Source organism: Larkinella ripae, from assembly GCF_054780775.1.
Genome location: NZ_BAAGVR010000030.1, coordinates 57,672 through 115,342, shown reverse-complemented (window position 1 = coordinate 115,342; position 57,671 = coordinate 57,672). Strand labels below are relative to the sequence as shown.

General features: G+C 53.5%; 49 protein-coding genes (2 of these 49 cut by a window edge). 25 read left to right on the top strand and 24 right to left on the bottom strand.

Annotated elements, in window-relative coordinates; all coding sequences use genetic code 11:
* From ACYVHX_RS26920 to ACYVHX_RS26905, 4 genes are all read right to left on the bottom strand, one after another.
* Positions 1-120, bottom strand: the 5' end (the start) of a protein-coding gene (locus ACYVHX_RS26920) for a LytR/AlgR family response regulator transcription factor (protein WP_460674810.1). Its footprint begins 576 nt before the window's first position; 120 of the gene's 696 nt are visible here — the first part of the coding sequence; its start codon is at positions 118-120; its stop codon lies off the left edge, out of view.
* Between the two features lie 8 nt (positions 121-128).
* A complete protein-coding gene (locus ACYVHX_RS26915) occupies positions 129-1,664 on the bottom strand; it encodes a sensor histidine kinase (protein WP_460674809.1) in 1,536 nt (511 codons plus the stop codon).
* A 103-nt stretch (positions 1,665-1,767) separates the two neighbouring features.
* Positions 1,768-2,136 carry a hypothetical protein gene (locus ACYVHX_RS26910; RefSeq protein ID WP_460674808.1) on the bottom strand — a complete coding sequence of 123 codons (369 nt, stop codon included), beginning with the start codon at positions 2,134-2,136 and terminating at the stop codon, positions 1,768-1,770.
* A 47-nt stretch (positions 2,137-2,183) separates the two neighbouring features.
* Entirely contained in the window at positions 2,184-3,497 is a 1,314-nt protein-coding gene (locus ACYVHX_RS26905; RefSeq protein WP_460674807.1) for an aminotransferase class V-fold PLP-dependent enzyme, read from the bottom strand.
* A gap of 304 nt (positions 3,498-3,801) precedes the next feature.
* Here ACYVHX_RS26905 and ACYVHX_RS26900 point away from each other — a divergent pair, with 304 nt between their 5' ends.
* Entirely contained in the window at positions 3,802-4,149 is a 348-nt protein-coding gene (locus ACYVHX_RS26900) for a hypothetical protein (RefSeq protein ID WP_460674806.1), read from the top strand.
* 85 nt (positions 4,150-4,234) lie between these two features.
* Here the strand turns inward: ACYVHX_RS26900 and ACYVHX_RS26895 are convergent, their stop codons facing one another.
* The 3 genes from ACYVHX_RS26895 to ACYVHX_RS26885 all read right to left on the bottom strand — a co-directional run bounded on the left by ACYVHX_RS26895 (position 4,235) and on the right by ACYVHX_RS26885 (position 8,476).
* Positions 4,235-5,125: a DMT family transporter gene (locus tag ACYVHX_RS26895; protein WP_460674805.1), complete on the bottom strand. Its 891-nt coding sequence runs from the start codon at positions 5,123-5,125 to the stop codon at positions 4,235-4,237.
* A 382-nt stretch (positions 5,126-5,507) separates the two neighbouring features.
* Positions 5,508-7,586, bottom strand: coding sequence for a carboxy terminal-processing peptidase (locus tag ACYVHX_RS26890; protein WP_460674804.1), 2,079 nt, complete (start codon positions 7,584-7,586; stop codon positions 5,508-5,510).
* Between the two features lie 146 nt (positions 7,587-7,732).
* On the bottom strand, positions 7,733-8,476 hold the full coding sequence (locus ACYVHX_RS26885) for an FKBP-type peptidyl-prolyl cis-trans isomerase (protein WP_460674803.1): 744 nt from the start codon (positions 8,474-8,476) through the stop codon (positions 7,733-7,735).
* Between the two features lie 455 nt (positions 8,477-8,931).
* Here ACYVHX_RS26885 and atpA point away from each other — a divergent pair, with 455 nt between their 5' ends.
* The 5 genes from atpA (at position 8,932) to ACYVHX_RS26860 (ending at position 13,586) form a co-directional block, all read left to right on the top strand.
* On the top strand, positions 8,932-10,509 hold the full coding sequence (gene atpA / locus ACYVHX_RS26880; protein ID WP_460674802.1) for a F0F1 ATP synthase subunit alpha: 1,578 nt from the start codon (positions 8,932-8,934) through the stop codon (positions 10,507-10,509).
* 93 nt (positions 10,510-10,602) lie between these two features.
* Positions 10,603-11,487 carry an ATP synthase F1 subunit gamma gene (gene atpG / locus ACYVHX_RS26875; protein WP_460674801.1) on the top strand — a complete coding sequence of 295 codons (885 nt, stop codon included), beginning with the start codon at positions 10,603-10,605 and terminating at the stop codon, positions 11,485-11,487.
* A 309-nt stretch (positions 11,488-11,796) separates the two neighbouring features.
* Positions 11,797-12,033 carry a zinc ribbon domain-containing protein gene (locus ACYVHX_RS26870; protein WP_460674800.1) on the top strand — a complete coding sequence of 79 codons (237 nt, stop codon included), beginning with the start codon at positions 11,797-11,799 and terminating at the stop codon, positions 12,031-12,033.
* Between the two features lie 158 nt (positions 12,034-12,191).
* Positions 12,192-12,737: a YceI family protein gene (locus tag ACYVHX_RS26865; protein ID WP_460674799.1), complete on the top strand. Its 546-nt coding sequence runs from the start codon at positions 12,192-12,194 to the stop codon at positions 12,735-12,737.
* A 273-nt stretch (positions 12,738-13,010) separates the two neighbouring features.
* A complete protein-coding gene (locus tag ACYVHX_RS26860) occupies positions 13,011-13,586 on the top strand; it encodes a DUF4136 domain-containing protein (RefSeq protein ID WP_460674798.1) in 576 nt (191 codons plus the stop codon).
* A gap of 62 nt (positions 13,587-13,648) precedes the next feature.
* Here the strand turns inward: ACYVHX_RS26860 and ACYVHX_RS26855 are convergent, their stop codons facing one another.
* Genes ACYVHX_RS26855 through ACYVHX_RS26845 form a run of 3 tightly spaced genes read right to left on the bottom strand, consistent with a single transcriptional unit; the run spans position 13,649 to position 15,829 of the window.
* A complete protein-coding gene (locus tag ACYVHX_RS26855; protein WP_460674797.1) occupies positions 13,649-14,191 on the bottom strand; it encodes an SH3 domain-containing protein in 543 nt (180 codons plus the stop codon).
* A 12-nt stretch (positions 14,192-14,203) separates the two neighbouring features.
* On the bottom strand, positions 14,204-14,986 hold the full coding sequence (locus ACYVHX_RS26850) for a M23 family metallopeptidase (RefSeq protein ID WP_460674796.1): 783 nt from the start codon (positions 14,984-14,986) through the stop codon (positions 14,204-14,206).
* A gap of 60 nt (positions 14,987-15,046) precedes the next feature.
* Complete coding sequence (locus ACYVHX_RS26845; RefSeq protein ID WP_460674795.1) at positions 15,047-15,829, bottom strand: LytR/AlgR family response regulator transcription factor; 783 nt, start codon at positions 15,827-15,829, stop codon at positions 15,047-15,049.
* 312 nt (positions 15,830-16,141) lie between these two features.
* Here ACYVHX_RS26845 and ACYVHX_RS26840 point away from each other — a divergent pair, with 312 nt between their 5' ends.
* On the top strand, positions 16,142-17,113 hold the full coding sequence (locus tag ACYVHX_RS26840) for a c-type cytochrome (protein ID WP_460674794.1): 972 nt from the start codon (positions 16,142-16,144) through the stop codon (positions 17,111-17,113).
* An 8-nt stretch (positions 17,114-17,121) separates the two neighbouring features.
* Here the strand turns inward: ACYVHX_RS26840 and ACYVHX_RS26835 are convergent, their stop codons facing one another.
* Complete coding sequence (locus ACYVHX_RS26835) at positions 17,122-19,476, bottom strand: beta-N-acetylhexosaminidase (protein WP_460674793.1); 2,355 nt, start codon at positions 19,474-19,476, stop codon at positions 17,122-17,124.
* A gap of 53 nt (positions 19,477-19,529) precedes the next feature.
* Between ACYVHX_RS26835 and ACYVHX_RS26830 the strand changes: the two genes are divergently transcribed.
* From ACYVHX_RS26830 to ACYVHX_RS26805, 6 genes are all read left to right on the top strand, one after another.
* Positions 19,530-20,132: a DUF6134 family protein gene (locus tag ACYVHX_RS26830; protein WP_460674792.1), complete on the top strand. Its 603-nt coding sequence runs from the start codon at positions 19,530-19,532 to the stop codon at positions 20,130-20,132.
* 365 nt (positions 20,133-20,497) lie between these two features.
* Positions 20,498-23,530, top strand: a complete 3,033-nt coding sequence (locus tag ACYVHX_RS26825) for a SusC/RagA family TonB-linked outer membrane protein (protein WP_460674791.1) — start codon at positions 20,498-20,500, stop codon at positions 23,528-23,530.
* An 86-nt stretch (positions 23,531-23,616) separates the two neighbouring features.
* A complete protein-coding gene (locus ACYVHX_RS26820; RefSeq protein ID WP_460674790.1) occupies positions 23,617-24,999 on the top strand; it encodes a RagB/SusD family nutrient uptake outer membrane protein in 1,383 nt (460 codons plus the stop codon).
* Positions 25,000-25,018: 19 nt separating this feature from the next.
* A complete protein-coding gene (locus ACYVHX_RS26815) occupies positions 25,019-26,650 on the top strand; it encodes an alpha/beta hydrolase-fold protein (RefSeq protein ID WP_460674789.1) in 1,632 nt (543 codons plus the stop codon).
* A 17-nt stretch (positions 26,651-26,667) separates the two neighbouring features.
* A complete protein-coding gene (locus ACYVHX_RS26810; RefSeq protein WP_460674788.1) occupies positions 26,668-28,578 on the top strand; it encodes a CocE/NonD family hydrolase in 1,911 nt (636 codons plus the stop codon).
* Between the two features lie 155 nt (positions 28,579-28,733).
* Entirely contained in the window at positions 28,734-29,798 is a 1,065-nt protein-coding gene (locus tag ACYVHX_RS26805; protein WP_460674787.1) for a sialidase family protein, read from the top strand.
* A gap of 27 nt (positions 29,799-29,825) precedes the next feature.
* Here ACYVHX_RS26805 and ACYVHX_RS26800 read toward each other — a convergent pair whose 3' ends face one another.
* Entirely contained in the window at positions 29,826-30,311 is a 486-nt protein-coding gene (locus tag ACYVHX_RS26800; protein WP_460674786.1) for a hypothetical protein, read from the bottom strand.
* A gap of 12 nt (positions 30,312-30,323) precedes the next feature.
* Positions 30,324-30,779 (bottom strand): hypothetical protein, encoded by a 456-nt coding sequence (locus tag ACYVHX_RS26795; RefSeq protein WP_460674785.1) that lies wholly within the window; start codon positions 30,777-30,779, stop codon positions 30,324-30,326.
* Positions 30,780-31,085: 306 nt separating this feature from the next.
* Between ACYVHX_RS26795 and ileS the strand changes: the two genes are divergently transcribed.
* A complete protein-coding gene (ileS, locus tag ACYVHX_RS26790; protein ID WP_460674784.1) occupies positions 31,086-34,568 on the top strand; it encodes an isoleucine--tRNA ligase in 3,483 nt (1,160 codons plus the stop codon).
* Between the two features lie 83 nt (positions 34,569-34,651).
* Here the strand turns inward: ileS and ACYVHX_RS26785 are convergent, their stop codons facing one another.
* The 5 genes from ACYVHX_RS26785 to argS form a co-directional block, all read right to left on the bottom strand.
* Positions 34,652-37,654 carry a glycoside hydrolase family 9 protein gene (locus ACYVHX_RS26785; RefSeq protein ID WP_460674783.1) on the bottom strand — a complete coding sequence of 1,001 codons (3,003 nt, stop codon included), beginning with the start codon at positions 37,652-37,654 and terminating at the stop codon, positions 34,652-34,654.
* 319 nt (positions 37,655-37,973) lie between these two features.
* A complete protein-coding gene (locus ACYVHX_RS26780; RefSeq protein ID WP_460674782.1) occupies positions 37,974-38,684 on the bottom strand; it encodes an aspartate/glutamate racemase family protein in 711 nt (236 codons plus the stop codon).
* Between the two features lie 18 nt (positions 38,685-38,702).
* Positions 38,703-39,599, bottom strand: a complete 897-nt coding sequence (locus ACYVHX_RS26775) for a 1,4-dihydroxy-2-naphthoate polyprenyltransferase (protein WP_460674781.1) — start codon at positions 39,597-39,599, stop codon at positions 38,703-38,705.
* 90 nt (positions 39,600-39,689) lie between these two features.
* Complete coding sequence (locus ACYVHX_RS26770; protein WP_460674780.1) at positions 39,690-40,307, bottom strand: glutathione peroxidase; 618 nt, start codon at positions 40,305-40,307, stop codon at positions 39,690-39,692.
* Between the two features lie 16 nt (positions 40,308-40,323).
* Entirely contained in the window at positions 40,324-42,102 is a 1,779-nt protein-coding gene (gene argS / locus ACYVHX_RS26765) for an arginine--tRNA ligase (RefSeq protein ID WP_460674779.1), read from the bottom strand.
* 291 nt (positions 42,103-42,393) lie between these two features.
* Between argS and ACYVHX_RS26760 the strand changes: the two genes are divergently transcribed.
* The 4 genes from ACYVHX_RS26760 to ACYVHX_RS26745 all read left to right on the top strand — a co-directional run bounded on the left by ACYVHX_RS26760 (position 42,394) and on the right by ACYVHX_RS26745 (position 46,933).
* A complete protein-coding gene (locus ACYVHX_RS26760) occupies positions 42,394-43,455 on the top strand; it encodes a hypothetical protein (RefSeq protein ID WP_460674778.1) in 1,062 nt (353 codons plus the stop codon).
* Positions 43,397-44,053 (top strand): RNA polymerase sigma factor, encoded by a 657-nt coding sequence (locus ACYVHX_RS26755; RefSeq protein ID WP_460674777.1) that lies wholly within the window; start codon positions 43,397-43,399, stop codon positions 44,051-44,053. Before ACYVHX_RS26760 ends, ACYVHX_RS26755 begins: the two co-directional genes overlap by 59 nt.
* On the top strand, positions 44,034-45,248 hold the full coding sequence (locus ACYVHX_RS26750; protein ID WP_460674776.1) for a hypothetical protein: 1,215 nt from the start codon (positions 44,034-44,036) through the stop codon (positions 45,246-45,248). The genes ACYVHX_RS26755 and ACYVHX_RS26750 overlap by 20 nt, the downstream gene beginning before the upstream one ends.
* A 68-nt stretch (positions 45,249-45,316) precedes the next feature.
* The gene (locus ACYVHX_RS26745; protein ID WP_460674775.1) at positions 45,317-46,933 is read left to right on the top strand and encodes a hypothetical protein; all 1,617 of its coding nucleotides are present in this window, start codon (positions 45,317-45,319) and stop codon (positions 46,931-46,933) included.
* On the opposite strand, the gene ACYVHX_RS26740 is transcribed toward ACYVHX_RS26745, so the two are convergent.
* Both ACYVHX_RS26740 and ACYVHX_RS26735 read right to left on the bottom strand, forming a co-directional pair.
* On the bottom strand, positions 46,899-47,126 hold the full coding sequence (locus ACYVHX_RS26740) for a DUF2905 domain-containing protein (protein WP_460674774.1): 228 nt from the start codon (positions 47,124-47,126) through the stop codon (positions 46,899-46,901). The genes ACYVHX_RS26745 and ACYVHX_RS26740 overlap by 35 nt on opposite strands.
* 44 nt (positions 47,127-47,170) lie before the next feature.
* Positions 47,171-48,760 carry a glycoside hydrolase family 140 protein gene (locus ACYVHX_RS26735; protein ID WP_460674773.1) on the bottom strand — a complete coding sequence of 530 codons (1,590 nt, stop codon included), beginning with the start codon at positions 48,758-48,760 and terminating at the stop codon, positions 47,171-47,173.
* 122 nt (positions 48,761-48,882) lie between these two features.
* On the opposite strand from ACYVHX_RS26735, the gene ACYVHX_RS26730 reads away from it, so the two are divergent.
* From ACYVHX_RS26730 to ACYVHX_RS26715, 4 genes are all read left to right on the top strand, one after another.
* Positions 48,883-49,401, top strand: a complete 519-nt coding sequence (locus tag ACYVHX_RS26730) for an L-threonylcarbamoyladenylate synthase (RefSeq protein WP_460674772.1) — start codon at positions 48,883-48,885, stop codon at positions 49,399-49,401.
* Positions 49,402-49,457: 56 nt separating this feature from the next.
* Positions 49,458-50,969 (top strand): CCA tRNA nucleotidyltransferase, encoded by a 1,512-nt coding sequence (locus ACYVHX_RS26725; protein ID WP_460674771.1) that lies wholly within the window; start codon positions 49,458-49,460, stop codon positions 50,967-50,969.
* 39 nt (positions 50,970-51,008) lie between these two features.
* Complete coding sequence (locus ACYVHX_RS26720; RefSeq protein WP_460674770.1) at positions 51,009-51,212, top strand: hypothetical protein; 204 nt, start codon at positions 51,009-51,011, stop codon at positions 51,210-51,212.
* A 183-nt stretch (positions 51,213-51,395) separates the two neighbouring features.
* The gene (locus ACYVHX_RS26715; protein ID WP_460674769.1) at positions 51,396-52,205 is read left to right on the top strand and encodes a YciE/YciF ferroxidase family protein; all 810 of its coding nucleotides are present in this window, start codon (positions 51,396-51,398) and stop codon (positions 52,203-52,205) included.
* 64 nt (positions 52,206-52,269) lie between these two features.
* Here ACYVHX_RS26715 and ACYVHX_RS26710 read toward each other — a convergent pair whose 3' ends face one another.
* Positions 52,270-53,547 carry a DUF2851 family protein gene (locus ACYVHX_RS26710; protein ID WP_460674768.1) on the bottom strand — a complete coding sequence of 426 codons (1,278 nt, stop codon included), beginning with the start codon at positions 53,545-53,547 and terminating at the stop codon, positions 52,270-52,272.
* A 137-nt stretch (positions 53,548-53,684) separates the two neighbouring features.
* A complete protein-coding gene (gene pyrF / locus ACYVHX_RS26705; protein WP_460674767.1) occupies positions 53,685-54,515 on the bottom strand; it encodes an orotidine-5'-phosphate decarboxylase in 831 nt (276 codons plus the stop codon).
* A gap of 128 nt (positions 54,516-54,643) precedes the next feature.
* On the opposite strand from pyrF, the gene rfbC reads away from it, so the two are divergent.
* Positions 54,644-55,189 (top strand): dTDP-4-dehydrorhamnose 3,5-epimerase, encoded by a 546-nt coding sequence (gene rfbC, locus ACYVHX_RS26700; protein WP_460675069.1) that lies wholly within the window; start codon positions 54,644-54,646, stop codon positions 55,187-55,189.
* Positions 55,190-55,368: 179 nt separating this feature from the next.
* Positions 55,369-56,136 (top strand): tyrosine-protein phosphatase, encoded by a 768-nt coding sequence (locus tag ACYVHX_RS26695; protein WP_460674766.1) that lies wholly within the window; start codon positions 55,369-55,371, stop codon positions 56,134-56,136.
* A gap of 14 nt (positions 56,137-56,150) precedes the next feature.
* Here the strand turns inward: ACYVHX_RS26695 and ACYVHX_RS26690 are convergent, their stop codons facing one another.
* Complete coding sequence (locus tag ACYVHX_RS26690) at positions 56,151-56,843, bottom strand: type 1 glutamine amidotransferase domain-containing protein (RefSeq protein WP_460674765.1); 693 nt, start codon at positions 56,841-56,843, stop codon at positions 56,151-56,153.
* Between the two features lie 182 nt (positions 56,844-57,025).
* On the opposite strand from ACYVHX_RS26690, the gene ACYVHX_RS26685 reads away from it, so the two are divergent.
* A complete protein-coding gene (locus ACYVHX_RS26685) occupies positions 57,026-57,427 on the top strand; it encodes a hypothetical protein (RefSeq protein ID WP_460674764.1) in 402 nt (133 codons plus the stop codon).
* A 97-nt stretch (positions 57,428-57,524) separates the two neighbouring features.
* Here the strand turns inward: ACYVHX_RS26685 and ACYVHX_RS26680 are convergent, their stop codons facing one another.
* Positions 57,525-57,671, bottom strand: partial view of a DUF6807 domain-containing protein gene (locus tag ACYVHX_RS26680; RefSeq protein ID WP_460674763.1) — the final stretch only. 870 nt of this gene lie beyond the right edge of the window; only the last 147 of its 1,017 coding nucleotides appear in the window; its start codon lies off the right edge, out of view; its stop codon occupies positions 57,525-57,527.

Here is a 57,671-nt window from a genome sequence, read left to right as displayed (position 1 = left end):
GGCTTCGAAGGCGTCCGTAAAACCGGCTTTCAGGTCGAGAAACGGAACCTTGGCGGCATGCATCCGCACCACCTCCAAAGCCTGGGGTTCGTCGTCGATGGCAATAGCGGTTAACTGCACGGTCTAGCTCAGTATCGAATGGTTAAAGCCACAAAATAATCCTGCTCCGACGCCTGAAGGGCCAGCGTGTGCCGATCCGGATAAATCAGTTCCAGCCGTTTCCGGACGTTTTCCAGTCCGATGCCCGAGCGGTTTTTCTCCGGATCGGCCCCGGTAACCGGATGGCGCGAATTGTGAACCTTAAAATAAAGGGTTGTGCTGTCCAAAGTCAAGGTTACAAAAATCCAGGACGGATTTCGCAGGCTAATCCCGTGTTTAAAGGCGTTTTCCACGAACGGAATCAGGATCATGGGCGCAATGGACACGTCGCGTTCCGACTCCTGGATGGTCACCCGGATTTCGATTCCGTGCGATTCGTCCAGGCGCATCCGCTGAAGCTGGATGTAGTTCCGCAGGTATTCAACTTCTTTTTCCAGCGAAATCCGGTCCCGGTTGTTTTCGTGCAACATAAACCGCATCATGTCGCCCAGTTTCTGAATACCGTCGGCGGTTTTTTCGCTGTTTTCCTGCAAGGCGGTGGCGTAAAGACTGTTGAGCGCATTGAACAGGAAATGCGGATTGATCTGCGATTGCAAACCGGCCAATTCGGCGGACGTGTGCGAAACCTGCGTCTGCAACTGCACTTTCTCTTTGTTCAGCGACCGGCGCACCCAGGCAATGATAAGCGCCATCAGCAGGGGCAGCAAAAACACCAGGTCATTCGCCAGCGAATTGTAATAATGAAACCGGGTCCGCGCGCCCCAGAAAAGACCTCCCATCAGAATCCAGATCAGTAAACCCGCCAGAACGCGGCCCGGAAATCCGGCCGTGCGATAGTCCCGAAGGTGGGGTAAAACCGAGGAATAGAGGTAAGCCTGAAGCACATACACCTGAATCACCAGCGCCAGAACCGCCAGCACTTCGCGGACCGGGGGCTGCCAGAGCGTCTCGGGCAGGTAGACGCTTAAGGCAAAGGCTAGCAGAAAAACGCCCAGCGGAATCCAGATCAGCAGGCTGATGTACCGGAAATCCTGCCGAACCTTTTGATGAAGGTAATAGGCCAGTTGACTCAGTAATTCGTAGGTCAGCAGAATAAGGACAAAACCGGTGAAGTCGGCCAGCACGTTCCGTTTGCTGTACAAGGAGTAGATTTTCAGGCCAATAAACGTGCCCTGATCATCCACCCGGTAGCGAACCTGAAGTTTGCAAACGTGGTAGATCACGACGCTGCTGAGGAGCAGCAACACGCTTAAACCGGCGTATAACCGGACCTGTTCATCGTTTTCTTTGTTGTTCCAGTTCGGCAGGGTAAGGTAATGAAAACCGTACCAGGCCATTCCAAAAAGGACGACCCCGGCAATCAGCGGGAAGTTGTTGTTGAGCGTGTGATTATACCCCTCCAGATTGCTCCAGATGGAGGCCGATGACACCCGGTTGTCCTGAAGCTGTTCGACCATGTTGTCAATCCGCCGGACTTCCGCGATCAGCCGCCGGGTGACGTAAATAACCGCAATGCTGCCGGCAAACCACAATTCAAAGCGTCGGATTCCTCTTACTTCCCGCATTCTTTTTGTTTTTGAACAAAGCTAGGCGAGAACCGAAAACCGGTGGGTGAAATGGGGTAAAACCATCGAAAAATGGGATGAATACCGGCACTCAAAACCGCACTTATCCTTTGGGTTTTCTCCGAAATAAATAGATGTACTGACTGGGCAATCCATTGCCGGCGTGGGTGATCTGAAACGAAACAACTTCCCAGCCGTTTTTCGCCACAAAATTAACGGCCTGCATCACCGACCGAAACCGTTCGGTCGGGCGTCCTTTGGCGTCCAGGTTTCGGAGTTCATTGCCCGCGTTCGTCCGGAAATTGTCCTGCCCGTAATCCACGTACACGCTGGGCCGGACATCCGAATCGCAGATCACCTGGCAGTAGCTGACATCAATTTTATTGATATCAATCTGGTTGACAACCAATTGCGCGCTGGCCCTGAACGACCCGACGCAGAAAATAAAAAAAGCGATTCCCAGCTTCATCATACGGTTTTTACCGTATAACGAAGAAAACCGCTAATCGGGATGGATGATCAACTCTTCTTTTGTTTATTCGTCAGCTGCTGTTTGCCCGCGAGTTCCGTAAGCGCCTTGACCAGCCGGTCCAGGTCTTTGGGCGACGTGTAAACGTGTGGGGTAACGCGAACACCGTGGATGTCACTGAGTGAAATCGGCGTCGTGTGTATTTTGTAGGTGCCCAGCAACTGGCTTTCGAGTTCGGGGCCTTTCATGCCGTCGATGCCCACCACGGCCAGCGCCCCGGCAAATTCCGGTTTGAGGGACGTATGGAGCTTAATACCGGGTACGTCCTGCACTTTTTCGGCCCAGTAGTTTTTGAGGTAGTGCAGGCGCGTAAATTTCCGGGGGGCGCCAATCCCCAGGTGAAAATCAACCGCCGTGCCGATGGCCATTTCCGCGGCAAACGAGCGCGTTCCGAGCGACTCGAATTTCCGAATGTCGGCACCGTCGGGGTCGGTATTCGACAGCAATGCCCAGATGTTTTTGATTTTCTCTTTCCGGATGTACATCATGCCGCTGCCGAAGGGTGCGCAGAGCCACTTATGGAGGCTGGTCGCCCAGTAATCACAGCCCAGGTCGGGGACTTTGTAATCGAGGTGGGCAAAGCTGTGGGCGCCGTCGCAGATCACCTCAAGGCCTTTTTTGTGGGCCGCATCGGCAATTTTCCGAACCGGCATGATCTGGCCCGTCCAGTTGATGACGTGCGTTACGTGAACTACTTTGGTTTTGCTGGTGAAGGCACTGGTGTATTGCCGCACCAGCTCCTCTTCGTTTTCGGAGGGCAGCTTCAGGTCGAGCCAGACCAGTTTAATGCCGTCGCGTTTTTCCCGCTGTTTCCAGGCATTCATCATGTTGGGGTAATCCTGCCGGGTGAGCACCACCTCATCGCCCGCTTTCAGATCCAGTCCAAAAATAATGGTGTTCAGTCCTTCCGTGGCGTTACGGTTGATGGCCAGTTCGTCCGGCGAGGTGCCCGCCAGATCGGCCAGCTTGGCCCGCAGCGATTCGCGGCCCTGATCCAGAATCCGCCACATGTAATAGGTGGGCGCTTCGTTGCTGTATTGATAAAACCGGATGTGCGCGTCCTGCACCGATTTGGGCTGCGGACTCACTCCGCCGTTGTTCAGATTCAGGAGGTTAGGCGAAACCGTAAATTCCGCTTTGATCCAGGCCCAGAAGTCTTCATCCGTCGCCAGTTGCTGCGGACTCGCCGAACTTTCCAGCTGTTGAAACAACGCGCGGCTGGATTCAGTCGTGAAGTCAGGTAACACAAAAGGAGTAGCAGCGGCTGCGCTCAGTTGGCGAAAAAAGGTTCGGCGGGTCGTCATCGATCGGAAAGGAATGGGGCTTTTATCCTACAAGGTAGGAACAAAATGGGCACATCCGTACATCGACCAAAGAATATCAAAGCAAACTATTAAAATCTCCTATATTCTTCCGGAAAACCGCCGTTCAATAAAGGCCCATCAAATTTATTGGAGGTTTGCGTAGTTCTGGCAGGGTCTATGTGGAAACTACGCATTTTTCAAAAAGCGTACTTGTGCGCTAAAAGAGCCGCCTGCCTGCATCTACTTTTGTATCGTCATCCCTGACATATCCACACCATTCCCTATTACTAGTCACAACAAACTAATGAAAACGGTCTTGATTATCAGTACACTTTGCCTGGCGCTGGCCATCACCTTACGGGCTTCGAGTCAGAAAAAAATCACCCTTAAACAAACGCTGGAACAGCAGATTGCCTCGTACGTGCTGTATCCGGAAGTGTTGCAGCAGCTCGACAGCGAAGATTTTGTTATCATCAAATTTCGGGTCGACAGCGAACAACGGTTAGCCGACCTCCGCATTTCGGACGGTGACAACAAATCACTGAATGCCACGCTGATTAAGCAGCTCATGGGTAAAAAAGTCTTTCTGACGGAGCCCAACGCCAACGAACACCAGGAGTACCTGGCCAAAGTTCGCTTCCGTCTGATTTAAGGAACCACCTGTCCACTCCTAAAAAGCCGTCGGTCCCGGAGCAATTCGGGGCCGACGGCTTTTCCTTTGGTTTGTTTACAATCCCTTAAACGGAAGTCGAAATTCTTTTGCGGTTTTCCAGCATCACCCGGGCCATTTGCAGCAGGACGGAGAGAATGATCAACCCCAGACCGGCATAAAATACGGGCGTCAATTCCTTGTTCTCCTGGTACAGCGCCATCGCCAGAATGATCGTATAAACCGGCTCGAGGTTCAGGCTCAGGTTGACCGTAAACGCCGAAATCGTATTCAAAGCCTGCGTTTGAAGCAGGTAAAGCAAAACCGTGCAAAAAAGGGCCAGTACTACCAAGTACCCCCAATCCGACCCGGAGGGCCAAACCGACTCGACCGGAAAGAAATACAGGTATAGCGGCATCAGCAGGGTGAGGCCAATCGTTCCGCCGATCATCGAATAAACCGTAATGATTTCACTTTTGTGGGATTGGGCCAGCCGTTCGTTGCTGATGGTGTACAGGGCGGCCACCAGCGAAGAAGCGATTCCGAGCGTAATGCCGGTTCGGTAGTGCGAATCAAAACCGAAGATCAAGGCGATGCCGGCCAACGTTAACAGGCTCAGCAGCAGCTCCGATCGCTCGAATTTCTGCCGGTTGATGAGGGGTGCCAATACCGCCGTGAAAAAACCGGTTATGGAGAAGCAGACGACACCCACCGAAATATTGGAATACTTGATGCTGCCGTAAAACAGGATCCAGTGCAGTCCTAAAAGAAAGCCGGCGGACGAAATCCGGCCAAATTCTTTCCAGGAAACCGGTTTGAGTTTTTTGGTTAGCGCCAGCAGCACCAACAGCAGGAGACCGGCCAGCAAAATCCGATACCAGACCAGCAAGCCTTCGTTAAGCGTAATTAACTTGCCAAAAATGCCCGTAAAACCGGCCAACAGAATTGCTATGTGTAATTTAATGAATGCCTTTTTCATGAATAGACCACGATACGTTTTGATGAAATGAGAATGTCCCGACGAACACGTTCGTTAGACCACACCGGTTCGCGTGAATGCCCGGTGGATTTCAGCTAAACAACCTTACTGGGTGATGAAACAGGCAATAAGTATCCTCCTGGCGAGAAAATACCGCAGGAAGAGATTCCGGTTGCTTAGCTTAACGAGCGACCGGGGGTGAAAGAAGATTGGGTGAATAATCGGAGCGGTACATTCTTCCTGAAATTGTGCAGGCAAATGTACGACACGCTTATCAGAATGACAAAACATCGCCTATCTGCTCGTTCTGACTTCGGTTCCGGCGGCATAAAAAAACCGCATCGATGCAATCGATGCGGTTTTTAAGCAAGTGCTTATTTTACTATTGCGGATTTTTCGTGAAGGCAATGTAATCGGCCAGCACTTTGCCGCATTCCGTCAGGTACAGATCCTTTTTCGGACCTTTCTCTTCTTTCGGATCTTTGGCTGGCGTCGTTGAATCGTTGGTCGCTACGGGTTCGCCCGCCGACGCATTGATCGACTTCCGGCGCTTCTCGGCGTCGTCGCGTTCTTTTTTCCGCTTCGACTCCTGGAGCGAGACGACGGTTTTTTCCCGCGCTCGTTTCAGTTCCGAAAAGTCAGCAATGAGTTGTTTCAAATCCGTATCCGATTTCAGCCGCTGCTCGTAGCGGTCCCGAAGTTTGGTGATGATTTTCTCGTCCAGATTCCGGGTTACATCAAAGCGCGCGGAGGCAATCTGATCCCACGGCAAGGCGCTGGGTTGTGAGCTTTCGCCGTATTCTTCCGCGCTGAATGCCGACGGCAGTTCAATATCCGGAGTTACGCCCTTGTGCTGGGTGCTGCTTCCGTTGACCCGGTAGAATTTAGCAATCGTCAGTTTCACCTGACCTACTTTCTCCGGTTCTTTCAACCAGGTATTCAGGTCCACCATGTGCTGAACGGTCCCTTTGCCATACGTCTGGCTGCCGATGATAATACCCCGTTTGTAGTCCTGAATGGCAGCCGCAAAAATTTCCGAGGCCGAGGCACTGAAACGGTTGACCAAAACCGCCAGCGGGCCATCGTACAGAACCGACGGATCCGGATCGGTTTGAACCTCCACATCGCCCGTTGATTCCTTCACCTGAACTACCGGACCCCGCGAAATAAACAGGCCCGTCAGTGTAATGGCTTCGGTCAGCGAGCCTCCTCCGTTGTCGCGCAGGTCAACCACCACACCGTCAACTTTCTCGGTTTTCAGTTCGTTCAAATACCGCTGAACGTCACCGGTGGTGCTGGCAAATCCTTCTTCCCGTTTGCGGGCGCCTTCAAAGTCGCGGTAGAAAACCGGAATGGTAATCACGCCCAGTTTATACTTTTTCTGGTTCTGCGTAATTTCAATCACTTCTTTCTTGGCGCGCTGTTCTTCGATTTTGATTTTCTCACGCACCAGTTTGATTTCTTTCGGCGGAGCACCGGCGACGGCATCCATCGACTTGATTTGCAAGCGGACGGTGGTGCCTTTGGGACCTTTGATCAGCTTCACGGCATCATCAACCTGGTAGCCTACAATGTTGACCATCTGGCCCTCACCCTGAGCAACGCCCATAATTTTATCTCCCTTCGTCAGCAGTTTGCTTTTGAAAGCCGGACCACCGGGAACAATCTCCAGAATTTTGATGTAATCACCATCTTCCTGCAAAATGGCCCCAATGCCTTCCAGAGAGGCACTCATATCCTGATTAAACCGGTCGGCAACCTTCGGAGACATGTAATTCGTGTGCGGATCGAGCGATTCGGCAAACGAGTTCATGTAAATCTGAAAGACGTCTTCGGCCTTGATCCGGCCCATGTACCGATCCAGGTTTTTATACCGCGACTTCATGCTGTTGACCACCGACGTGTCAGCTTTGCCGGTCAACTTCAGTTCCAGCGACTGGTTTTTCAGCAACTTGCGCCACAGATCGTTCTGCTCGTCGAGGCTTTTGGGCCAGCTGGCTTTTTCGCGGTCCGTGTTAAAGTTTTCGTCAGTCGTAAAATCAAACGGTTTGGCGATCGTTTCCTGCACAAATTTATTGCGTTCCACATACCGTTTCCGGAACACATTGTAGATGTCGTAGGCCGCCGTCAGTTCACCGTTGATCAACTGATCATCGATGTTGTTGCGGTATTTCTCAAACGAGTTGACATCGGACGCCAGAAAATACGCTTTATTGCCATCCAGTTCTTTGAGATAATTGTCGAAAACAACCGACGACAGCGAATCGTTTAACCGCACTTTCCGGTAATGATGGGTCGTCAGCAAGCGTGCGACCAGTTGTTCGACATGTTCCTGCGAAACCGATGGTTTCAAATCATCGGCGCTTGGGGGCGGCAGTGGTACGGCCGACATCCCCGCTTGTGGACCCGGCTGAAGACTCAGCATCAGCACCGGAACCAACGTAATGAGGTACTTTCTCATACTTCCCTTTCTATGATTAATGTAGCACCACTATTCACTGGATGGCAGAATGGTCGAAATGAAAGGCTTAATGGTTAATCGTGTCGATTAACAAAAGCATTCAACCGTTTTCAATCATTTAAACCATTGTTAACCATCAAAACCACTTACTTTTTCACTATTTCCAACAATTCAATATCAAAAACAAGCGTTGAGTTGGGTCCGATCTGCGGACCGGTTCCCTGCGAGCCATACGCCAGCGCCGACGGGATGAACAGCTTCCATTTCGAGCCAACCGGCATCAGTTGCAACGCTTCGCTCCAGCCCTGAATCACCTGATTGACAGGAATTTCAAGCGGCTGTCCCCGTTCCACGGAGCTATCAAAAACCGTTCCGTCGATCAGCCGGCCGGTATAATGGGCCTTAACGGTATCGGTGGTGGCCGGTTTGGGTCCGGTGCCTTCCTTCACGATTTCGTACTGCAATCCACTGGCCGTGGTGTTGATACCCGGTTTCTTCTTGTTTTCAGAGAGAAACTGTTCCCCAATCTTTTTGTTGGCTTCGGCTTTAACCGATCGTTCCCGCTGAAAAAATTCCTGGATAATCCGGTTGGCCTGTTCCGGGGCAATTTGAGTGTTCTGCGACTGGAGGGCGTCCTGTAAGGCTTTGGTAAGGGCTTTGAGGTTGGCGTTGCCGAGATTTTGCGCTTTCAGTCCCAATCCCACATTCACCCCAATGCTGTAGCTGACGGAATCAATGGCATTGGCTAATTTAATCGGAGAAGCAGCTGCTGCGGCAGCCGGAGCCTTGGGTTGGGGCTTGGCGGCCGGTTTTTTCGTCTGAGCCACGACCTGTCCCGTTGCAAATACTACCGACAAAAGGCCGGCTACAGTCCATTGTTTAATCGTCATGTGAGCGTTACAAAAGTTGTATTCAAAAATGTACTTAAGGTGAAAACGTAAAGTTGTAGGTCAAAAGTTTGGCAATAGCAGGATTTTATAAAACAAATAATTGATGAAAGGTGGTGAGTCAGGGTCAGCGGCCAGGTCGGTGAGCCATTCCGGTAACGGACCTTGCCAGCTCCTCAAACTGGGATGCCCACAATTCACTAAAGTAAAAAACAAAAGTTAGTATCTCAACCCGGCGCTGTTAATTATTGTTAATTTTTTCGAGCCACGATCCTCTTCTCCCGCAAAGGGGTTTCGGGTGGTCTGCCAACCGGAATCAAAATCCCCTGGGGCGATTCTTAGAAAAGTCTAAAGTTTGGCGATGATTTTTCTCCATAAGGTCTGTTTTAGTGAAATTTAGTGCGTAACTTTGCACCCGAATTCTTAGAACCATCATAAAAAAAGATTCTTCCACTCATATGGTATCAGTTAGACCCGACGAGGTTTCAGCCATTCTCCGGGAACAGCTATCGAACTCCAGAACCACCACCGAACTCGAGGAAATCGGTACGGTCTTGCAAATCGGTGACGGAGTAGCCCGCATTTACGGACTCTCAAATGTCCAGGCCGGTGAATTGCTGGTATTTGAAAACGGATTGCAGGCACTAGCCCTGAACCTTGAAGAAGACAACGTCGGAACCGTATTGCTGGGTGACTACAGCGAGATCAAGGAAGGTGCCACGGTGAAACGTACGAATCAGATTGCGTACGTCAACGTGGGCGAAGGTATTCTGGGTCGTGTGGTCAATACCCTCGGTCAGCCGATCGACGGTTTGGGTCCGGTTGCGGGCGAAACGTTCGCCATGCCGCTGGAACGGAAAGCGCCGGGGGTTATCTTCCGCCAGCCCGTTACCGAACCGCTGCAAACCGGTATCAAATCCATCGACGCCATGATTCCGGTTGGCCGGGGTCAGCGCGAGCTGATCATCGGTGACCGCCAGACGGGTAAAACCGCCGTTGCGATCGATACGATCATCAATCAAAAAGAATTTTACGACAAAGGCCAGCCGGTTTATTGTATCTACGTTGCCTGTGGTCAGAAAGCCTCGACCATCAAACAGGTCGAAGCAACCCTGCGCCGGGCCGGTGCGATGGACTATACGGTTATTGTAGCTGCTCCCGCGGCCGATCCGTCGCCGATGCAGTTCTTTGCGCCCTTCACCGGTGCCGCTATTGGTGAATACTTCCGGGATACGGGTCGTCCGGCCCTGGTGGTGTACGATGACCTGTCGAAACAGGCCGTTGCCTACCGCGAAGTATCCCTCCTGCTGCGTCGTCCCCCCGGACGCGAAGCGTATCCGGGTGACGTTTTCTACCTGCACAGCCGTCTGCTGGAACGGGCCGCCAAGGTGATCAGCAATGACGAAATTGCGGCAACCATGAACGACCTGCCGCCTTCGCTGATTGGCAAGGTAAAAGGAGGTGGTTCACTGACGGCACTTCCGATCATTGAAACCCAGGCTGGTGACGTTTCGGCGTATATTCCGACCAACGTGATTTCGATTACCGACGGTCAGATCTTCCTCGAAACCAACCTCTTCAACTCCGGTATTCGTCCGGCGATCAACGTCGGTATTTCGGTATCGCGGGTGGGTGGTAACGCCCAGATCAAGTCGATGAAGAAAGTGGCCGGTACGCTGAAGCTGGATCAGGCGCAGTTCCGTGAGCTGGAAGCCTTCGCCAAATTCGGGTCGGACCTCGATGCGTCGACAAAACTGACCATCGAACGCGGTCGCCGGAATCAGGAAATTCTGAAACAGCCGCAGTATTCGCCGGTACTGGTCGAACAGCAGGTAGCCATCATTCTGGCATCCACCAACGGTTTCCTCGATAAGGTACCGGTCAATCGAGTGAAAGAATTTGAAGGGGAGTTTGCGCTGCAACTGAGCACGCAGCATCAGGCGACCCTCGATCAGCTCCGGGCCGGCAAACTGGATGACAGCATTATTGCCACCATCAAGAAAGTCGCCACGGAGTTGTCAGCTCGTTTCGCATAACGTTTAGATTCAGGAGTTTAGAAATAGGGTGGTTCGAAACCGTACTCAGTACGGTTTCGAACGCCCAGGCTCATCCCTCCACCACCAAAAACAATGCCTTCACTAAAAGAAGTACGAAGCCGGATTTCTTCGATCATCTCGACTCAGCAAATTACCAAAGCCATGAAAATGGTGGCTGCGGCCAAACTGCGCCGGGCTCAGGATAGTATCATTCAAATGCGCCCGTACGCCCAGAAGCTGAGCGAAATGCTGAGTACGGTTGCGGCCGGAGCCGAGCTGGCTGCCGAAAGTCCTTACAACCAGGTTCGCCCGGTCGAACGGGTGCTGCTGATCGTGGTGACCTCGGACCGGGGGCTGGCCGGCGCCTTTAACACCAACGTTATTAAAGAAGCGTTGTCGATTATCAACAACCGCTACGCCGAGCAGGCTCGTCGCGGAAATGTTGAGATCATGGCCATTGGCAAAAAAGGTGCCGAAGCCTTTCAGCGCCGGGGCTTCAAGGTGAACACGAAGTTTATCGACACGTTCCAGGCCCTGAGTTTTGCCAAAGTTCGGACGGCGGCCGAAGAAGCCATGAATGCCTTCACGACGGGTCAGGTCGATCAGATTGTGATTATCTTCAACGAATTCAAAAACGTTGCCACCCAGATTATTCGATCAGAACAATTTTTACCGATTGTTGCGGCTCCGACTCATTCCGCAACGAAAGCAGTCAACGTGAATTACATTTTTGAGCCTTCGGAAGAAGAAATCATTACGGAACTGATTCCGAAAACGCTGAAAATTCAGCTTTACAAAGCGGTTCTGGAATCCAACGCATCGGAACACGGCGCGCGGATGACGGCCATGGATAAAGCGACGGACAATGCCGGTGAACTACTGAAAGAACTCAAGCTGGTTTACAACCGGACTCGCCAGGCTGCCATTACAAAAGAAATCCTTGAAATTGTCGGTGGTGCCGAAGCCCTCAAGAATTAAGCACCACGCTGTTAATAAAAAAACCGTAACCCGAAAGGTTACGGTTTTTTTTATGGGCGATTCGTTGGTAAACGAACTATGTGTTGAGCGTCCCGAATAGCTTGCCTTCCTCCCTTTCCGTTCAACCCGTGATTTTGCTGCTGCTTTACTAAACTGGTAACTAGTGAATTGACGAAACAGGCATTTCAGTTCGACAACCCAAAACCGCCATTCAGGCTTTAGAATAACCGTTCCCCATTCTGTTGCACCGAATGGTTTGCTGCGCCTTACTTTTGAGGCCATTCACACTTCGCCAAAACCGTCTTTTCCATGAACATCGAAGAGGAAATTGCCAGCCGGTATACCTGTGTCAAATGCCGGAATACGGAAGTTAACATCAAACGGATTGCCACCACCGGAACCGGCCTCTCCCGAATTTTTGATATTGAGCACAACGTTTTTATTGCCTGTTCGTGCGCCCGGTGCAGCTATACGGAATTTTATGATCCGGAAGTTCTGGAGGGAAAAGACAATTTAGGAGCCGTCCTTGATCTGCTATTTGGCTAGTAACCACCCGATTTACGTTCAGAAAAACCGGGTATTGGCTTATTTTTTTACACCTCGACATCTTTTGTAAAAAAAATCTCCCATCTTGAAACGATTTTGCAAGATTAAATGTAATTACATTAAATGTCACTACATTATTAACACTAATCATTACAACAATGGCTACTACAACTGCTGAAACCACACTCTGGACGATTGACCCGGCGCACTCCGAAATTCAATTCAAGGTACGGCACCTGATGGTGTCGAATGTAACGGGAAAATTCAACTCGTTTGAAGGAACTGCCGAAACCACCGGCGATAGTTTTGAAAATGCCCGTTTATCATTCTCAGCCGATATCGACAGCATCAGCACGGGCACCGAACAGCGCGACGGCCACCTGAAATCGGCGGACTTTTTTGATGCTGCCAGTTTCCCGAAATTAACCTTCACGTCAACCTCCGTTACGAAAACTGGTGATGATACCTACGATATTACCGGCGATCTGACCATCCGGGGAACCACCAAATCCATCGTTCTGAAAGCCGAAGAAGGCGGCCGGATGGTTGACTTCTACGGCAGCACCAAAGCCGGTTTTGAGCTTACCGGAACCATCAAACGCAAAGAATACGGTTTGTCCTGGGACGCCGTTACGGAAGCGGGTGGCGTGGTCGTAAGCGACGATGTGAAGCTGATTCTGAACATTCAGGTGGGTCACCAATAAGCTATTTTTTTAACAATTTTTAACCACCCGTCACTCTCCGGCGGGTGGTTTTTTATTGGCTGATTAATATTGTCATTACACTTAATAAAGTGTTAACTATCAATATTTTACACTTTTCAATATCTTAAAAACGCCAACCTACAGATTCTTAAAAGAAGCGAACTAACTTCGTCCGGAATTAGTTATTTAAATGACGCAATACTAATGAGAAATCAACAAACGTTAACAAGTAGTTCACGTCATTTCGAACTCAATCTCAACAAATAAAAACCTATGAATATCAAGAGCATAATTGCCAGTTTGTTCATGTTGGGTCTGTTGGCAAGTTGTTCGCCATCCATCAACGTTCAGCATGACTACGACCCGAAGGTAAATGTTCGTCAGTTCAGCACGTTCCGGGTTGAAGCTGACCAACGCCGTAATGCTGACCCTATCGCGGGCAGTAACCTAAACCAGCGCCGGATTGCGGATGAAATTGAAACCTGGATGAAAGCCAAAGGCTACAAACCCGTTGTTGGCGGAGAAGCCGACCTGGTGATTCGTTTCTTCGCCGACTCGAAAGACCGCCAGCAAGTTCAGTCGAACAACACCTGGTCACCCTACTGGATGTGGTACAACCCGGGGTATAACAACGTCTACACGCGTCAATACGAAGAAAACCGGGTGGTGGTCAATGTTTATGACGCCCGCACGAACGACATCATTTGGCAAGGCTGGGCGTCCGGTCAGTTAAACCAGAGCAAAAAGGAACGCAGTCGTGATATGGCTTACCGGACTACGGTTCAAAGCATCATGAAACAACTTCCCGAAAGCGCTGGCTCCGACTACGGTTCCGCCAGAGAAAGATAAGCCTGAAACCAATCTGGTCTCCAGAAACCGCCTGATTCCAACGAGTCAGGCGGTTTTCTGTTTTAAGGAGTCTGCGCCAGCCAACCCGTTTGGCCCGCCCGGTCCCGAACCAGCTGGTACGAACCAAACACACCCAGAATATCGACCACGGTTCCGGCGGGCAGGGTCTGCATAACGGTGGCACCCACCCGGGCCGTTTCCAGCAAATCCGTACCAACGGGCAGCGGTGCTTTTCGCAGTAACCGCCGAACCGGCTCGACCACGCTGCTGGAAACGTAGCCCGTCACGCCATCCGGCAATTCGACCCGCAGCCAGGTGGTTGTGCCGCCCGTAATGGCAAAAGCTGACGAGCGCGGCAAGGCCCGCAAAATTGGGGCATCCCCGTTGGGCGACTGCCGCACCACCGCCCGGGTAGCCGATATCCGGACCGAATCGCCCAGGGTTTCAGAAGCAACCAATGCCTGCCGCGCCGGGCCCGTTCCGCGCCGGACAAACGGCAATGGATCGACCGCACCGGCGTTGAAACTGTAAATCCCAAAGTGCAGATGCGGTCCGGTCGTGCGGGCGTTGCCGGTGTTGCCCACAAAACCCACCGTATCCCCCACCGAAACCCGTTGTCACTGCTGAACCGCCTGTGAGTCCAGGTGAGCGTAATACAGGGTTTGATTCCGCCGGGAATCGGAAACGTAGACGACATTGCCGCCCAGATTGTTCGTTCCGACGCCGGAAATATAGCCGTCCGATGCGGCCAGGGCGGGGGTTCCGCGGGGTGCAAAAATGTCGATGCCCTCGTGCCGACGACGACCGGCATCGCGCGGGACACCAAAATAGCTGCTGATCTGCCGGCTATCGAGTCCGCGTACCGGAAAACTCAGGATCGGTTCACGGGTGATGGAAATGGTGTAGCGGCCACTGCGCAACAGTTCGGGTTGAATCCGGATCAGATGGGTTCGGGCCTGGCGAATTTCGATTTCCAGTTGGTTGGTATCGGCTTTGGCCGACGTAAGGCGGTTGGGATTCTGGTTGGCTTCGTTCAGTTCAAAAACGTCGATAAACACCTGCACCGGCTGCTGGCTCTGCACATCCACTTTGATGATGAATTTATCCCCCCGCTGCCCGTTCAGGCGGTAGCCGAGCGCAAACGGCCGGCTGGATGAAAAATAACCGCTTTCCCGGTACGGCGCATTGATCAGAATGGAGTCTTTCAGGGCCCGGTCGGCCGTCGCCAGCCAGTCGGTCCCCAGAGCGGTGCGCTCCAGCCGGGCATCGCGCAGCGACTGGGCGTATTGCTCATGCGGGGACACGGCCCGGAATAATTTCCCCGGTCCCACACTCGTACAGGCACCGAGTAAACCCGCTAAAAGAATCAGAATTAGAGTGCTAATGGAAAAGCGTTTCATGGTGAGTACCGTTTGCATACGTAACGACTACTCAACCGGCAAGGTTTGCAGAAACGGGGCTTACTTTCCCATCCAGATTTTAAAATCACTTACTTTTTCACGACTGACGATGGCCTCTTTTTCAAAAACCGGCTTCAAGGTCAGTGAAAGGCGGTTTCCGAAATACGGTTGAATCTGCTCCACGGTATTGTGCGTAACGATAACCCCCCGGTTGATGCGAAAAAACATGCCCGGATCAAGGGCTTCTTCCAGCTCGTCGAGCGTGTAGTCGATCAGGTATTTCTGATTGTTCCAGGTTTTGAAGAAGCTAAACCGCTCGTCGGTGAAGAAAAAGGCAATGTCCTGCACCTCCACCGAAAGCAGCCGCTGGCCCAGTCGCACCAAAAACCGCCGACGGTATTCCTTCGGTTGCTGGAGCTGTAGTTCGCGCAGGAGTTTATCGAGATTAAATCCCTGACCGGCGGGTTCGTTTACCTCCTCCCGACGAACTTTCAGGTCCCGGAATTTCTTTAAGCTGCGCTGTAAATCGTCCTTTTGAATGGGTTTCAGCAAGTAATCGATGCTGTTCACCTTGAAAGCCTGAAGCGCGTATTCGTCGTAGGAGGTTGTAAAAATAACCGTACTGTTGACTTCGACCTGCTCAAATATCTCGAAACTCTGCCCATCGGCCAGTTCGATATCCATAAAAATAAGATCGGGCGTGGTGTTGGTTTTGAGCCAGCCCACCGTGTCTTCGATACTGGCCGTCACACCCGCCACTTCGAGGCTCGGGTCCACTTCCTGCACCAGTTTCCGCAACTTCCGCACGGCCAAATCTTCGTCTTCTACAATCAGTACATTCATCGGAATTGATTTTCAGCAAACAATGGCAAGTAATTCTATTTCTCTGACTTATTGATCAAAATAACGATCGAAATGTTTTTTCTAGAGCCTGTATTGTGCAAACCGGTGGAAGAACTGCAAAACCGCCCCGAATTTCCCTTTCCTTTTCGCCCCGAAAGAACCGCCGGTGAGCACGACCAGCCGGATTGATTAAGCGGAAGAATTTCGTCGGGAAATGCCTCTTTTTTGACGCCTTCCGACAGCGGCTAGGCAGGGTCCCTATGCTTACTTTGTGCGAATAAACACTGATGAACACTTTAATTTTCCATTCGTATGAAAAAAGTCCTGCGTTTTTCGCTGCTGATCGTTGGCCTGCTGGTCGTAGCGGTTGTCGGTTTTATCAGTTTTGCCGCCATCCGGGGCGTTCCCGATTTCGATGCGCCGGTTGTTCAGGATCTTAAAATTGAAGCAAGCCCGGCGCGGCTGGCCCGTGGTGCCAAAATTGCGCAAATGCACTGCATCGCCTGCCATACCGGCCAGGATAACCACCTGTCCGGCCGACACATGAACGACCTTCCCGGCCTCTTTGGCACGGTTTATTCCATGAACATCACGCAGGATAAAACCGTCGGCATCGGAAACTGGACCGATGGCGAACTGCTGTATTTCCTGCGAACCGGCTTGCGGAAAGACGGCACGTTTGCTCCCATCATGCCCAAATTTGCCACCATGGCCGACGAAGATCTGAAGTCCGTCGTTGCCTGGCTGCGCTCCGACGAACCGCTGGTCCAACCGTCGGCGCAGGAAGCCCCCAAATCCGACTTCTCGCTGTTTGCCAAATTGCTCGCCAACACGGTCATTAAACCGCTGCCCTACCCGCAGCAGGCCATCGTGATTCCGGACAGCACCGACGAACTGGCTTTCGGGCGGTACGTAGCCGATGGTTTAGGCACCTGCTACGCCTGTCATTCCGCCGATTTTACGAAACAGGACGCCATTCACCCGGAGCTGTCGGCGGGTTATTACGGCGGGGGCAATGAAATGAAAACGCCCGAGGGCAAGCCGATTTTTACGGCCAACCTGACATTCGATAAAACCGGGATCGGTCAGAAATACACAAAACAGCAATTCATTCAGGCCGTCAAAGCCTGCGTTCGGCCCGACGGCAGCCTGCTGCGCGCCCCGATGTTTCCGCACCTGATGACCGACTACGAAGCCGGCGCGATTTATGAGTACCTCAAAACCGTGCCCAAAATCAAAAACGATATTGCGGGCAAGGAAAAAGAAGCGTTGGCCACTAAATAAAGGCGGTTTTACTCCACCGTAATTTCGTCAGCCGCCACCCAGGCCACCTGTCCGGCTTTGGGCATCCCGGCGGGCACTTTGCCAACATTTCGGGCTATTATCCGCACAAACCGACCCACCACCGGTTCAAACGTGAGGGTCGGACGGATAATAGCCTGTTTTCCCCGCTCCGTCGGATCAAGCGTTACGGTTTTAACGGCCCGGAAGGTTTGCCCATCGTCCGAAACTGCCACCTCCACCGCCTTCGGCAGCAAAATATTTCCGGCCGTTGCTCTGACCAGGCCGATGGTTACCGATTGAATGACCTGGGGCGTCGTCAGATCAACGATCGCGTTCAGATCGGCGGTTTTAATGCGGACCACGCCCTGCATTTCCTGTAAATAACCGACGGTAGTTCCAACCTGTCCATCGACCAGCACCGACGGTTCCGCGTCTTTGGGTGTTGTGATCGCCGTAGCCAGTTGCACGGTTTTTCCGGTTGCTTTCGAAATGCCAAACGTCCACGATTGAACGTCGCCAACGACGGTATCGTTGACCACCGCAACGGCTTTGACGGTCGTCGACTGCGCCAGAAGCAGGCGCTGGCGGTACGGGGCCGCCTGCGCCGTCGGAATGGAGCCATCCGTTGAATAGCGAATTTCGGCGGTGGGTTCCGGGGTTTCGAGCGTAACCTGCAAGCGACCATCCGCTTGGGGCTGCACGGCGGTTTTTACGGCATAATAGGCGCGGGAATAAACCGTGTTGAGGTGAGCCAGCCGGCGGAGCAGGGCCGGAAGCCGCTGCGTAAAATCCGCCCAGTTTTTCTGTTCGGGCGGTGTCCAGGCCAGTTCGGCCACCGCAGCCGCGCGCGGCCAGACCATGTATTCCACCTGCTCAGGCGTTTTCAGGTATTCCGTCCAGACCCCGGCCTGTATCCCCAGAATGCGTTGCTGAACCCCGGCGGGCAGGTCCGCCGGAGCGGGGTCATACGAATAGGTTTCTTCCAGGGGTGTCAACCGACCAAACGCCAGCGGCTCCTGCGCCCGGTCGCCCTGATAATGATCCAGATACACAAAATTTTCGGGTGTCATGATGACGTTGTGGCCTTTCTGGGCCGCCTTGATCCCGCCCGCCGTACCCCGCCAGCTCATCACCGTTGCAGCCGCCGACACCTGAATGGGCGGGCCGCTCCCGTCCATGATTTCGTCCCAGCCGATGATTTTCCACCCGTTCGACGTCACAAATTTGTCGATGCGGGCCGTAAAATAGCTTTGTAACTGATTTTCGTTTTTCAGTTTTAGTTTCTTCATCAGATTCTGGCAAAACGCACTTTGTTTCCAGGCGGTTTTGGGGCATTCATCCCCGCCGATGTGAATGTACGGGCCGGGGAGCAAGCTCATCACTTCCGTCAGCACATCCTCCAGGAACTGAAACGTTTTGTCGTACGGGCATAAAATGTCGCTGAAAATCCCCCATTTGGTGGCGGTTTCGTAAGGGCCCGCCGAACAGCCGAATTCGGGATAAGCCGCTAAAATCGCCAAGGCGTGACCTGGTGTTTCTATTTCAGGAATAATAGTTACATATTTGGATTTTGCGTACTGCACCACTTCCCGCACCTCATCCTGGGTATAAAAACCGCCATACGGCTGTCCGTCGAACGCCTGGGGATCGGATTCGTAGAAATGGCCCAACAGGGTTTCCCGGCGCTGGCCGCCCACCTGGGTGAGTTTCGGGTATTTTTTAATCTCGATCCGCCAGCCCTGATCGTCGGTCAGGTGCCAGTGGAAGGTATTGAATTTGTGCAGCGCGAGCAGATCGATGTATTTTTTGATGAACGAAACCGGAAAGAAATGCCGGGCAACATCGAGGTGCAAGCCCCGGTACCTGAAACGCGGTTGGTCCTCAATCCGGCCAGCCGGAACCGACCAGTTAACCGGCGCCGTCACCCGGCTTGCCTTCAATAGTTCGGGCGGCAACAGCTGGTACAGCGATTGAAGGCCGTAGAAAAAACCGGCGGAGGTGGTTGCCTCCAGGGCGAGTGTGCTGGATGTAATATCGAGCCGGTAGCCTTCCGGACCCAGCTTGGGGTCGTCAACGGTCTGGAAGGAGAATAAATGCCCACCCGGACTCGTTATTCCAGCATCCTGAATCCGGAGGGTCAACCCGCTGGCGGCCTGAAGCTGGCGGGCAAACTGGTCGGCCATCGTTTTCAACTCGGCATTTCCCGCCGGAATCCGGATGACCGTTGCCTTGTCGAACTGAAACCGCCCCTGACGAGCCTCAATTTTAGCGGGTTTTGGAACAATGGGATACGCATTTTTCGACTGGCCCCAGCCGGAAAAAGGAAGCAGCAAACCCAGCCACAGGCCGACGATTTTAAACATGAACAGGTATAGTTGAGTTTTTGTAACCAAAAGTACAGAAAACCGATTCGAACGTGCTACAAGCCTTCCTGATTATTAGCGTCCTGATTTTGACTTGTACGCGGTGCTGCGGCCAGACCATTACCCAGAAATACGAGATCGAAATTGCCGGCTTCAGCATTGGAGATATGACGGTTGCGCAGATCAGCAGCCCGACAGCGGTGGTGTATGATCAGATCAGCGACGTTGAATTCTGGTTCTTCGGAAAGATAAAAATCTCCTACAAAACCGTGTCCCGCTTCGACCCGGCCAATCGCCAGCTGTTGCGGTCGGACATTGACGCGACGACGAACCGGGGCAACTACCAGTCGGATGTTGTCTGGCAAAAAGACCATTACGACATCAACGTGAAGCAGTACAAGTACGAACGAAAAGCCGTTGAAACAAGCCCCATTGAGTTTACCGCCATGCGGTTGTATTTCGAAGAACCCGTGGGACGCACCCGGATTTTCGCGGAATATTTCGGCGATTATGCCACCATTGAACCCACCAAAAAAGGCAGTTACCGCATCCGGATCGACAACCGGGAAGACGAGTATTTTTACGAAAAGGGGAAACTGATCAAGATCGTCAAAAAGAATCCGTTCAAGAATTTTGTTATCCGCTTAGTGGACTAATTCACCTTTTCCCCTTTATTCTACTGGCTAATTGGCTTTCTGCAAAATATTCCAAATAAACCCCGGAAAGTTTCTACACTCGATTCCGAAAAATCAGCAATAATTTAGGTTATATTTTGAAATTTTCAATAATGTCAAAATTATATTTGCTATTATCCAATAAGTGCCTATTATTGCAGCATCAGTACTGACTACCGACAAAACCACCAGGCTTAAGTCATCTCCGGCAAACGTTCCGGTTTGCTGCCTCAAAACTCCTTTCTTAAATCGTTGAACAGCCTCACCGGCCGGGGAGTGCCTGGAACTATCTTGCTCTTACTCAACGCCCGTTTACCTGTAATTTGATTATTAACCTAACGTAAACCATGAAACAAATTTATGCATTATTGCTTGTCTGGACGGTTGTCGGCAGCCTTGGTCAGGTATGGGCTCAGGACCGCACCCTCTCCGGAAAAATCACCAGTGCGGCCGACGGGGCTCCCCTGCCCGGGGTCAACATCCTCGCAAAAGGTTCTTCGAAAGGCAGTGTTACGGATGCCGACGGCAACTTCTCGTTATTAGCGCCGGCGGGTACGAAAACCCTGGTTTTCTCGTACATCGGTTTTCTGACGCAGGAAGCGCCGGTTCCCACGGCCTCCAATACCGTCAACATCACGATGAAGGAAGCCACGCAAAGTCTCGACGAAGTCATCGTATCAGGTTTAGCCACGAGCGTCAAACGAAGCAATGCCGCCAACGCCGTCTCCCGGATCACGGCCGACGAACTGGTGGGCAAAACCCGCCCGGTTACGCTGGATGCCGCCATGAGCGGAAAAATTGTCGGCGCCAACATCGTGCAGAACAGCGGAGCTCCCGGCGGTGGTATTTCCGTCAAACTGCGCGGTATTTCGTCCATCAACGGAAGCTCCGAACCGCTGTATGTCGTTGACGGCGTGTTCGTTAACAACTCACAGTTCGCTACCGGCGCCGGTTCTGGCTCGTTCAGTGGGGCCGGAACCAACCAGGATCAGGCGCCCAACCGGATTTCGGACATCAACCCCGCCGACATTGAGTCAATGGAAATTCTGAAAGGGCCCAGTGCGGCCGCCATCTACGGAACGCGGGCCAATGCCGGGGTCATCATCATTACCACTAAAAAAGGAAAAGCCGGGAAAACGAAAGTGAGCTTCGGGCAGGACGTCGGTTTTTCGTCAGCCCTTCGGTTGCTGGGCTCGGAGGGCTGGAGCCTGGACCCGATCGGGCCGGAGGGGCAAAATAAATTCGACTACGTTTTCGGCAACGGAACGCCCGGCAGCGGGAGCAAAACCGAAATCGAACTCTGGCAGAAAGCCACGGCCGAAGGCAACATCTACGATTACGAAAAATACATTTACGGCAATACCGGTAAAATCAGCAACACCCGGCTGAGCGTCTCCGGCGGAAACGACAAAACCAAGTTTTACTTTGCAACGTCTCTGAACGACGAAACCGGCATTCAGAAAGGAACCGGTTTTCAGCGTAAGTCCATCCGGCTGAACGTGGACCACAAACTGGCGAAATGGATCGACTTTTCGATTGGCTCGAACTACATGCGGACGGGGGCGCAACGGAGTTTCAGCGGCAACGACAACCGGGGCGTTTCGATCGGTTACACGCTGGCTTACACACCCAATTACGCCCAGCTTTTCCCGGTTAACGGGGTATATCCGCTCTCGCGCTACACCGGCGACAGCCCGATTGCCATCGCCGAACGGACGATCAACGACGAGATGACCAACCGGTTTATTCAGTCGTTCACCAGCAATATTTACTTCCTGCAAAAGCCTAACAGTACACTGAAGCTGGCAATTCAGGGCGGTTTGGATTATGTCAATACGGAAGCCGAAGTATATTTTCCGGAAGATTTGCAGTCGCAGTTGACCCGCGCGACGCCCGGTGCTTCCCGCTATTCGAAAAACCGCAGTTTCAATACCAACCTGCAGGCTTTTCTGATTTACAACTGGCAACTGGCGGGCGGCAAAATCGACCTGACTTCCCAGGTGGGAACGGTGCGCTTAACGACCGACAACGATTTTAGCTGGATTCAGGGGGACGGCCTGCTGCCCAAACAGAAAAATCCGAACACGGGCAGCGTCCGGACGTTCAGCGAAACCTGGCAATCGTGGCAGGATGTGGGGATGGTGGCCCAGCAGGAAGCCAATTACCAGGACAAAATCATCGGTACGCTCGGCATCCGGTTTGATAAGTCGAGTCTGAACGGCGACAACCAGAAGTGGTACGGTTTTCCGCGGGCCTCGCTGGCCGTTAACATTGCCAAATTCGGTTTCTGGTCGTTTGACCCGATCAGCCAGTTGAAACTGCGCGGGGCCTTTGGGCGCACCGGGGGCGTTCCGGCTTACGGCAATATTTTCACGTCCCTGGGAACCACCATCATCGACGGTCAGCTGGGATCGCTTGTACCCACGAGCGTCGGAAACCCGACAATTGAGCCCGAAACCGCCCAGGAGCTGGAGTGGGGCGTCGATCTGGGTCTGTTCAAAAACCGGGTCAATCTGGAAGCTACCTATTATGACAAACAGGTTTTTAATCTGCTGAATCCCTACACTTTGTCGTCCGGAACCGGGGTTACGCAGTTCAATGCCTACCCGGTCGGCGATTTGCAAAACCGGGGTATCGAGTTGGGGTTGAATGTTGTCCCCGTTGAACTCGCCAATTTAACCTGGACTTCGTCAGTTCAATACTGGTTTAACCGCAGCAAAATCACACGGCTGGAAATCCCGAACACCACGGTGGGTTCCGGTTTCAGTATTTACGGGCGGAACCAACTGCGCCTGGGTGACTCGCCGACCCGCTGGTTTGGCTCCCCGAACGTGGTGGATGCGCAGGGCGTAGCGCAGGCGACCCGTTACGAAGATGCCCAGCCCCGCTACCAGATTTCGTTTTCCAACCAGTTTAAAATCTTCCAGCATTTCGATTTTGGCTTTCTGCTGCACTCCAGCCAGGGCAATTTCAACTCCAACCTGACCACCAAACAGAAAGATACGGGCGGCACGACGGTGGACTGGAGCCAGGTTGACAATCTGTACGGGAATGTGGGATTGCCCAACGGCCGCGCCCGGCTTCCGGCCAACCCCAACGTAACGGCCCGGGAATTCATTCAGGATGCCAGCTACGTGCGGTTGCGGGAGGTTTCGCTCTACTACACGCTGCCCAAAACCCTGCTGACCAAAGCGTTCGCCAACGTGGTGTCCAACATCCGCGTGGGTGCGTCGGCCCAGAATCCGCTGATCTGGACCCAGTATCAGGGCTACGATCCGGAAGTGTCCAACTTCGGCAATCAATCGGTGGGCGCGAGTGTCGATAACGCGGCCTTCCCGAACAGCAAACGCCTGTTCTTCCACCTGGCGGTGGATTTCTAAAAAGCCGTCACCGGAAGGATTTCCCTCCGCGGGTTTTTATCTCCTGAACGGATAAGCAGTATTTCGTAACTCCAACTTTACTGATCATGAAATTCTCTTTAAAACATATGGTTCTGCTGGCCGGACTCGCCTTTTTTATGCCGTCCTGCCGCTTTTTCGAGGTTGAGGATACCATTGACCCCAACAACCCGGCGCTTGAATCGATCCTGACCAATGCGTCGCGGATCCAGATCAATCAGTTGGGCATCGGCATTCAGTCGGCCATGCGCAACGGCCGTTCCAATCTGGTGCTGGTATCCGGTTCCATTGGCCGGGAGATTTACAACCTGGCGTCAACGGAGCTGACCTGGACCACCGAATTGCTGGGTACGACCAACGGCGGTTTCAGCGCTACGACCCTCTTCAACGGGTATTATGCCGACTTCGCCCAAACCCGTCGCCGGGCCGAATTTTTCAAAATAGCCGCCGAAAACTCCGCCCCCGGTGCGCTGACCGACGCCGAAAAGCAGGGCATTCGCGGATTCGTCAACACCGTGGAAGCCTACACGATGTTGAATATGCTCAACATGCAGTATAAAAACGGGATTCGGATCACCTACACCGACCTGTACAGTCCGGGCGATCTTTTAAAACCGGGGCCGTTTGTTACGTACGAGGAAGGTTTAGCCGAAATCCGGCGGTTGCTGGACGAAGGCGCGACGCAACTGGCTGCGGGCGGCCCGGCGTTTGGTTTTACGATGACGAGCGGTTACGCCGGTTTTAACACTCCCGCGACCTACCGGAAATTCAACCGGGCGCTGGCGGCCCGCACCGCCATGTACCAGCAGGACTGGACCGGGATGCTGCCGCTGCTCACCGATTCGTTTTTTGACCTCAACGGCGCGTTAACGATTGGCCCGAACTTCACGTATTCAACCACGTCGGGGGATGTGACGAACCCGCAATTCCAGCAAATGAACACCACGGCTTCGCCTGTTGTGGCTCAGCCCTTGTTTATTTCGCAGGCTGAAGCGGGCGATGCGCGGGTGGCCAGAAAAGTGACGAAGCGGACCTCGGCGCGGGCGCTCAACGGAATTATTGGCGAATACGATGTGTCCTTGTACCCCACCAGCACCCTGCCCATTTCGATCATCCGGAACGAAGAACTGGTGCTGATGTACGCCGAATCGATGCTTCAAACCGGCAAACTGGCCGAAGCCGTGACCGCCCTGAATAAAGTTCGGGTGGCCGCGGGTCTGAAAGAACTGGCGTCGGCAAAACCGGGTATCGTCAACGACAAAAATGCCCTGATCGACGAATTGCTGAACCAACGCCGGTATTCGCTGTTTTACGAAGGCCACCGCTGGTTCGACATGCGCCGGTACGGACGGTTGGCGCAACTGCCTAACGACCAGGCCACTCACAAGGTATATGACCAGTTGATCCGGCCGTTTGCCGAAGTACAATGGGACGCTAAAAATCCGCAGTAAATCCGAACCCCAAAACCGTATGAAACACGTATCGTTTACCCGATTATCCCGCAGGCTCCTGCTCGTCCTGGCCGTTCTGAGTTCGTTAGGCGGTTTTTCCCAGACCAACCAGAAGTTCGAGATTTCGTTCCCCGCTTCGATCAGTGCCAGTCCGCTCACGGGCCGGATGTTTCTGATTATCAGCCGGAAAGACAGCACCGAGCCGCGTTTGCAGGTGGGACGCTACGGGACGCAATTCTGGGGTGCCGATTTTGAAAAACTGGCCCCCGGAAAAACCGTCACCATCGACGGAGCGACGCTGGGCTATCCGATCAACGCCCTGAAAGATGTGCCCAAAGGCGAGTATTTTGTGCAGGCGGTTTTGAATAAATACACCGAATTCAAGCGCTCGGACGGCCACACCGTCTGGATGCACATGGATCAGTGGGAAGGTCAGCAGTGGACGCGCTCACCGGGCAATGTGTACAGCGCCGTTCAGAAGATCACGATTGATCCGGCAAAAAGCGAGACAGTCAGGCTGGAAGTAACGAAGGTGATTCCGCCGATTTCAGTTCCGGCGGACACCAAATGGGTGAAGCACATCAAAATTCAAAGCGAAAAGCTGAGCAAATTCTGGGGCCATCCGATTTTTATCGGCGCGACGATTTTGCTGCCGAAAGGCTACGACGACGAACCGGGCCGGATGTATCCGACGGTTTATCAGCAGGGGCACTTCTCGACGGCGCCCCCGTTCCGGTTTGCCGAAAATCCCGGCAACGAATTTTACAAGGACTGGACGGCCAGCGACGGCCCCCGGTTTATTGCCGTCACGCTGCAACATCCCTCACCCTACTTCGATGATTCCTACGCCGTTAACTCGGCCAACAACGGCCCATTCGGGGATGCGATTCACGAAGAACTGATTCCGGAAATTGAAAAGAAGTTTCGCTGCATCCGCGAGGGCTATGCCCGCTTGCTGACCGGCGGGTCCACCGGTGGCTGGGAGTCGTTTGCTTTGCAAGTCTGGTACCCGGATTTTTACGGCGGCACCTGGTCATTTGCGCCCGATCCGCTCGACTTCTGGAACGTGGAAGGCATCGATATTTACAAGGATAAAAACGCGTTTTACAAGGAATACGAGTGGTATAAAGTCCCGACGCCCAACACCCGCATTCCGGCCACGGGCGAAACCCGGCTCACGTCGGAGCAGCGCAACCTGATGGAACTGGTCAACGGCACCAAAGGCCGGTCGGGTGGTCAGCTCGACGTCTGGAGTTCGGTGTTCGGGCCGGTGGGTGCCGATGGTTATTTTAAACCGCTGTTTGATAAAAAAACCGGCGTGATCGATCCCAGCGTGGCCCAGTATTGGAAAGAGCATTACGATTTGCGGCATTACCTGGAAAAAAACTGGGCGACGGTTGGCCCGAAGCTGGTGGGCAAACTGAACGTAATCTGCGGACGGATGGACGATTTCTTCCTTAACTTTGGGGTTTACAAAGTTGAGGAGTTTTTGAGCAAAACCACCAATCCGGCCTACGGCGGTTCGTTCACCTACGGCGACCGGGGTGGGCATAGCTGGCGGCCGTATTCCAACGGAGAACTGCTCAAGATCATGGACGCGCACATCAAAAAGATGGCTCCGTCGAAAACCGCGACGCGTAAAGCCAACTAGTCAACAAACCCAATGCTATGAAAATCAGCCTGAAAATACCGTCCGTTCGCCAGCTCATGCTGCTGGCCGTCGGGACGGTTTTGGCCCGTCCGCTCCTGGCGCAGCCGTTGGTCAACAAAGCCGATTCGCTGTACATCGTCCAGAATTACACCAAGATGGAGCGAATGGTGCCGATGCGCGACGGCGTGAAGCTGTTTACGTCGATTTACGTGCCGAAAAACACCGCGCAGAAGTACCCGATCATGTTCGACCGCACACCCTATAGCGTCGCTCCCTACGGTGAAGACAAATATAAAACGTCGCTGGGCCCTTCGATGGCGTTTGCGAAAGACGGCTATATTTTTGTGTATCAGGATGTTCGCGGGCGCTGGATGTCGGAGGGCGAGTTTGTTGCCGTTCGACCGCACAACCCTAACAAGAAGAAAAAAACCGACGTGGACGAAAGCTCGGACACGTACGATTCGATCGACTGGCTGATCAAAAATATTGCCAATAACAACGGACGGGTGGGAACCTGGGGCATTTCAGCACCCGGTTTTTACACCACCATGACGGCCATCGACGCCCACCCCGCCCTCAAGGCGGTTTCTCCCCAGGCCCCCGTCACCGACTGGTACATGGGCGACGACCGGCACCACAATGGCGCGTTTTTCCTGATGGGCACCTTCGCCTTTCTGTCGTCGTACGGCCAGCCCCGGCCGGTTCCGACCAGCAAAAGTGGCCCCCGGTTTAACGAGTTCGGCACGCCGGATGGGTACAAATTTTACCTGAACGCCGGGCCGTTGTCGAACGTGAACGCGAAGTATTTCAAGGGCGAGAACAAGATCTGGCAGGAGATGATCGACCACCCGAATTACGATGAATTCTGGCAGGCCCGGACGCCCGTGCCGCACCTGAAAAACATCAAACCGGCGGTGATGACGGTCGGCGGCTGGTTCGATCAGGAAGACCTGTACGGCCCGCTGAAAACCTACGCGGGTATCGAGAGCCAGAATCCAAAGGCCAAAAACATCCTGGTGATGGGCCCCTGGATTCACGGCGGCTGGGCGCGCAGCAACGGCGACGTGCTCGGCAATATCAGGTTCGGATCAAAAACCGCCCCCCATTACCGGGAAAAAATCGAACTGCCGTTTTTCAATCATTACCTGAAAGACAGCCCCGACCCGCACCTGCCGGATGCGTCGATTTTCCTGACGGGTGCCAATGAATGGAAACAATACAGCCAGTGGCCGCCCAAGGAGTCGGAGGAACGGAGCATTTACCTGCACGCCAACGGCAAGCTGTCGTTTGATGCGCCCAAGGAAACCGAACCGGTGTTTGATGAATATTTAAGCGATCCCAAAAAACCGGTTCCGTACAGCAACGGTATTCAGATTCTCCGGGGGAGTGACTTTATGTATGAAGACCAGCGGTTTGCAGCCGCCCGCCCGGATGTGCTGGTGTACGAATCAGAACCGTTGACCGACGATCTGACCATCACGGGCAATGTGATGGCGAATCTGTTTGTCTCAACGACGGGAACCGATGCGGATTTTGTGGTGAAACTGATCGATGTATACCCCGATACCTCCAAAGCGACCAGCCCGATTCCGACGACAAAGATGGCCGGTTTTCAGTTGATGGTGCGGGGTGAAGTGATGCGCGCCAAGTTTCGGAACAGCTTCTCCAAACCGGAGCCGCTGAAACCGGGTGAAGTGGCTGAGGTGAAGTTCGATATGCAGGACGCGGCTCACACCTTCAAAAAAGGTCACAAAATGATGGTACAGGTGCAGAGTTCCTGGTTTCCGCTGGTGGACCGCAATCCGCAGAAATTCATGAACATCTACGACGCCACGGAATCCGACTTCCAGAAAGCCACGCAACGGGTTTATTTTTCCAACAAAAACCCCTCACACGTCAAGGTACGGGTGCTGAATAAAGGAATTTAGAGGGGCATAATTGCCAAACAACGGGCCGTTAGGAGGAAACTTCTGACGGCTTTTTTATTGGTTCACGGTTCAAACCCCGGCTGGTAAAATACAAACGTCTTTTTTTCTGGAGTCAAAACCTATATTTTTGGTTTTCAACCCTAAACCTAAAATAAATGGCGTTTTCCGTGAAAAACACCTTCACTGCTCTCCTTCTGAGCCTGCTACCCGGTTTTGTATCGGCCCAGCAAACCGACGGCGTTGTCAAGTCCGAATTCATTTACGAGCAGGCGCCGTTCCCGTCCTGCCATGCTTCCACGCTGGCCGAAACCTCCGACGGGATTGTTGCGGCCTGGTTTGGCGGCACGCACGAGAAGCATCCCGACGTTGGAATCTGGGTCAGTCAGCGCGGAAAACAGGGCTGGACCCGGCCCGTCGAAGTAGCCAACGGCGTTCAGCCGGACGGCACGCGGCACCCCACCTGGAACCCGGTTTTGTTTCAGATGCCCAAAGGGCCGTTGCTGCTGTTTTATAAAGTCGGTCCGAGTCCGTCGACCTGGTGGGGCATGAAAATGGCTTCGTCCGATGGCGGCAAAACCTGGTCGAAACCGGAGCGGCTGCCCGACGACATTGTGGGACCCATCAAAAACAAACCGGTTTTGCTGGCGTCCGGAACCTTGCTCAGTCCATCCAGCAGCGAAGACAACGGCTGGCGCCTGCACATGGAAAGCTCCGGCGACGGCGGCAAAACCTGGCAGAAAACTCCGGCGCTCAACGACGGCAAAGAGTTCGGTGCCATTCAGCCGAGTGTGCTGTTTCATCCGGGCGGAAAGCTGCAACTGCTTTGTCGCAGCAAAAACAAGGCGATCCTGGAAGCCTGGTCGGACGATAACGGAAAGACCTGGTCGGCCCTGAAGGCAACGGAACTGCCGAATCCCAACTCCGGGACGGATGCCGTAACGCTCCGCGACGGGCGGCAGTTGCTGGTGTATAATCACACGCCGAAAGGGCGCTCTCCGCTGAACGTGGCGGTTTCGCCCGATGGCAAAACTTGGCAGGCAGCCGCGGTGCTCGAGAATGAACCCGGCGGTGAATTTTCGTACCCGGCCGTAATTCAGACCCGCGACGGGCTGGTGCACATCACCTACACGCACCACCGCAAAAAAATCAAATACGTCGTCGTTGATCCTGCCAAACTGAAGGTGACGGCAATAAAAAACGGGCTATGGACGAATCCATAACCCGTTCTTCCAAAAAATAAGGGAAAATCAGCGGGGAGCCTGCTGCTGAATGGTGGATTTGAGCCGTTCAATCTCCTGCTGCTGGCTATCGGCTTTGAAGTAATAATACAAACCGGCGACCAGAAATATTTTAGACAACACAAAGACCACCAGAAAAGCCACCCGCCAGAGTTTGTGGACCCGGATAAAGGAATCACTGACTTCCACTTCCAGGTAATCCGGTTTATCGGACTTTGGCGCGGCCTTTTTCTGCCAGTCCTGATCCTTCAGATCATGCTTCTTGATCTCTTTGCGGGTCGTGCGGGCCTGTATCAGCTCCCAGGTGCCCGGCGGTGGAGGAACCGCACTGTCCAGGCAATACTGTTCAACCTGAATTTCAAGCTCGTTTAAAGCCGAGGATACTTCCGGATAGAGTACTTTCATTTGCTGGACTTCCTGCTCTTCCTCCTCCGAAGCCAGTCCCAACAAATAGGTTTCTAAAACCCCACTCTGTATGTAATGATGAATATCCAACTTTCTGCGTAATTACGATCGACGATACAGATGAATGAAATCCCGAACGGCTTTTAAAATCTCCGGTTTTGATAATCCAAACTGGTCCGAAATGGCTTTAAACGAAAAGCCCTGACGGAAGGATAAATCAAAAATGTACTCTGGAGAATAACCACCCGACGACGATATTGGTTCGGCAATGGCGGCATTCCATTCCCTGGTTTTTGCTTTCAGCTCAAGCGCTTTCAAGCGGGCCAGCTTAATAATGGCAATAGCGGGACTGCTGCCCGACGTATTCAAGAAGGACGGCAACTGCGACGACGTAAAAACATCGATCAGTGCCTCCTGCGCCAGGTTCGTCTGGGGTAGTATTTGCAAAATTACCCCGTAGGCCATTGCGCCGAATCGATCGTATAAAGCCCGTTGATCAGTAGGGGTGCGGAGGTGCCATTGGGAAGCATTTCCTGCTGATCGCTCCAATTCATTCATGCCATACAGTATTAGTTCAACAAATCTGAATTAACCACCGGAACCGCCAACTCTATTCTGTCCGTTTTACAATGAACACCGGGGCGATCTCCGTGTCGTTTCCTAATTGAATTGAACAATTTTAATACCAATTTACGAATAAGTTACAAAAAAACGAAAAGTCCGATAAATTACCGGATTCGCTCCGCCAGCGGTCGCCCGTCCTGCATCCGTAAAACCGGCCGGTTTTGGGAGTCTTCAGCGGCTAACCGTGCGTTCCGCTCAATTTTCCGTATCTTTGCACCTGATTTCAAATCCAGCAATACCGTGAGTTACAAAGAATTCAAAAACCTGAACTACGCGCAGGTTACCAGCGATATTTTAGCGTTCTGGAAAGCCAATCGCGTCTTCGAACAATCGGTTGAGACGCGCGAAGGCCAGCCCACGTTTACGTTTTACGAAGGACCGCCGTCGGCCAACGGAAAACCGGGTATTCACCACGTCATGGCGCGGTCGATCAAGGATATTTTCTGCCGGTATAAAACGCTCCAGGGTTTTCAGGTGAAGCGGAAAGGCGGCTGGGATACGCACGGCTTACCCATTGAATTACAGGTCGAAAAAGAACTCGGCATCACCAAAGACCACATCGGCAAACCCGCGTCGGAAGGCGGTATCAGCATCGAAGAATACAACCAGAAATGCCGCGAAGCCGTGATGAAATTCACGGATATGTGGAACGACCTGACCGAAAAAATGGGCTACTGGGTCGATCTCGACAGTCCGTACGTCACCTACCATACCGAATACATCGAATCCATCTGGTACCTGCTCAAGGCCTTGTACACGAAGGGTTTGCTTTATAAAGGATACACCATCCAGCCCTATTCGCCCAAAGCCGGCACGGGCCTGTCGTCGCACGAGCTGAACATGCCCGGCACGTACAAGGACGTGAAGGATACGACGATTGTCGCCATGTTTAAGGTGAAAGGAAGGGAGGAAGGGAATACTGGAGAAACGGGTTTCCCTTCTTCCCCTCTCCTCTCCGAACGTCGGCCCGGCTCCCTTCCTCCTTCTACTTACATCCTGGCCTGGACGACCACGCCCTGGACGCTGCCCGCCAACTCGGCGCTGACGGTGGGGAAAGACATCGACTATGTGCTGGTAAAGACCTTCAATCCGTACACGCACGAACCCGTGCACGTCGTCCTGGCCAAAGCCCTGGTGGGCCGCTGGTTCAACGAGAAGGCCGAACGACCGGACCCTCAGGATGCTGATTTTGCCGGTTATGCGGCTTCGGATAAAAAACTGCTGCCGTGGAGCATCGTGAGCGAATTCAAAGGTGCGGAGCTGGCTGGTATTGAATACGAACAGCTTCTCCCCTACGTGACGCCTGAAACGCCCGCGTTCCGCGTGATCCTCGGCGATTTCGTGACGACCGAAGACGGTACGGGCGTGGTGCACACCTCCCCGACCTTTGGGGCGGATGACTTCCGGGTTGCCCAGCAAAACGGCATCCCGGCCATCATGGTGAAGGATGAAAACGGCAAGGAAGTGCCGATTGTCGATAAACAGGGCCGGTTTGTCAAGGAAATCGGTGAGTTCGGCGGCCGGTACGTGAAAGAACAGTATTACTCGGACGAGGAGCAGGACGCTCCGGAATTCAAGCCAACCGATGTGCTGATTGCCATCAAGCTGAAAGCCGAAGGAAAAGCCTTCCACGTTGAAAAGTACGAACACCCCTATCCGCACTGCTGGCGGACCGATAAACCGGTTTTGTATTACCCCCTCGATAGCTGGTTTATCCGCACGACGGCGGTAAAAGACAAGCTGGTGGAGTTGAACAAAACCATCAACTGGAATCCCGAAAGCACCGGAACCGGACGGTTTGGCAACTGGCTCGAAAACCTGGTCGACTGGAACCTGAGCCGCAGCCGGTTTTGGGGAACGCCCCTGCCCATCTGGCGCAATGAAACCGGCGAAGAAGTTTGCATTGGCTCCGTAGCCGAGCTGAAAACCGGGGTTGAAAAGGCCGTTACGTCGGGCGTATTGTCGGCGGAGCAAAAAGCCAAAAATGAAGCCTATCTGCAAAAACTGGCGTCGGGCAATTACGACCTGCACCGGCCCTATGTGGATGAATTATACCTCGTTTCCGACTCCGGCAAAGTGCTGCAACGCGAACCGGATCTGATCGACGTCTGGTTTGATTCGGGGGCCATGCCCTACGCGCAGTGGCATTATCCGTTCGAGAACAAAGACATTTTTGACAAAGCCTATCCGGCGGATTTTATTTCGGAAGGCGTTGACCAAACGCGCGGCTGGTTTTTCACGCTCCACGCCATTTCGGGTATGCTCGGTACGCTGGACGGAAAAACCGATGCGTCGGTAGCGTTCAAAAATGTGGTTTCGACCGGTTTGGTACTCGACAAAAACGGCAACAAAATGTCGAAGCGACTGGGCAACGCCGTCGATCCGTTTACGACGCTGGAAACCTACGGCGCCGACGCGACGCGCTGGTACATGATCACCAACGCCGAGCCCTGGGACAACCTGAAATTTAACCTCGACGGCATTGCCGAGGTGCAGCGCCGGTTTTTCGGAACGCTCTACAACACCTATTCGTTCTTCGCGCTCTACGCCAACCTTGACCAGGTTGATTTCGATGGCGTACGGACCGTTCCCGTTGACCAACGCCCGGAACTCGACCGCTGGATTCTGTCGAAACTGCAGTCGCTGGTGCAGGAAGTGGATCTGCAGTTCGAAAACTACAACCCCACGAAAGCGGGCCGGGCCATCCAGGATTTCGTCAACGATCAGTTGTCGAACTGGTACGTGCGGTTGTCGCGTCGGCGCTTCTGGACCGGCTCGGCGCAGGGCAGTTCGGCGGAAGACAAACAGGCGGCTTACGAAACGCTGCACGAGTGCCTGACAACGGTTTCAAAACTGATGTCGCCCATCGCGCCGTTCTTCGCCGACTGGCTGTATCGCAACCTGACGAAAGAAAAAGACCTGTCGGTTCACTTGACGTCGTTCCCGAAAGCCGAAACCGCTCTGATCGACAGCGACCTGGAAACGTCCATGCAGTTGGGTCAGGATATTTGTTCGCTGGTTCACTCGCTACGGAAAGGCCATAAAATCAAGGTGCGCCAGCCGCTGACGAAAGTCTTGGTCCCGGTTTTGAACGAAACCACGCGCCGGCAAATCGAGCACGTTTCGCCAATTATCCAGTCGGAGGTGAACGTGAAAGCCGTGGAGTTTATCGACGATGCGTCCGGCATTCTGAAGAAGAAAATCAAACCGAACTTCAAGACGCTCGGGCCAAAATTCGGGCCGATGATGAAAGACGTGGCCACGACGATCAACACCATGAACGAGGACGATATCCGGAAGCTGGAAGCCGCCGGAAGCATGCAACTGGCGATCGGTGAGATTACGCTGGCCGACGTGGAGATTCGGACGGAGGATGTGCCGGGCTGGATTGTGGCGAGTCAGAACGGGTTGACGGTGGCGCTGGACGTGACCATCACGCCCGAACTGCGGCAGGAAGGCATCGCCCGCGATTTCATCAACCGCATCCAGAACCTGCGCAAAGACCAGAATTTTGACGTAACCGACAAGATTCGGATCGAACTGGAAGAAGGGGCCACCGAAGGGCCGAACGGCGTGTTGACCACCGCCATCCAGACGCACAAAGACTATATCTGCCAGGAAGTGCAGGCACTCTCGCTCGATCTGGTGACGGACCTGAATGGCAACGCAACGGAAATCGAACTGGATGAATTCCGGCTGCGGTTGAAAGTCGCCGTCGCGTAACGCGTCCTGTTTAATAACGAAAAACCGGGTATCTGAAAGGCAGAAAGCAGCGTTCAGAAACCCGGTTTTTCGTTTGACGGGGATTACTTCACCAGCAGCTTTCGGGTAAACCGCTTTCCATCGCCATTAATCTGAATAAGGTACGAACCTGTCGCCAATTTGGGCAGGAGAAGCTGCTTTTCAGAACCGCTTAACCGGAACGTTTGCTCCTGAATAACCCGGCCCCGAATGTCATTCAACGAGGTCCGAACGGTTTCGTTTTCGCCAAATCCTACAAACTGCAAGGTCACGGCCGATTGGCTGTTATCAACCGGATTCGGGAAAATCTGCACGTCGGCCGTCAGTGGAAGTTCCGCCGAAACCCCTTCGCGGGCACTGGCCGAACTGGCCAGGTAGATTTTGTCGAGATAACACGCGGGCCGGGCTCCGCCGGTCGCTTCCTGAAAATAAATGTCGGACAGGGTAGCCGGGCTGTTGAACGTTGAAAGCGGAATGGTAACCAGCTTCCATTGGTTCGCGGTCAGGGTGACGGTGTAATACGGTCCGCCCCCGTTCAGAATCACCCGGATCTGCTGGTTGGTGTTGGTGCCGCCGTGGATCCAGAATTTCAGATGGGTCAGCCCCGCCAGACTCACCGGGGTGTTGGCGTGCAGATACAGACCGGCCCAGCCCGCATCGTATTTCACCGACAACGACTTTGTGCCGCTCTGCACCGGCGCTGTTGCCCCGAAATTTCGGGTGGTGCTCCACGACCAATCCGCCCAGTTGCTGTGCAGCGCATCTTCGTAAATCAGGTTCGTGATCGCCGAAGATCCGGTTATGGTCGCCGAAGTGGTGGCGGTTTTGGTGCAGGCATTCAAACCGACAGTTAAGGTATAGGACCCGCTGGCCGCCGGGCTTACATTCGCAATGGCCGCATTTTGGGTATTGGCCGTAAAACCGTTCGGCCCCCGCCAGGTATACGTTGCACCGGTTCCGGCCTGGGCCGCCGTCAGATTCAGCGTTTGTCCGGCGGCCACCGGGCTGTTGCTGCTGGCCACCGCCGTGGGTACGGGATTGACGGTTACGGTTGTCGTTGCGGTTTGCGACGTACTACCGGCGGAGGAAACCGTCAGGGAATACGAACCGGCTGCGGTGATGCCGACACTGGCAAGAACCGGATTTTGCGTAGTAGCCGTAAAATTGTTGGGACCACGCCAGAAATAGGTCGCCCCCGTTCCACCGTTCGACGCGGTTAAAGTCAGCGTTTGTCCGACACAAACCGGGCTGTTGCTCGAAGCCGTAACCGTGGGGGGTGGGGTCGTTCCGCCGTTCTCGGAAAAATAAGCCACCACGAAGGTATAGGCAGCCTGGTAATAAATGGCGGGTTCGGTAACCTCCCACGACGCATCCGGATAAACCGTGTTCCAGTCGCGGTAGGCTTTCATGGGTGGCTCGCCTTTGGGGGGTGTTGCCGTACCGGCATAAAACTGGTTCGGACCACCGGCCACAAAACCCGGCGCCGGACCAAACTGGGAAGTGGCACCGTCGTATTTCGCCGACCCGTCGCGGTACCAACTGTGGTAGATTTCCATCACACTGTTGTCGCCACCCAGATTCGCTCCTTTCGCACCCATGTTGCTCAGATAGACCCACGACAGCGGATTGCGGCCGTGGATGTAGTGCAAATACTCTTCCGCAATGGTTTTGTACAAGGCGGTTTTGGCCGAATTGACGCCCAGCTCAGCCGCCAGAATAGCCAGCTGCGCCCACTTCATCTTGGCCTGATTGGAACCCCACGAATAATGGCCGCTCCACATGAAGCCCAGATAGGGGTCGTTTTTGCTGGTGTAATACGGCTCGATAAACCAGTCCATGACATTCAAAAACCGGCTTTTCAATTCGGCCACCACGGCGGGCGTGGCGTTGGGCGTCTGGCAATAAACGAAATAGGCGCGGTTCAGATCCCAGCACAGCGATGCGTCCAGGTGACCGTTTGAGAAGGGCTGAAAACCGTTCTCGCTGGTTCCGTTGACATCTTTGTAATGGGTTTCAAAATACGTTTTGTACTTGCCGGTTCCGGTGGTGCGAAACAGTTCGGCGGCCGCGTAAATCCGCAGGCGCCGGTCGGCATTGGCATTGGCTCCGGCATCGGCTGCGGCCATCGACGCGCCATCCGTTCCCGAAGCCGGACTCATCGACGCATTCGCTTCCAGGTACGTCCAGGCTCGTTCGGCCGCCGTCCGGAGGGTGTTGGCATAGGTCGGATTGATCGTCTGGTATGTCCGGGCGGCATGGGCCACCAGAGCCGCAAACGTGGCCGTCGCCCAGGTGGTGACGCTGGTGTAATAGCGGGCCTGCGTATCCGTTGCCGGGCTGTCGGTGCCGTTGTCGTAACTCGTAACCGCCACCCGGTTATTGACGCCCCCGTTGCTCTGCTGCATTTTCAGCATCCAGTCCAGCTCCCACTTCAGTTCGTCGAGTACGTCCGGAACGCCATTGCCCGATTCCGGGATGTTCGTGTTGTCGGGAAAAACCGTCGGCCGAAGTTCATAGGCCACCAGCAGATCCCAGAGCGTGCCCGCCAGAAAGGGAATGTACTTGTTATAATCGCCCGCGTCGTACCAGCCGCCGGTCACGTTCCGGGCGGTTCCGGCCTGGGCCGAACTGGTGAAAAGCAGCGCATTCGCATCCTGACCATGAGCCGCCGGATGGTTCCAATTGCCGCCGTGCGTAGCCGGAATGGCCGTGCCACTGCGCTGGTAGTAGAAGGTTTTGACCGACGTTTTTAACAAAGGCGTGTAGACGTCATTTTTGATTTCAAACTCGTAGGACCGCAGATTTTTGGTCGGATCGACGATGTAATAGGTCCCGGGGGTGGTTACGGTCGAGAAATCGCCGTGCCAAACTTTATCACCGGAGTCGCCGTGGGTACTTCCGGCATTCCAGGCCACCACATTGCCGGTGAAAACAAGGCTGTTATCCGACTTTTTCCGGACCTGAAACTGGGCCCCTGGTGTGTAGCTAACGCTGCCGTTCTGTCCGGTAATGGGGTCGGCGAAAATAATAATTTTTTTAGAATTTGTACGCCAACCAAACTGATCCACAATGATTTGCTTGGAAATTGTTTGGCCTTTTACCGGGAAAACAACGCCTGAGCAAGCGAAAATGAAGGTGCAAAAAAATAACCACCGAAACCAGCCGGTTAGTTTCTCTTGACTTGTAAAACCGTATTCCATACAGACAGTGTGTTAAAGGATAGGCCTTTAAGTCTATGCAATAACAATGCCACCGTCTGATAATTAGTGATTTACAAAGGCGTGAAAAAGAAAAAGATGGTGAATGCTTCTCCGCGTTCCGTTCTCCACTTCATCCACCATCTTCTCCGATTAAACACCGTCCTGAAAAGATTGTTTTGAAATATGTTTATCCGGCCACCGGAAGGGGTGCCAGACTAAAATCGACAGCCGCCAGCGCGTGAAGCGTTGTCGTGTCGAACAGGGGAACGGGAGTGTGCTCGGCCTGCACCAGTAACGGGATTTCGGTACAGCCCAGAATAACGCCTTCGGCTCCTTGTGCCGCCAGCTTTTCAATGATCGAGACAAAGCCTTCCCGCGTCCTGTCGTCGAAAATGCCTTTGCTGAATTCGGTGTAAATTTTCTGGTGGATATACCCCTGATCGGTTTCGTCGGGCAAGATTACATGAATCCCAAACCGCTCGCTGAGACGACCGCGAATGAACTGGCGTTCCATCGTGTAACGGGTTCCGAGCAGGCCCACTTTCCGAAAACCGGCTTGTTGAATCGCTGCCGCCGTCACATCGGCAATGTGAATCAGCGGCACCGACAGGCGCTCCGCCACCGGATCGGCCACTTCATGCTGGGTGTTGCAGGCAATGACCACGCAGTCGGCCCCGGCCCGGACGAGGCTCTGTGCCATGTCATCGACGGCGGTTTCGATCGCTGGCCAGTCGCCGGCACGCTGCCACTGATCAAATTCTTCAAAATTTGCACTCGACAACACCAGCTTCGCCGAGTAGTTACCGCCCAGCCGCCGGCCAACTTCCTGGTTGATAATGCGGTAGTAGGCAGCCGAGCTTTCCCAGGTCATGCCGCCGATGATGCCAATGGTTTTCATTTTTCAGTGGAGAAGCGGTCAGTGATTGACCAGTGCAACCCCCCACAACACCACAAACAGCAGCGTCGATAGGGCCAGTTGGCCCAGGCGCGGGTTCAGCTCACCCGGTTTTTGGTGATTGGCAACGGCCCGACCGTTCAGCACGAACAGCGGAAAAGCCAGCAAATACAACCAGCTCAGCCAGTTATAGCCGATCGCCAGCGTGTAAAAAACCGCACACAACATGCCCCCCAGCAGCAGCAGCCAGTGGTAGCGAATGGCGCGCGCCCGGCCCAGCCGCACCGGAATGGAGTGCTTCCCGGTTTTGGCATCGGTTTCAATATCCCGGATGTTGTTGATATTCAGGACGCCCGTTGCCAGAAAACCCACGCTGGTGGCTGGCAGCAACAGAATCGGATCAAACGACTGCGTGTGCAGAAAATAGGTGCCCAGTACCCCGACCCAGCCGAAGAAAAGCAGGACGGCAATGTCGCCAAACCCGCTGTACCCGTACGGACGTTTGCCGTTGGTGTAGGCAATGGCAGCCCCGATGCACAAAAATCCCAGGCCCAGAAAGATCCAGAAGACCTGCGCCGACGCCCCTTGCAGGGATTCGACCAGCAGCCAGACGCCCGAAAGCAGGGCCAGCACTGCCGTCACAATGATCCCGCGCAGCATGGCTTCTTTGGTAATCATCCCCGTTGCCACGGCCCGGCGGGGGCCAACGCGCTCGGCGGTGTCTTTGCCCGAAACCGCATCGCCGTAATCGTTGGCAAAATTGGAAAGGATTTGCAGAAAAATAGTGGTGAGGGACGCCAGAATGCAGATTTTCCAGCTAAACCGGCCGGCTGAAGAAGCCAGAAAACTCCCCAGAATAATGCTGGCCAACGCCAGCGGTAACGTACGCGGCCGGGCGGCCGCAAGCCAACTCTTCATAAAAAATGATGAATGAAAAACGAGAAACGATGAATGACGCAATTATCTTTTCAACAATTCATCACTCATCATTTCTCGTTCATCATGACCTTAAATGCCAACGGATTTCTTAAACTCGTCGTCGGTTGGTAAAACTTTGGAAGCGAAAAAGTTGGTTAACTCGCCTTTTTCGTTGATCACGTATTTGCAGAAATTCCAGGTGGGCACTTTGTCGTTCCAGCCGTTTGCCGACTTGTCCGACAGCCACTTGTACAGCGGAGCCTGGCTATCACCGATCACGTCAACTTTCTCAAACATCGGGAACGACACACCGTAATTCTTTTTGCAGAATTCGGCAATTTCAGCATTCGAGCCGGGGTCCTGGCTTTTGAAGTTGTTGGACGGAAAGCCCAGCACCACCACTTTGTCGCCGTGTTCTTTATAGAACGTTTCCCAATCGGCAAACTGTTTTGTAAAACCGCACTTGGAAGCCGTGTTCAGAATCACCACTTTTTTGCCCCGGTATTGCTTCAGGGGGATGGTTTTTCCTTCGATGGAATTGACGGTAAAATCGTACAGCGATTTGGTGGGAGCAGCCGCCGATGCCGGACGGGTGGCCACTTCCCGTTTGTCACTCAACAGAAAAGTAAAGACGGTTTTGACGGACATAAAGCTGGATAAGGTTATAGCCACAACACCAACAGTTCCTAAAAGAAGCAGCTTTTTCATATAAATCGGGAAAAGGTTACATTTTGGTTGGCACTTCAATTCCTAATAACTCCATTGATTTCCGGATAGTTTCCGCCACGGCTTTCGATAGCGCCACCCGAAATCTCAATTTGTCCGCATCCGGCTCCGACAGGATCGACAGCTCCCCGTAAAACTGGTTGTAGGCCTTGGCTAACTCGAAGGCATACTGGCCCAGGTACGAAGGCGCATAATCCGTGCCCGCTTCCGTGATCCGCTGCACAAACTGCGTGAGCAAATATACCAATTGTTGCTCACTATCAGCCAGTTCGACCGGATTTATTGCAGCGTCCAGATGAACGCCCAATTGGTCTGCTTTCCGCAAAACCGAGCAGATCCGGGCGTGTGTATACTGCACAAAAGGTCCCGTATGACCCTGAAAATCAATGGACTCTTCCGGATTAAAAGTCATCCGTTTTTTCGGATCAACTTTCAGCAAATAGTATTTCAGCGCGCCCATCGCCAGCATGTGGTACAGTTGGCTGGCCTCTTCGCTTTCAAAATCATCAATTTTACCCAGTTCGCGGGTTCGGTTGCGGGCGGTTTCCACCATCTCGCCGATCAGATCGTCGGCATCAACCACGGTGCCCTCGCGCGATTTCATCCTCCCGCTGGGCAAATCGACCATCCCGTACGACAGGTGAAACAAGCCATCGGCGTACGGGCGTCCCAACCGGCGCAGAATAGCAAACAAAACCGCAAAGTGGTAATCCTGCTCGTTGCCCACCACCCAGATGCCGCGACGGATCGGGAAGTCCTCAAACTTCAGGTCAGTGGTGCCCAAATCCTGCGTGATGTACACCGACGTGCCGTCCGAGCGCAGCACCAGCTTCTGATCGAGCCCTTCGTCGGCCAGATCGATCCAGATCGAACCGTCGCTTTTGCGGTAAAAAACGTTCTGCTGCAACCCGTCTTCAATCACGTCTTTGCCCAGCAGATAAGTCTTTGATTCGTAGTAGGTTTTATCGAAACTGACGCCAATCTGGAAATACGTTTCGGCAAAACCGGCGTACACCCAGCTGTTCATCTGTTCCCAGAGCGCCACCGTTTCTGGATCACCCTGCTCCCATTTCCGCAGCATTTCCTGCACTTTGAGCAGCAACGGGGCTTTCTTCTCGGCCTCGTCTTTTGCCATTCCTTCCTCAATCAACTCTTCAATTTGCTGCTTGTAGGCTTTGTCAAACCAGACGTAATACTTTCCGATCAGGTGGTCGCCTTTCATGCCCGTCGATTCGGGCGTTTCGCCGTTGCCAAATTCCTGATACGCCAGCATCGACTTGCAGATGTGAATACCGCGGTCGTTGACCAGACAGGCTTTCACGACCTCGTAGCCGTTGGCCTTCAGAATCCGGCTGACCGAATCGCCCAGAAAATTGTTGCGCAAATGGCCTAGGTGCAGCGGTTTGTTGGTGTTGGGCGACGAAAATTCCACCATCACCGATTCGTTACGGGCCGGCAGCTGGCCCAGCGCCGGATTCGCCAGAATGTCGTTCAACTCCCCGATCCAGACCGCATCGGCAATGCTGAGGTTCAAAAAACCCTGAACGACATTGAATTTGCTGATCAGGTTCGTATTTTCCTGCAGGTAGTTTCCGATGGCCTGCCCAATTTCGACGGGCGGTTTTCGGGTGGTTTTAGTCAGCGGAAAGGTGACGAAGGTATACAGACCTTCAAATTCTTTTTTGGTCGGTTGTAGTAATACGGTTTCAACAGGTGTCTCATACAGCGACTGGATCGCTGCCGAAATGGCCTGTTTGAGTTGTGCCTGAATATCCATTCAATAAAATAACGTGTTGACGGGTTTATCGTCGATTCTTAAAACGTGACTACACTTTGATCCACAATCAATTAGCCTTTAACCAGCCGCGGAAAGAACCGATGGAACCGGCTTAAAAAACAGGGCGGTTCGTACGTGCAAAACTACAGGAAAAAAGCTTCTTCACCGGATTGTCGGGCGGTTTTCCCCGTTTCTTTTCCAGAAAATAAAAAATAAGTGGATTTCACCAGCGTTTTAACCCGGTTTTACGTCTGGATGATGGGGTCAGGTGCGGCCTTTTAATCCTTTCGTATGAAACCGAATCATCTTTTTCTGTTCATCATCGGCGGCTGGCTGCTGGGCGGCTGCGATCCCGGCCAAACCAACGAAGCGGCCCGGCAATCGGCCTGCCTGATCCAAAAAATCGTGCTGAATTACCAGTCCGCTATCGCCACGCAGACCAACGAAACGAACTTTTCGTACGATGCCGATGGCAACCTGACCCGAAAAACGGACGTCCAGAATTTGTCTTACCCGTCCGGAATCGGGAACCAGGTGTATTCCGTTACGGATTCGTATACCTACGACAACAACGGATTTCTGACCACCGAAAAAACCGAAACGTCGGAGCGGAATAGCCTCCCGACCACCCCCCAAACGCTGCAACGCCTGTCCACCACCGCCTACACCTATACCGACGGGCGGTTAACCGGCTCCCAAACCCGGTATCAAAACCCGTATGGCGTCGTCACCAACCGCGCCGTGGTCTTTGCCTACACCGAAAAGGGCGATCTGCTCACCAGGACCGAAACCCAGACGGCCGAAACCGTGCCGGACGATGCGCCCGAAAAACCACTTGGAACCGGGTCGGGAAAGCGGGTCTGGACCTACCAAAACGGAAAACTGGTCGATTATGCCGAGCAGATTGAAGGTACGGAAAACCGCCCGCTGACGTTACAGAATGGATTGGTGACGAAGATGGTGATCAACGGCGGCTATAGCCAGCAAAACACGTACGACAGCCAGAACCGGCTGGTTAAAACCGAAGAATACGTCAACGGCAGGCTGGCGAACTATTTCACGCGGGCGTGGAGCGATGCCAAACCGGCCACCAGCACCCTTCCGGTTTTCAAAGGACACCCGGTGGTGCAGCCGGAATTCGGTTCGGCGGGTGTGTTGACAAACTACGACCCGTATGCCATCCATTTGCCGACGAACGCCGTTCAGCATATCGCGGAAACGATCAGCCGGCCGCAGGTCAACGCCCAGGGCTGGGTGGCGAGTGCGACCGGCGAAATCCGGCAGTTGCAGCCGGGTGCGCTCCCGCAGCGAACCAGCGTCACCGAATCGTACACCTATACCCATTGCCAGTAACCACCCGAATCCGACTGAGCATCTGACACCACACGATTTATCGGACCTGATTGAGGGCTGTCGACGGGGACAGGAAACGGCCCAGAAAGCGTTCTATGAGCGGTTTTATGGCTACGCTTTGTCGGTTTGTCTGGCGTATGCCGACAACCGCGAAGATGCCTGCGAAATGCTCAACGACGGATTTCTGAAAGCCTTCCGGAATCTGAAAGAACTGAACAATTCCGAAGCCGTTCTGCCCTGGCTTCGGCGCATTCTGGTCAATACGGCCATTGATTCCCACCGAAAAAAAGCGAAAAAGGGCCCGGAGATTTCGGCGGAAACCGTGGCCCACGAACTGGCAGAACCGTATCGGAACGACGAAGCCATTCTGGCCCAGCTTTCGGCCGAACACATTCTGGCGGCCCTGCACCGGCTGCCGGTTGCCTACCGACTGGTGTTTAGTTTGTATGTGCTGGAGGGTTACTCGCACCGCGAAATTTCCGAACGACTGAACCTGGCCGAGAGCACCTCCCGCGCGCACCTGAGCGAAGCCAACCGCCTGCTGCGGCTGGCACTCGGCACCCAAACCACCGACTATCATGAGCGATCCAAGCGATAAACTCCTGCACGATTGGGTTCGTCAGACCCTGGATCCGTACCGACCCGCTTACGACCCGGCGGACTGGGTTCGCCTGCAAAAAGCCCTGCGCCGACGGCGGCAATGGCGCATCGGTGGACTGGCGGTTTTTCTGCTTTGCGGTTTGGTGGCGGGGTGGCTCTGGACTACGTCATTGGAAAAAACCGGGTTGGTGTTGCCGCCGGTCCGCCAGCCCCAACGCGCAAAGGTAGTCCCGCCCAAGCCGTTGCAAGACCCGGTTTCCGCCGACCAGCCGAAGGCGGTTTCGTCTACTGCCCAGCGTCAAAAACCGGCCTTCCTGCCAATTGATCAAAACCGCCTGCCCACGGTCGGATCGCCTTCCGATGCGGCTTTTCCGCTTCATCCCATCCCGGTCCGGTCCGTTCAATGGCTTGCCAAACCAGGAAAGGAACCGGCTCCGGTTGCCGTTCCGATTGCACCGCCGGACGAAATCGCCATCCGGCAGCAGATGCTGAGCGGGCGGTTCGGGCCGGATTCCACGTCGCACCAGACGCTCACCCGCAACAGCCGTCGCTGGACCAATGCCGTGCTGGTCTGCGATTTTACTTCCAGCATGTATCCGTACAGCACGCAGCTTTTTGCCTGGATGAAAAAGAACGCCAGAAATCCGGCACTCCGGGGCCTGGTGCTGTTTACCGACTGTGACAGTCTGGGGCGCGAAACGCAAGCGGGCGGACCCGCCGGCCAGATGTTTGTCTCCACCGAGCGTGACCCCGGCCGGGCGCTGCCGGTTCTGCTCGAAGCCGCCCGAAACACCGCCAACAATGCCAACGAAGCCGAGAATGACATTGAAGCGCTGCTGTTCGCGCAGAAAGCCTTCCCGAACGCGCAACACCTGATTCTGGTGGCCGACATGGACAATCCCGTGAAAGACATGGCCTTGCTGGCCCAGGTTCAGAAACCGGTGCATGTGATTCTCTGCGGCCGCGATTGGGACACTACGCAGGCTTTTCACCCCGATTATTACACCATTGCGCGGCAGACCAACGGCTCACTGCACACGCTGGAAGACGACCTTGATCCGGCGAATCTCAACTCATCGACCTGGCTACGGATCGAAAACCGCTATTATCGGTTTCATCGCGGAAAAAACCGGTTTGTCCTGAGCTGTTTCCATCATCGGCCACAGCGGTTTTTGGGGGTGTTCTGGTGGTAAGTTCACCGATTCCGTTTTGCACAATCTCGGGGGATTGTGTACCTTTAATCAGTATTAAAAAAATGCTGATGATCAAACGTCTCACAATCGGACTGTTGAGTTGGGTGCTGGTGGCCTGCCTTCCCGCGTTTGCTCAATTTGAGCCTTCCGTCCGGCTGGAACTGCCTACCAACCAGAACGCGGATGAATCCTTCGATGTGACAACCCTCGGCGAACGGGGCGTGCTGGTCAACGTCCGGCACGGCGATTATTATTCGTCGGCTCCCACCAAATTTTCGTTTAAACGCTACGATACCGACCTTAAACTGCTCTGGTCGGCCGAATACAAAATAGATTCCTACTACGAACCCATCCGCTCCTGCCGTACCGAACATTACCTGTATTGGCTGATGAAAGAAAACTCCAACGAAAAGATTACGGTGCTGCGGCTGAACCTGAACGATGGAGCCATGGAAACCTACAAAGGCGACCTGGTGACGCAGATGGACATTTTCCATTTCAAGGTGCTGGACAACATCGCCTACCTCGGCGGTTATTACCGCTCCCGGCCGGTGGTGGTTTCCTTCTCGTTTTTCGATCTGACGTCCAAGGTGTTACCCGGTTTGTACACCAACCACATCCAGCTCAACAACATCGAGGTGGACGAACAACGGCGGCTGGTGCACGTGATGACCGACGCTACCCACCAGCGCAATTGCGAGTTTACGGTTCGCACCTATTCGTACGAGGGCAAGCTGCTGCGAACGGTTAATCTGGACGGCAACGAACACAGCCTGATTTCGGGCAAGCTGCTGCCCCTGAACGACGAAGAATCGTTGCTGGTCGGGAATTATTCCAACGACTGTACGCCCTATTCGCAGGGCGTTTACATCACCCGGATTCGCAATTCGGCGGCTATTTCCGGCGAGACCCCGGCCGGTAACAACATGGCCATCACGCCCACGGAAGACACCCGCTACATCGACTTTTCGGAACTTCAGAATTTTTTCAACTACATGAAGCCCAAGCGTCAGCAGAAGTTGCTGGAGCGGCTGGCCCGGCGCAAAGACCAGGGGAAAGACACCAAATTCCGGTACCGGCTGCTGGTGCACGATCTGGTGCCGACCGACGAAGGACTGATGCTGCTGGCGGAAGTGTACTATCCGCAATACCGGGGCAGTTCCTATCCGTATATGGGCAGCAACCGCTCGTTCGACCGCTCCCAGGAAGGGTACCGCTACACCCACGCCTTTCTGTGCGGTTTTGATAAAAAAGGCAAATTGCTGTGGGACAATTCGCTTTCCATTCCCGACCTGACCAGTTATGATCTGCACCAGATGGTCCAGGTATCGCGCTACGGCAATGCCACGGTGCTGGCCTATCCGCACGACGGCGAACTGCATTCCGAAGTGATCGAGGGCGGCAAGGTGGTGCGGGAACGGGAAAAGTATTCGCTGAAACAGCTAAAGGAAAACGAAAAAGTGGTGTATTCCGAAAACGATCAGCTGGAAGCCTGGTACGACGGGCATTTTCTGGCCTGCGGTTTTCAGAAAATCTCCACCGAACGCTCCCTGGCTCCCCCGCGCGAAGTCTTTTACATCAACAAGGTCACCTGCAACCTGGCCGAAGCCACCGACAACCCGTCGAGCCGGTCCGAAACACCCGATAAAGCTACCCGAAAAACTTCCGGATCAAAACAACGATGAGGTTCAGCAGCAGGCTGACCACGATGCACGTCACGACTGGAAAGTAAAAACCGCCGTTTTTCCCTTCAACGCGAATGTCGCCCGGCAACCGACCGAGCCAGTTGAGTTTATCGCCAAAGAAATAAACGACGATGCCGGCCAGCAGAACCACCGCGCCAATTCCGATCAGGTATTTTCCAATGCCAGTGTGCATACCCTTCAAACGCAGCGGCCGAAAAAACCGTGCCCGGTAAATTCCTATTTCTTTAACCCGAAACCGGCAAACGGTGCCTTGGCATCGTCGAGCACCAGCACCCAGTCGGTGGTGGGGCCGGCGATGGGCGGTTTGAATTCCTGCGGGCCGGTATTCGGAAACTCACCGATTTTCTGGCTTTTTCCGTCGCGGGGGTTATACCAGTACGCCAGAATTTTAGGCGCTGCGGTGAGTCGCAGCAAGTCGATTTTCAGCGGGCTGCCGTTGGGCGTGTAGGCAAACAGAAAGTTGTCGTCTTCCGAAATGGCAGCCACCTGATGAGCGCCATCGTCGGGATTCGGGCTTTGAATCAGCCGCTCGTCGGGCATCAGGCGCGTCCACGGATGTGATTCGTACAACCGGCGCAGCAGGCCCATCTGAGCCGCCCCGGAATGGTCGAGTGCCCGTTTCCAGTGCGTACGGGCCGAAGAAATCGCCGGATTGCGGTCAACATCAAAAAACTGCCAGATGTTGTGATTCCCGTAGGTATGCCCGCATCCTCCCGACAGCATCGCCCACCAGGCGGCCTGCCGAACGTCGAAATCATCAAAATAGCCTTGTTCCGGTTTGTGCGCAACGGGGTGATCTTCGTACCGGGGCTCGCCATCCAGCGTCGGTTTGGGGGGAAACATGGCGTAATTCTGCCGCTGAATCACGTAATTCTTTTTATTCCTGGCGCTATGCCCTGACTGAAAGAGGTTGATGTTCAACCATTTGTCGCTATGGAAAAAACCGGCAGAGTTACTATCCCCCTGCGGATGATACGTCATCAGTTTCGTGCCGCCATCCCCTTTTTTGATGCCTTCAGCCATCGCCCGGACAATTGCCAGACGCTGCTCCCCTTCCGGGTTTCGATCACCGCCCAAAATCCAGATCACCGGTTTTCCGCGGTACCGTTTTCCCACGAATTCGCCGAAGGTGCGGGCATTGGCCGTGTTGAAAATCTCCGGGCCTTTCCCCCATTTTTTATTGAATTTATCCCCCCAGGTCGGGAGCAATCCAACCACCAACCCCAGTTCCGCGGCCCGGTTGATCACCCAGTCGACGTGTTGAAAGTACGCTTCGTTCGGCTTCGCCGGGTCGCTGTTGACCAGTGGAAGCTGCCCATACGGATTGGGCTGGGTCAGGCCGTCGAGTTCAGCCAGAATCACGGCCTGAATCACCGTAAAGCCTTTGCCCGCCCGGTTTTTGAGGTACAGATCCGCTTCTTCGCGGTTTAGCCGGTGAAACAATTCCCAGGCCGTGTCGCCCAGCCAGAAAAACGGTTTTCCGTCGCCCCGCATGATGTAGCGCTTGTCGGGAATGATGTACAATTTGGAGAGCGCAACGGCTTCTTTAGAGACTGGAGCCGTTTTCTGGGCCTGAGCAAAAGCAGAAAAAAGCAGGCAAATAATCCCAATGATAAAAACCGGATTCAAACGGGAGCGCCGGGTGCTCCGAAACAGATTGGGTCGGGCGGGCGTATCCGGACGTTCGCTGTACGGGAACGCCGGGCGACCCCGTTGAAATTCCGCACGACCCCGTTGCCGATTTGCAATCGGCTCTCCTACCTTGACTACAAGCCTTTTTAGCCCACCGGCCCTTCGATTACTCACGAAATGCATTGTAAAAAATTAAATACCGTACTGACGAACATTTAAATGAAATCTAAGACGGTTTACTTATAATTCAAACAGCATTCCAAAAACTTGCCGTATTTTTGCGGCTTATACTTGTTATGACACCAACTCCGCGCGATATCGTTGCCGAACTCCGGCAGGGAAGACTCATCCGGCTGGCCGACGAAACCGGGGTTTCACTGGCCTGCGATCCCGGCCATCAGGAAGCCGTTCAGCATCTACTGGATGTTCGGAAAGACCTCGTACCGGCTCCGCTCCCCACCATCCTGATTACCGACAGTGGCCAGTTGAACCTTTATGTCCGGCCGGTGCCGGACGTGGCCTGGGATTTGATCGACTTTGCCGAAAATCCCTTGACGGTTTTGTTGAACAACGGCGTTAACCTGCCCGATGCGTTCCGGGCGCAGGTTCCGGTCCGCAAAACGTTGAGCGAATCGGTCCGGAAACTCCTTGGTGCTTTCGGACGTGGCCTGTTGACGTTGCCGTTTGAAGGAGCCGAATGGCCGGTTGGCCTGGCAAAACCGCCGGTTTCGTGGGGCGAACTGCCCGCAAAAATCCAACTGCCCCGGATTATGGAGCTGGGCCCGAAAGGAGAAGTCGCTTTTTTAAGAAAATAATGAACCTGCCCGCCGTCACCGACCGTCCGTGGCAAGATTCATTATTCGTTTGTTCTATGAACTTTGCTGAGACCTTACATACCAATCCCATTTTCGAAGTGATCGCCCGACAGGCGGCTGCGCTGGACGTCCGCGCCTACGTCATCGGTGGTTTTGTCCGGGATTTAATTTTAAAGCGTCCGTCGAAGGACATTGATATTGTGTGCATTGGCAGTGGAATCGACCTGGCCGAAGCCGTTGGCCGGGATTTGAAGGTGCCGGTCATTGTTTTCAAAAATTTCGGAACCGCCATGCTGCGCTCCGGTTCTGCTTCGCAACCGGACGAAGCGTCCGAAACCGCCGATGCGCCGGATCGCTGGGAGGTGGAGTTTGTGGGCGCCCGCAAGGAATCGTACCGTTCGGAATCCCGGAAACCGATTGTGGAAGACGGTACGCTCGAAGACGATCAAAACCGCCGGGACTTTACGATCAATGCGATGGGCATCAGCCTGAACAAAGGCGATTTCGGCCAGGTTCTCGATCCGTTCGGCGGGCTGGACGATCTGCGCCGGAAAAGCATCCGGACCCCACTCGACCCCGCCATCACCTTCTCCGACGATCCGCTTCGCATGATGCGCGCCATCCGGTTTGCGTCGCAGTTGGGCTTTGATATTGAGCCGGATACCTTCAACGCCATTGTCGACATGAAAGACCGGCTGGCGATTGTTTCCCGGGAACGGATTACGGATGAATTGAACAAAATCATTCTTTCTGCCAAACCGTCCTACGGGTTTAAATTGCTCTACCACGCCGGTTTGCTGGACCTGATTTTCCCGGAACTGGTGGCTCTGAAAGGCGTGGAAACGATTGAAGGCAAGGGACATAAGGACAACTTTTACCATACACTGCAAGTGCTCGACAACGTGGCCGAACGCTCCGATGATCTCTGGCTGCGGTGGGCGGCTTTGCTGCACGACATTGCCAAACCGGCCACCAAACGTTTCGATCCGCGGGTCGGCTGGACGTTTCACGGGCACGAAGACCTGGGCGCTAAACAGGTTCCGGGTCTTTTTCGACAGATGAAATTGCCGCTGAACGAAAAAATGCGGTTTGTCAAAAAGCTGGTTCGCCTGCATCTGCGGCCCATTGCGCTGGTGAAAGAGCAGATTACCGATTCGGCGCTCCGGCGGCTGCTGATCGAAGCGGGCGACGACCTGGAAGCGCTGATGAATCTATGCCGGGCCGATATTACCTCGAAAAACTACGACCGGGTCAAGAAACACCTGGCCAATTTCGATAAAGTTGAACGGAAGCTGCGCGAGCTTGACGAACGGGATAAACTCCGTAATTTTCAGCCTGTTATTACGGGCGAACTGATCATGGAAGCCTTTGGATTAAAACCGTCGAAGGAGGTTGGGCAAATTAAAATGGCCGTTCGGGAAGCCATTCTGGAAGGAACCGTGGTCAATACGCTCGAAACCGCCATTCCGTTCATGGTCGAAGAAGGCCGAAAAATGGGTCTGGAACCGGTTAAAGACTTGAGCGTTAGCCGCAAAGACCGTGCAGCTCCACCGGAGAACACCCCCTGAACCGGTCACCAAATCACTACTAATTTCATTCAAACGAAAATGGATAAGAACAATTTCCGGCGCTTTTTTGGCGCAACCCTGACCATTCTGGGCATCATCGTCATCCTGTTTGCCTGCGTGGGCTTTCTGTCCGACGCCAAACCGGTTTTGGGCATGAGCATCACCAAATGGGAATCACTCGCTCCCTTCATTGTCGGGCTGGTCTTCCTGGGATCGGGCGTTAGTCTGATCAATAATTCGTAGCCGCGTCAGAAGCTCTTTTCAGTCAGTGCCTTTAACTCTACGAGGACACGCCACCCCGGACTGGGGCGTTTCATCTACAGCAACCAACTAATATACTGCTAATTTTCAATTAGTTACGATCTGGTACAGGATTTGGCTAATGGCGAGTACAACTTAGTATCAACCCATTAATCACTTACTAGTATGGCATCGTTCACGGATCAGTTAGCGAATTTTTTTGGCACGAAGGACACGGACACATCACTGCGTGAATTGTTTATCAGCGAATTGAAAGGCATGTATTATGCCGAAAAACAAATCGCCGAAGCCCTACCCGACATGGCCGCTGCGGCCACTACCGACGTGGTACGGGATGGTTTTACCCAGCACCTAGCCGAAACACAAAATCAGATTCGTCGGATTGAGCAGATCTTCCAACACCTCGATGTGGAAGCCGACGAAAAAACCTGTAACGCCGTCGATGGGCTGATCGACGATGGCGAAGTTGTCATTGGCGCGACGGATGCGGGTTCACTGACCCGCGACGCGGGCTTGATTATTGCCGGCCAAAAGGTTGAACACCACGAGATTGCGGCATACGGCTCCCTGCATTCACTGGCGAGACTGCTGGGCTACCATGAGGCCGCCCAGTTGATTGACGAAAGCTTGCAGGAAGAAAAAAACACCGACAAAAAATTGACCGAAATTGCGGAATCGTTTATCAATGAGCGGGCCAAAATGGAATCCGACAGCGACGATGATACCGATCGCGACGGTATCCGGACTCAGGTGCGGGACACTGTCAATGATGGCAATTATGGCCAGACCGGCAGCAGCTACTCGGGTGTAACCGGCACCGGCACGGAAGAAAATGTCGGCGCTGATACCTGGCGGAATAATGAAGCCAACCGTGCGAACCGCGATTGGGATACGGACACGGATCGTCCGGCGTCCAGCAGCAATCCCTACCGGGGCACGTCTGACCCAACGGCGGGCGGACCCAGCGGTATCTAACCGCAACCCATCTTAAGAAAACCGGGGCAGCTCGAATCATTCGGGGTGCCCCGGTTTTTTGCTTTTATTTCAACAGACTGACACCAATCTGACACGAGAGGCATTGTTTTTTCTGGCAAAAGTTGTTGTATAACTCAATGGATGCCTGCGAGTCAAAAGCCGTTCGGATGGGAACCTTCAACTGCTGCCAGATTCGGCTGATGCGGTTATTTTCGGCGGGTAGTTGTTCCAGCAGCGAAACCGCCCGGTCACGGTATTCCGGCTGATCTTTGTGCTGCGAATACGCAACGAGCAAAGGCGCAATCGCGTTGATGATCAGGTTCTCGGCGGCAATCTGGCCCAGCGTAGCCAGCCCCTTCTCCGAGGTTTTACCAAACCGGTAGTGATTTTGCCAGTAATCGGAAGGCGTCACCTGTAGATACCGGAGCAGGCTTGCGCTCTCATCGGTTTCCATCCAGACCGAAAACAGACTGCCTTTAAAAGTCAACAAGGTGGCAAACTGCGCCAGTCGGAGCGTCGGAAAGCCTGCCGGGCGAAGTTTGGCCCATTTCCAGGAATAGGCCGGCATTTGTTTGGATGCAAGCTGGTATTTCAGCGACAAAAACCGGTATTCCCGCTGCAAAGTGGTTTCGTAGTCATCCGGTTTTTCACTGTCCAGCAAACCCGCCATTCCGAACAGCAGGGCTTCCAGTTGCAGGCGATTGTCGCGGTGTTTTAGCAGAATTTTCAGCGGAATCTGGCGGCTTAGCTGGCCAAACGGATCGGCATTGACCTGAAACCCAAAAGCCGCGGCCAGTAACTGATAGCTGGTTTCTTCCCAATCCTGTCCGGTTGCATGAAACAGGGCCATCACGCCAGCGGCTTTTCGTTCCAGGCGCTGGAGTAAGGTTTTATCAAACATGGCCATTCGGCGCACGGGTTCTACTGCCGCAATTCGACCGGCACACGGAATGGCGCCCGACTCAGCCAGCAACGTCTGATACCGCTGCAACAAGGTTCGATCAACCCGCTCGCCCAGACACAAAGTGGGAATGACTGAGCCATCCGAGCGTTTTAATTCGATGGGTTCTTTCTCCCAGACAATGTGCAGAATTACGTTGTCGTACGCCCGGTCGTACTGATGGCGGTGAATCAGCCAATCGGCGGCCCGAACGTGGGCTTCCACGGTTCCGACCCATTCAACATTTCCGACGATCAGCCGGGCCTGGGTAAAATCCGGACCCGCGTTTGGATTTCGGAATCCCGGATGAACAATCCGAAGTTCCTCGCCTTCGACCGTCCGCAGGTCGGTATGCCGGTAATACTGAAACTGCCAGATAAAATAAAGAAAATCCTCAGTCAAAGGAGTTGCAAATTAGGGGTGATGAGTCAAGACGGAGCCGCCCGCGCGGATATGAGTTTGAAGTGAAACCGGCTAGAAAGTCACACTTTACCCCAAAATTCTTCGCTGCCCTCTCCTCAACCCAGCACTTTTACTCCTTAGCTCGTCGCTCTTGACGCCAGAAAGGTTGCCATTTCCTGCTGCAACGCCCGGGCTTCCTCGGCCGCTTTTTGGGCGAAATCGGCGCCGTCGGATGCGTAGAGAATGCTGCGCGATGCGTTGACCAGTAAACCGCACTGGCTGTTCAGTCCAGCCCGCGAAACGTCGGCCAGACTCCCTCCCTGCGCGCCCACACCCGGAACAAGCAGAAAATGATCGGGAATCAGGGTTCGGATGTGCGCAATTTCCTGCGCCTGCGTGGCCCCTACTACGTACATCATCCGATCCGCTCCGGCCCAGGTTTGCGAGGTCCGGATCACGGTTTCGTAGAGTTTTTCGGCCTGAACGGGCAGCTGCTGGAAGTCGGCACTGCCGGCATTGGAGGTTAAGGCCAGCAAAATCACCCACTTATCCGCGAATTCGAGAAAGGGTTCGACCGAATCCCGGCCCATGTAAGGAGCCACCGTCACGGCATCGAAATCCAGCCCCGACGAAGCCGGATCAAAAAATGTTCGGGCGTATAAACCGGACGTGTTACCGATGTCGCCCCGTTTGGCGTCGGCAATGGTAAAACAGTCCCTAGGAATATATTCCAGTGTTTTTTGCAGACTCTCCCAGCCCCGTGGCCCCTGCGCTTCGTAGAAAGCAATGTTGGGTTTGTAGGCAACCGCAAATTCTGCCGTAGCGTCAATGATTTGTCGGTTAAATACCGCAACCGGGTCCGACTCGCGCCGGAGGTATGCCGGTATTCGGCGAATATCGGTATCCAGACCAACGCATAAATAGGATTTTTTTGCTAAAATAGTGCGATACAACTCGTTAGCTGTCATGGCTTACCTACGGGGAATTGAGGGGCTGTAAAAAAGGTGCGCCCCAAAATTACTGGAAGTAGATAGAGTTTCCTAAATTTGTTGCCAGATGCCGGACAAACCGGTTTTAAATGCTCAATTCGTTTTTCATGCAGGTCATCAAGACGTCGATCGAAGGGCTGATCGAACTACGCCCTCAGACATTTAAAGATTCCCGTGGCAGTTTTCTGGAAACTTACAATCAACAGTCTTTCAGCACGTTGGGATTACCTACCCATTTTGTGCAGGATAATCAGTCCTTTTCGGTAAAAGGCGTATTGCGCGGATTGCACTTCCAGAAAGAACCGTTTGCCCAGGGAAAATTGGTGCGGGTGATTACCGGAAAAGTGATGGACATTGCCGTTGACCTGCGGGAGGGATCTCCCACGTTCGGTAAATACGAAGCCTTTATCCTGGATTCGGAAAGTAGCAATATGGCCTACATTCCGGAGGGATTTGCCCACGGTTTTGTCGCCCTGGAAGACAGTATTTTCAGTTACAAATGCACGAATCTTTACAATAAGTCCTGCGAATCAGGGATCATCTGGAACGACCCGGATCTGAACATCGACTGGGGTATTTCAGACCCGATTGTGTCTGACAAAGATCAGCAGCTTGCCGGTTTTCGCGATTTGTACCCCCAGTCGGTCGTGTAAACCTGCGGCCGTGACAGTCCGTTAAACCCGGCTTTTCCGGCATCCCTCCGTTTACTACATTACGATCAGGACGGGCCATTCTGGCACGATTCATGTCATCCAATCCATGACACGTGAGTAAGCCATGCCAAATTTGAGCCCGGCACTCAGCCATCGTAACTTCTTAGGTAAACAGAGCAATGGCTTTTGGTTTTCTGATCCGCACCAACACAAAAAATACAAAACCTGACCCGGCCACCACGACGGACCTTCGGGTCGACGTCCACGCTCAATTGTTGCCTGGAAATCAGGACGGAACCGATTCGGTCGAACACAGCATCAGTCTGCTTCGCGAGTTAGCGGCCCTGGGCATTCGGAAGGTAATTGCCACCCTGCACATCATGGACGGTTTTTACCACAACACCACCGACAGTATTTTTGCGGCCGCATCCCTGTTGAAATACGAATTGCAAAAAACCAAGATTAACATCGAGGTTGAGGTTGCCGCCGAATACTTTGTTGACATTAACCTGCTCCGGCTTCTCTACTCCAATGCCGAGGTGTTGACATTTGGCCAGGCGACCACCGAACGGTATCTGCTTTTCGACACCAGCCTCGTAAAACGACCGTTTGAACTGGATAAGGTAATCACGGCCATTCAGCAGCGAAACCTGGTGCCGGTGATGGCCCACCCTGAACAATATATTTATTTACAAAAAGCGCCGGAAACCGTTCGTGAGCTTCATTATCAGGGCGTTAAGTTTCAATTGAATCTACTTTCCCTGTCGGGTCAGCCCTCCCGCGAAGCCCGGAATCTGGCCGAATGGATGATTGACCAACGGCTGGTTACTTTTGTCGGAACCGATATTTACCACGAAACGCAGTTACCAGCCATCCACCAGGCCCGCAAACTGCCTTACTATCAGAAAGTCCTTGAAAGCGGTTTGCTGAATAATTCGCTCTTGTAACTCCTGCGTTTCCCCTATTTTTCAAACAGTTCCTCCATCACTTTTTTGCCTACTTTTCGGGCCGAGAGGGGGTTTTGGCCAGTTACCAACCGTTCATCCACTTCGATGAACGGCAGAAAAGGAATAATACTTTTCCGGTACTGGGCTTTGCGTTTCCGCAGCTCGTCTTCCAGTAAAAATGGCACTTCGCCGGTCAGGCCCAGCAGTTTCTCTTCGAGGTTGGCAAAGCCCGTTATCTGCCGGTTTTCAATCAGCAAACTGCCGTCTGATAACCGCACGTTCAGCAAACCACTGACGCCGTGACAAACAGCCGCCACCATCCCGCCCCTTTCGTATAGCTGCCGCGTTAGGTACTGCAACCGTTCGTTGTCCGGAAAATCCCAGAGCGTGCCGTGTCCCCCCGTAAAATAAATGAGCTGATAATCCTCCGGGTTGACCTCTTCCGGTTTACGGGAATTTTCCAGCTTATTCCGAAACTCCGGATTGTGGTACCATTTATCGTTCGTGTTGTCTTTCTGTTTCAAACTCCGCGCATCGATTGGAATCGCTCCGCCCTTTGGACTAACGATATCGTAAGGCAGGTTCTTGTCTGACAATTCATCGTAAAAATGCGTTGCCTCGCTCAACCAAAGCCCGGTTTTCTCCGGCTTGGATTTGAAATTGGTATGATTGGTGCAGACGATTAATGCACGGACGGATGAGTTCATTCTAAGCGGATTGGGAGGAACAAAGGGTAAATAGCTGCAAAATCACGTCAACAAGTCAAGGATTATGGCGGCACGAACGGCCAATTAAAATTCTTTCAATTTAGGTAATGCAATTATATTATTTGGATTATTTTTCTATTTTTGAGATAACCGTAATAAAAACTTGTAAAAAACCTATTATTATGAAAACCGTGTCCTACGAGTCGATCAAAGCTGATCAGGCCTGGATTACTGTAACCCAGCATTTGCAAGGCCGAAGCAAACTCCTCACTGATGGCGTCGCTTTTTTAGAAAAACACCCCCTGGATCATTCCCTGGCGGGCCGGCTGGTGGTGATTCATTACCACTTGCGGGCAACGGTCCGGCGGTTGATGGAAGAAACCTGCGCCACTCCCTCCGCTACCCACTTCCAGCAGCACGTCAGACGGCAGTGGCTGATGGTTCACCAGTTGAATTTTTTACTCCGCCAGATTGATGATGAACTTAGTAAAATGGGAGGAAAAAGTCCGGCTTTTCGCTCGTGGATGCACGCCAAACAAACCCGGTTTTCCTACAAAACCGCATCCAGTCTGTATCTGAACTAGCTTTCCTTCTCGGCAAAGACTAAAAAAGCCATCTGATTTTCAGATGGCTTCAACACGTATTTCTCAGTTGCGTCAGCGGTCCGGACCTGCTGAGCGATCAGTTTGCTTTCTGACTCAGCACCTCATCCGAAACATTGCCCGATGTGATCAGCACCTGGTACCGGAACGTAACGGACTTGCCAGCAGGCAGAACGTAGTTCATAGCCTTGTCTTTTCCTTCGCTCATGATACTGGGAGCCAGCGG

What these genes read in the sequence shown, in the direction of transcription:
- ACYVHX_RS26915 (WP_460674809.1), bottom strand. Translation starts at nt 1,664, where the DNA reads ATGCGGGAAGTAAGAGGAATCCGACGCTTTGAATTGTGGTTTGCCGGC.
- ACYVHX_RS26910 (WP_460674808.1), bottom strand. Translation starts at nt 2,136, where the DNA reads ATGATGAAGCTGGGAATCGCTTTTTTTATTTTCTGCGTCGGGTCGTTC.
- ACYVHX_RS26905 (WP_460674807.1), bottom strand. Translation starts at nt 3,497, where the DNA reads ATGACGACCCGCCGAACCTTTTTTCGCCAACTGAGCGCAGCCGCTGCT.
- ACYVHX_RS26900 (WP_460674806.1), top strand. Translation starts at nt 3,802, where the DNA reads ATGAAAACGGTCTTGATTATCAGTACACTTTGCCTGGCGCTGGCCATC.
- ACYVHX_RS26895 (WP_460674805.1), bottom strand. Translation starts at nt 5,125, where the DNA reads ATGAAAAAGGCATTCATTAAATTACACATAGCAATTCTGTTGGCCGGT.
- ACYVHX_RS26890 (WP_460674804.1), bottom strand. Translation starts at nt 7,586, where the DNA reads ATGAGAAAGTACCTCATTACGTTGGTTCCGGTGCTGATGCTGAGTCTT.
- ACYVHX_RS26885 (WP_460674803.1), bottom strand. Translation starts at nt 8,476, where the DNA reads ATGACGATTAAACAATGGACTGTAGCCGGCCTTTTGTCGGTAGTATTT.
- atpA (WP_460674802.1), top strand. Translation starts at nt 8,932, where the DNA reads ATGGTATCAGTTAGACCCGACGAGGTTTCAGCCATTCTCCGGGAACAG.
- atpG (WP_460674801.1), top strand. Translation starts at nt 10,603, where the DNA reads ATGCCTTCACTAAAAGAAGTACGAAGCCGGATTTCTTCGATCATCTCG.
- ACYVHX_RS26870 (WP_460674800.1), top strand. Translation starts at nt 11,797, where the DNA reads ATGAACATCGAAGAGGAAATTGCCAGCCGGTATACCTGTGTCAAATGC.
- ACYVHX_RS26865 (WP_460674799.1), top strand. Translation starts at nt 12,192, where the DNA reads ATGGCTACTACAACTGCTGAAACCACACTCTGGACGATTGACCCGGCG.
- ACYVHX_RS26860 (WP_460674798.1), top strand. Translation starts at nt 13,011, where the DNA reads ATGAATATCAAGAGCATAATTGCCAGTTTGTTCATGTTGGGTCTGTTG.
- ACYVHX_RS26850 (WP_460674796.1), bottom strand. Translation starts at nt 14,986, where the DNA reads ATGAAACGCTTTTCCATTAGCACTCTAATTCTGATTCTTTTAGCGGGT.
- ACYVHX_RS26845 (WP_460674795.1), bottom strand. Translation starts at nt 15,829, where the DNA reads ATGAATGTACTGATTGTAGAAGACGAAGATTTGGCCGTGCGGAAGTTG.
- ACYVHX_RS26840 (WP_460674794.1), top strand. Translation starts at nt 16,142, where the DNA reads ATGAAAAAAGTCCTGCGTTTTTCGCTGCTGATCGTTGGCCTGCTGGTC.
- ACYVHX_RS26835 (WP_460674793.1), bottom strand. Translation starts at nt 19,476, where the DNA reads ATGTTTAAAATCGTCGGCCTGTGGCTGGGTTTGCTGCTTCCTTTTTCC.
- ACYVHX_RS26825 (WP_460674791.1), top strand. Translation starts at nt 20,498, where the DNA reads ATGAAACAAATTTATGCATTATTGCTTGTCTGGACGGTTGTCGGCAGC.
- ACYVHX_RS26820 (WP_460674790.1), top strand. Translation starts at nt 23,617, where the DNA reads ATGAAATTCTCTTTAAAACATATGGTTCTGCTGGCCGGACTCGCCTTT.
- ACYVHX_RS26815 (WP_460674789.1), top strand. Translation starts at nt 25,019, where the DNA reads ATGAAACACGTATCGTTTACCCGATTATCCCGCAGGCTCCTGCTCGTC.
- ACYVHX_RS26810 (WP_460674788.1), top strand. Translation starts at nt 26,668, where the DNA reads ATGAAAATCAGCCTGAAAATACCGTCCGTTCGCCAGCTCATGCTGCTG.
- ACYVHX_RS26805 (WP_460674787.1), top strand. Translation starts at nt 28,734, where the DNA reads ATGGCGTTTTCCGTGAAAAACACCTTCACTGCTCTCCTTCTGAGCCTG.
- ACYVHX_RS26795 (WP_460674785.1), bottom strand. Translation starts at nt 30,779, where the DNA reads ATGAATGAATTGGAGCGATCAGCAGGAAATGCTTCCCAATGGCACCTC.
- ACYVHX_RS26780 (WP_460674782.1), bottom strand. Translation starts at nt 38,684, where the DNA reads ATGAAAACCATTGGCATCATCGGCGGCATGACCTGGGAAAGCTCGGCT.
- ACYVHX_RS26775 (WP_460674781.1), bottom strand. Translation starts at nt 39,599, where the DNA reads ATGAAGAGTTGGCTTGCGGCCGCCCGGCCGCGTACGTTACCGCTGGCG.
- ACYVHX_RS26770 (WP_460674780.1), bottom strand. Translation starts at nt 40,307, where the DNA reads ATGAAAAAGCTGCTTCTTTTAGGAACTGTTGGTGTTGTGGCTATAACC.
- argS (WP_460674779.1), bottom strand. Translation starts at nt 42,102, where the DNA reads ATGGATATTCAGGCACAACTCAAACAGGCCATTTCGGCAGCGATCCAG.
- ACYVHX_RS26760 (WP_460674778.1), top strand. Translation starts at nt 42,394, where the DNA reads ATGAAACCGAATCATCTTTTTCTGTTCATCATCGGCGGCTGGCTGCTG.
- ACYVHX_RS26750 (WP_460674776.1), top strand. Translation starts at nt 44,034, where the DNA reads ATGAGCGATCCAAGCGATAAACTCCTGCACGATTGGGTTCGTCAGACC.
- ACYVHX_RS26745 (WP_460674775.1), top strand. Translation starts at nt 45,317, where the DNA reads ATGATCAAACGTCTCACAATCGGACTGTTGAGTTGGGTGCTGGTGGCC.
- ACYVHX_RS26740 (WP_460674774.1), bottom strand. Translation starts at nt 47,126, where the DNA reads ATGCACACTGGCATTGGAAAATACCTGATCGGAATTGGCGCGGTGGTT.
- ACYVHX_RS26730 (WP_460674772.1), top strand. Translation starts at nt 48,883, where the DNA reads ATGACACCAACTCCGCGCGATATCGTTGCCGAACTCCGGCAGGGAAGA.
- ACYVHX_RS26725 (WP_460674771.1), top strand. Translation starts at nt 49,458, where the DNA reads ATGAACTTTGCTGAGACCTTACATACCAATCCCATTTTCGAAGTGATC.
- ACYVHX_RS26720 (WP_460674770.1), top strand. Translation starts at nt 51,009, where the DNA reads ATGGATAAGAACAATTTCCGGCGCTTTTTTGGCGCAACCCTGACCATT.
- ACYVHX_RS26715 (WP_460674769.1), top strand. Translation starts at nt 51,396, where the DNA reads ATGGCATCGTTCACGGATCAGTTAGCGAATTTTTTTGGCACGAAGGAC.
- pyrF (WP_460674767.1), bottom strand. Translation starts at nt 54,515, where the DNA reads ATGACAGCTAACGAGTTGTATCGCACTATTTTAGCAAAAAAATCCTAT.
- rfbC (WP_460675069.1), top strand. Translation starts at nt 54,644, where the DNA reads ATGCAGGTCATCAAGACGTCGATCGAAGGGCTGATCGAACTACGCCCT.
- ACYVHX_RS26695 (WP_460674766.1), top strand. Translation starts at nt 55,369, where the DNA reads ATGGCTTTTGGTTTTCTGATCCGCACCAACACAAAAAATACAAAACCT.
- ACYVHX_RS26690 (WP_460674765.1), bottom strand. Translation starts at nt 56,843, where the DNA reads ATGAACTCATCCGTCCGTGCATTAATCGTCTGCACCAATCATACCAAT.
- ACYVHX_RS26685 (WP_460674764.1), top strand. Translation starts at nt 57,026, where the DNA reads ATGAAAACCGTGTCCTACGAGTCGATCAAAGCTGATCAGGCCTGGATT.